The organism is Roseobacter litoralis Och 149, assembly GCF_000154785.2.
In the GTDB taxonomy this organism is placed as follows: Bacteria; Pseudomonadota; Alphaproteobacteria; order Rhodobacterales; family Rhodobacteraceae; genus Roseobacter; species Roseobacter litoralis.
This window is the reverse complement of sequence record NC_015730.1, coordinates 1,607,384-1,665,054: the sequence shown is the minus strand read 5'-3', so window position 1 is coordinate 1,665,054 and position 57,671 is coordinate 1,607,384. Positions and strand designations below refer to the sequence as shown.

The window sequence follows — 57,671 nt, the reverse complement described above, 5'->3', positions numbered from 1 at the left end:
TTCACCGGTCCGCAACAACGCAGGCTCGCCACCAACAGGCGCATCCCACGTCTCACCCGGTTCCATAATTGTCTCGAGAATTACAGTGCCATCAGGCGCGCTAACCCGCACCCAGGCAGGTCGCACGGCCACCATCCGCAAGGCAGGACCGGGTGCTTTTACAACGATGGGTACCTGCCCCTCGACACTTGGCACCCGATCCGCATTCGCCAAGTCGTTTTCGACAAGAAGGCTGTCTGACAACCGTTCGGGCCCCGGCTGGGACGTCTGCGCAAAGCTGCCGACGGTTCGGGGATCCAGCGTCGCGATGGGCGCGTCGCGCGCAATCATAACCGGCACATCCAGCGCATCGGGCCGAAAAAGCTGATCCAATGGGTCGATGCGCACAGTATCCATGCCCACAGGCAACGCGCCTGATGCCGCTGTATCAGGCGCCGCAGCCAAGACACCATCCAGCGGATCAAGGTCTGACAAAACGATCGGGGTCTGATCGGCGGGCGCTACTTGAACACGCTGCACTTCCTGAAGCACGGCGTATCCGCCAAATCCAATCGCCGAAATCAACGCGATCAGAACGAGCGAAGAGCCGACAGCACCCGGTTCGATGCGTGACCAGAAACTTTCGCCCGCAGGAATAAAGGGGGTGCCGGGACGTTTGAACATGTCATGTTCCAACGAGCGGCCCGCATTTGGCTTTTGCTTTGTCTTTTTGATAACAGAGGCTTCGGCCGACATCCCATGCGCGACGGTGAACCCGCTTTCCTGGCAGAATGTCTCGAAAACGTCGTCCGGGTTCATGCCAAGATAGCGCGCGTAGGACCGTACGTAACCAGCGATAAACCCGGGGGTATCAAAGGCATCGGGATCGCAATCTTCAATCGCCGCGATGTAAGAGGCCTTGATCCTCAACTCCCGCTGAACATCCAGAAGCGACTTGCCCATCGTCGCCCGCTCGCCGCGCATAACATCGCCAAGTCGCAGTTCGAAATCGTCGAACGCCTTGCGTTCAACAGGGTCTTCCTCACTCGCAGCGTGCCTGCGTCCAATCATAGCGTACCGCCCCGTCTTGCTCCAGCCTGTCAACCTGCCGTCGTCAGTGGAAAAGAATCGTCCCCACGATTCGTACCTGACTTGTTGTTTAGGTTAGGTTAACACAAGGCAACTCGAATTTCACCAGACCTCAGGTTAACCTGCCTCCTCGGCGCGATTTAGCGCACAATGTGACCAAAGTCCGTCCATCGCGCGCACCAGTGCATCCAGCTCACGCGGGCCATGTACAGGCGACGGGGTAAAGCGCAACCGCTCAGTCCCGCGCGGTACAGTCGGATAGTTAATCGGCTGTACGTAAATCCCGTGATCCGCCAATAACATATCGCTCAGGTTTTTCGTATGAACCGGGTCTCCGACCATGACGGGCACGATATGGCTGCCATGATCGATGATCGGCAGGCCAAGTCCGTTCAGACGCATTTTAAGAATGCGCGCCTGCAACTGATGCGCTTCGCGCAGTTCGGGGCTGCGTTTGAGATGCGCCACAGACGCGGCAGCACCCGCCGCAATGGCCGGCGGCAGAGAGGTGGTAAAGATGAAGCCTGGCGCATAAGACCTTATCGCGTCACACATTTTTTCCGACGCTGCGATGTAGCCGCCCAACACGCCATAGGCTTTCGCCAGTGTTCCGTTGATGATGTCGATGCGATGCATCACCCCGTCACGCTCAGCCACACCGGCGCCGCGCGGACCATACATGCCGACCGCATGTACCTCGTCGATATAGGTCAGGGCGTTAAATTCGTCGGCCAGATCACAAATGGCTGCAATCGGGCCAAAATCGCCATCCATCGAATAAATCGACTCAAACGCAATCAGTTTCGGGGCCGCAGGATCATCCGCCGCAAGCAGTTCGCGCAGATGATCAACGTCATTGTGCCGGAATATCCGCTTTGCGCCGCCATTGCGACGCACGCCCTCGATCATCGAGGCATGGTTCAACGCATCCGAATAGATGATCAGGCCGGGAAACAATTTCGGCAAGGTCGACAGCGTCGCATCATTTGCAATGTAGGCAGAGGTAAAGAGCAGCGCCGTTTCTTTGTTGTGCAAATCGGCCAGTTCCGCCTCGAGGCGCTTATGATAGACCGTTGTGCCTGAAATATTGCGGGTGCCGCCCGACCCTGCCCCGGTTGCCTCCAGCGCCTCATGCATGGCGTCCAGAACCACCGGGTTCTGACCCATCCCGAGATAGTCGTTACCGCACCAAACGGTAATATCACGCTGTTGTCCGTCCGGCTGTGTCCATACTGCGTGCGGAAACTGTCCATTGCGCCGCTCAATGTCGATGAAGGTTCTGTAGCGCCCTTCCTCATGCAGACGCGCAAGCGCTTCGTCCAGCTTCTCAGTATACTCCACGCGCGCGTCTCCTGTATCGATCGCCAACTCTGGTGAGGTGGCACGCTCACTTCTTGGGATGAGTATAGAACAGCCTTCAATTATTCAATAACCCAACGCAGGACGCCATGTCGCAGTAGCGCAGGATATGCGGTGCCATGATCTGGACAGTACCTTTGCGGCTGATAGGGTGCGCGCTACCTAACTCAGGAGAACACCTCATGTCGCTGGACGCTGTTTTATCCCGCCTTGATGCAGAAATGCCCAAAGCCACAGAACGGCTGTTTGAGCTGTTGCGTATCGCGTCGATCTCAACCGACCCCGCCTACAAGAGCGACTGCGAACGTGCCGCCGACTGGCTGGTTGCCGACCTGCAAAGCATGGGTATCACGGCTGAAAAACGCAAGACGCCGGGGCATCCTATGGTGGTCGGACACGCGGACGGACCCGGCCCACATCTGCTGTTTTACGGTCACTATGACGTCCAACCCGTTGATCCGATTGAGCTTTGGAACAACGATCCGTTTGATCCGAAACTCGAACAAACAGAAAAAGGTCCGGTACTGCGCGGGCGTGGTACGGCAGATGACAAGGGCCAGTTGATGACCTTTCTTGAGGCCTGCCGCGCATGGAAGGCAGAACACGGAGCCCTGCCCTGCAAGATCACCTTCTTTTTCGAAGGAGAAGAAGAAAGCGGTTCGCCCTCACTGGTGCCCTTCATGGAAGAAAACAGTGACGAGTTGCGCGCCGATCTGGCCCTGATCTGTGACACGGCGATGTTTGAAAGCAAAACGCCTGCGATTGTCACGATGCTGCGCGGGATGATGTCGGATGAGATCACCATCACCGGCCCTGACAAGGACCTGCATTCGGGCTATTACGGCGGCATCGCGATGAACCCCATTCGCGTGCTGTCGCGTGTCATCGCCGCCCTGCATGACGAAACGGGTCGCGTAACTATCCCAGATTTCTATGACGGTGTCCCTGATCTGAGCGCTGACATGCAGGCGCAGTGGGCCAGTCTCGGGTTTGATCACAAACAGTTTCTGGGTGACGTTGATCTTTCTGTCCCTGCCGGTGAGGCAGGTGTGACACCTCTTGAGATGACATGGTCCCGCCCCACCTGCGAGGTCAACGGCATCTGGGGTGGGTACATTGGTGAAGGTTTCAAAACTGTCCTGCCTTCGCAAGCGCATGCGAAAATCAGCTTTCGGCTGGTCGGGGATCAGGACCCGCACGCGATCCGCGAGAACTTCCGCGCCATGGTCCAAAGCCTCCTGCCGCCCGATTGCACAGCCAGTTTCGTAGAGCACGGGGCAAGCGAGGCCTGCGTCATCGACGCCGGGGACCCGCGGTTTGACAAGGCACTCGCGGCATTGAGCGCAGAATGGGGCGTGCCTGCCGCCTATATCGGCGGCGGCGGGTCGATTCCGATTGCGGGGCATTTTCAGGACATCCTGAACACCAAACCGCTGCTGATCGGTTTTGGCAAAGACGACGATGGCCTGCATTCACCGAATGAAAAATACGATCTGGAGAGTTTTCACAAAGGCGCGCGTAGTTGGGTGCGCATTCTCGCGGCACTGACCTGATGTTTGCGGGGTTTGATGCAGGCGACGCCTCGGTCAACGGACAGACCATTCATTATCGATCAGGCGGGCAAGGCCCCCCTGTCCTTCTGTTGCACGGGTTTCCTCAAACCCATGTGATGTGGCATGCCGTCGCCGCGCAACTGGCCGAAAACTTCACCATCGTTGCAGCAGACCTGAGAGGTTATGGCCACAGCAGCAAACCGGATGGCACTGCCGCTTTTAGCTTTCGACATATGGCCTGCGATCAGGTGGCACTCATGCGCGCTCTGGGTCACGACAGGTTTCATGTGGTCGGGCATGATCGGGGGGGACGGGTCGCGCACCGGATGGCACTGGATCATCAAGAGGCCGTTCACAGCCTGACAGTCATGGACATCGTGCCAACGCACCTGTTGCTGGATAATCTATCAAAAGAGGTGGCCGAGGCCTATTATCACTGGTTTTTTCTGGCTCAGCCCTACCCATTTCCCGAAACTCTGATCGGGCACGATCCTGACACCTATTACGAAAGCTGCCTGCTTGGGTTTGGGGCTGCAAAGCTATCTGATTTCGAAACCGATGCTTTGGATGCATATCGCGCGGCCTGGCGTGATGCCGATACGATACGCGGGATGTGTGCGGATTACCGCGCGGCATTGCACATCGATTTCGCGCATGATTCGCAGGATCACTGTCGGCGCATCGATACACCCTCGCTTGTCCTGTTTGGTTCGGACGGCGCCATGGCCAAGTCCTATAACGTTGCTGACACATGGCGCGAAAAACTTTCGCATATGACCTCAACTGCGATTCCGGGGGGGCACTTTTTCATCGACCAGTCACCGGATGAAACGAGCCTTGCGCTGGAGACATTCCTGTCCGGGATCACCTGATCCCTTTAGCGCGCATAGTCCCAATCAGGTTTTGACAGGTATACGTTTTCAACGTCATGCCGCCGGATTGAAACGGCAACACACGGGCTTTTCCCTGAAATCCACTCTCCACCATGAAAAAAGGCCCCTCAAGGGGGCCTTTCGAGCAGTGATGGCGCGGTTGACGGGGCTCGAACCCGCGACCCCCGGCGTGACAGGCCGGTACTCTAACCAACTGAGCTACAACCGCCCACTGCTACAAGATGCGTCGCTGCATCCTGCGTTTGCACGTAGTATTGCGACCCCGTAACCGCGTCAAGCGCCCGTTTGCATAATTTTTGCCTTTTGAGCATTTTCCTTGAGTGTCTGCGGTGCCGAGCTCTCATTTGTCGGGCAGTGGGATGAATTCGTCATCATCCCCCGGCGGCAGTTGAAAGCGCCCATGCGCCCAGTCACCCGCCCGCCACGCCTCCTTTGCGGCATCGATGCGATCCTTGGAAGAGGCGACAAAATTCCACCAGATGTGGCGCGGCCCTTCCAGCGTCGCCCCGCCAAGCAGCATCAAACGCGCGCCCTCTGTGCCCGCCGTCAACGATATCTTGTCACCGGGACGAAACACCAGCATCTGCCCGGCCTCAAACCGATCACCCGCCACTGTCACCTCACCCGAAATCACGTAAACGCCACGATCTTCATGATCGTCAGGGAGCGGAATTCTTGCGCCCGCTTCAAGAAGGGCATCGGCGTAAAATGTCTCGGAAAACACCTGCACGGGCGCGGTCTCTCCATAGGCTGTGCCAAGGATCAGTCGCACCTGCTTGCCTTCGCCGTCCAACAGAGGCAGCGACGCTTTGGGCGCATGTTCAAAAGACGCAGCGGCATCTTCGGCCGCTTCGGGCAGCGCCACCCACGTCTGTATACCGAACAGTGAATGAGGATGCGTGCGGATCGCGCCATCTGTGCGTTCAGAATGCGTAATGCCATGACCGGCAACCATCCAATTGACAGCACCGGGTTCGATCCACTGGTCTGTCCCCAGACTGTCACGGTGGTGGATTTTGCCCTTGTAAAGATATGTCACCGTGGCGAGGCCAATATGCGGATGCGGCCGCACATCAATCCCTTTCCCGGTTAGAAATTCGGCAGGGCCCATCTGGTCGAAAAAGATGAAAGGTCCCACCATCTGCCGCCGTGGTGCAGGCAATGCCCGTCGCACCTCAAATCCCCCAAGATCGCGCGCTCTGGGCACAATAACCGTTTCAATGGCATCAACGGCGTCCCCAATTGGGCAATCCGGATCAAGGGCGGGATTCCAGCTCATAGACGTCTCCTGTTCCTGCCGGAACAGAATAGCCCGGGCAGCCGTATGAGCAACAGGGAGATTATTTCGTGCGTGAGAGGGCTAAGACGTCGCTACGTTTGTGCCTTTTCGCGACGGTGCGCCTGCACCGCGACAAAGCGCGTTCGTCTTTATTGGTACACTCTGCCTTTCGGCGCCATTGAAGCCAGTTCACTTTCGGCGCAATCAGCAGATTGTTGCGAAAGCTCCGCAGAACATTCAATCAGCGCGCCGATACGCGTACTATCAAGGGAGCCGGCAAGCTCAAAGGCCGCCAATTCCAGCAACCGCGCGGATAACTGCAGCGCTCTGGCGCCGCGCAAGTCATCCGGCAATGCTTCGATCTGCGAAACGAGCTTTTCAAACTGGTCACCACAGTTTGCATCTTCACGTAACATAACATGGGCTGCGATGGCTTTGCCATACTGCATATCGCCGGTCCTTTTAAAATTACTACAATACCAACAGTTTATCGGTGCCATATGCAATCACAGGAAAACAGTCAAAAATAATAAATTACCGAAAATCAGCGGGAATACGCCGCGCAGCCTGCTTTTCAACCCATACATCCGAACAAAACCCTCTGTCGCGGTTGCGCATCTCTTGACCCCTTGTCTACTGCCACGGCCCTCGATTCTCTGTGGAACGGGAAGTTCTTTTGGTTCTGAGTAGTTGCCAGCGGAATGTTTCCAAACAAGCGAACCGCGAGAGTATCCGAAATATCGTTATGAATGAATGGTGGGTCGTGAGAGGCTCGAACTCCCGACATCTTCGGTGTAAACGAAGCGCTCTACCAACTGAGCTAACGACCCGATGGGGTGCATTTAGCCAAACTCACAGCAGGCTTCAAGCCCCATTCTAAAGTTTGGTTTGCAAACCTCCAGAAAGATGGAAAACAATGCCCTGCCCGCCGGGTAAGTCCGCGATTTCATGCGTCCCCATATTCAGAATTATCAACCGCAACATGCGCGATGTAACGCCATGCGTGACCAAAACAGCAGGACCAGACAAGTCCGACAGAAACGCGGCACATCGATTTCTCAACGCCAGAAACCCTTCACCGCCGGGTGCGCGGTCGTAAAGATGCAGAGCGCTTTCTTCGCTCATTTCACCTGCCAGACCTGTACCCAGTTCATTCCGACACAGGCCCTCCCACTCTCCGACACCAATCTCGACGAGTCTCGGGTCCGTATCCACACGGGCGCACTGTCCCTCAAGGGCGATTGAGGCGGTATGAAATGCCCTGCCCTGTGGGCTGCAAAAGGCACGGTAACCTGTAAGATCACACGATCTGAGCGTTTCATGCTGCATTCTGGCTTGCGCGCGACCAAGCTCGGTCAGGGGCGAATCCAGACTGCCCTGAATACGGTGTTGCGCGTTCCATTCGGTTTGGCCGTGCCGTAAAATGTAAAGAGCAGGATATTGCATGTTGCCGTTGATACACGAGCGGTTGGGAAATTAAAGGGCGCGCGGATCAGATACACCATGACACTTTTTTCGAAACGCCGCTGCATAAGCAAACATAACAGTGCTGCATTTCTGGTTCGGTCCATAACGCTTGATCGAATGGTCGCCTGATGCGAAAACTGCCGCACCTATTTTCGAGAAATACTTGAGTAAGGGTCTGGTCCGGCGGGCTTTTGGACCCGAACCGACCAATCCTTCCCTCGCACTGCCCCAGCCCAATGTGGTCGCGTCGAGCGCGTTAATCGGGGTCAGTTTTGATAAATCACTGCACGCACGACAGTGCAATACATCTCAAAGCCACGAAAATATCCGGGCGATAATCCCATGCCAGCGTCGGAACGCGCGCTGATTTATCGCTACATTCCCAGGGCTTCCTTGTACATTTCCAACACTGCTTCTTCCTCGGCAATATCGTCTTTGTCGCGCTTACGCATGTTCACGATTTGGCGCAGGCATTTAGTGTCGTATCCTCTGGATTTTGTCTCTGCATAGACTTCCCGAATCTGTTCAGCGATGTCCTTTTTTTCGCTCTCCAAACGCTCTATGCGCTCAATAAACTGCCTGAGTTCACCGGCCGTTACTTTATAGGTTGCGTCAGCTTCTGCTTGGTCCGTCATATTTGCCTCATTTGTTTTTTTACGCCATTTCGTTTCTGCAAAATGCCTCGCAACAAGCGCTCTGTCCCGGACCCGGCTTGGTCACTCTGCTAAGAGGTCCAGAAGGTTTTTGCACAAAAAAGTCCTGCGGTTCCTACCGACCTGCCTTAGCCTGCGCAAGCGACTTTGCACAAAGAACGCGCCGCAAATACGTCGATCAGAATGGCAGTCCTTTCAAACCGCACGCCACGGGGTTGCGTCTCGACAAGATGACGACAGGCCTTGCCCTTCCTGCGTCGCGATGCCCACGGCCAGCATGTGTATTCGAGTGACATTCAAATTCTCTGCGCGGATCTTTAATTCCTTAGGTGCTGGCATCTCGGCAGACGTCAGGTCAGCTTTGCAGCATCACAGAAATGCCGAACGAGAATGCGTATGAATTGCGTCTGGCGACGTCCTGAGCAACGAGTGCTTGCCTGCTACTCCGGTTGCCATTAGGTAGCGCACTGACAAATGGAGGGACTTTGCACGTGGCCATTTTTGACCTCTTGATATGGGGCGGCGCGTTGTTGTCGCTGCTTGGTTTAATCGGCTTGGTGTGGTGTATCTTTTACGTCGCGAAAGCGCGCCGCGCGAAACTGAGTGAGGACGAACTGCGGCAACGTCTTCAGTCGGCTTTACCGCTCAACCTCGGTTCTCTTTTCTTGTCCATCATCGGGTTGATGCTCATCATCATCGGGATTTTCCTGTCCTGAACTGCCACCTTGTTAGGTACAAATTAGCCAACGCCGGAACACGCCCTGTCCCCACTACTGCGGCGTTCGGAAAACGTGGCAGTGTCAGAATGTCCAAGACCGATGCCCTCTGACTGTCACTATTTTTGGATATGACCTTTCGTTTTCCGACTTTGCGCATCTGGACAACTGCGGCCGCTCGGCCTACTCAATCTCCATGGATATACGTGAAGTCACCCCCAAATTCTCCGTCGCACCGCAGATTTCGCCGGACCAAATGCACGATCTCGTCGCAGCTGGCTTCAAGCGGGTTTTATGCAACCGGCCCGACGCCGAAGTCCCCGTGAGCCATCAGGCTGCCGCAATGGAAGCCGCCGCAAAACAGGCCGGTTTGGAGTTCTTTGCCTGCCCACTGACACATGTGAGCATGACCCCGGATATCATCGCCAAAAACCATGACTTGATTGATGGCTGCGATGGGCCTGTGATTGCCTACTGTGCCTCTGGCACGCGGTCTACGATTGCATGGGCGCTGGCGGCAACAAAGAACATGTCGGTCGACGACGTGCTTTCAGCGGCACGCGCTGCGGGGTACGAGCTTGGTAATCTGCGGCCCACGCTTGAAGCCACCGCCAAATCCTGAGACGCCCTAAGCGTTGAGCTACGCGATGTTCAGCTTTGGCAATTCACCGAGGTCAGGCAATTCCCCGTCAAGATCGGGGAGATCAGGCAAATCCGGCAGGTCAGGAAGACCAATCTCATCAAGTCCCTCGATTTCCGGCAAGTCTGGTAGATCCGGCAAGTCCGGCACCGCAGCTGTATCGCCAGGCTCAAACAGCGCCTCCTTTTGGTGGAGCTCAAGCTCCGGAAGGTTCAGGTTCCCGTAGTCTGATGCCTCCGCGTCAAGTTCGTCGTAACTTTCCTCGGCGGGGTCCGCACCCTGATCAGATGATGATGTCTGGCTCAACATCAAGGCACGCTTTCCATCCACTTGCCCCATGGCGCCACGCGCAATGCGCGCGCCCTCAATGGACAGGACTTCGACAGAGTCAAACGCGTTTGACGGGATCGACAGTGTGTCGCCCGGCCTCAGGCGGCTCATCTCAGACAATGACACACGCACACGGCACAAGACGGCCGACAACTCAGCCGTGACCGCCATCACCGAATGCTCAAGTGTCGCAGGGCTGCCGGGTGCTGCTGACTCACCTTCACTATTATGCCGTTCCGGAACAGCCTTGGGGATGGGCAGAACCAGCGTGAGCGTCGATTGCGCAATTCCCCCCGAGACATCAATGGTAAGTTTCAATACAGTATATTCCGGCTCTTCCAAAGCCAGCGAAAACAAACGCTGGCTGTCAGCGCGCGCGCCGAATTTAAAGGCCGGCAATATCTGTTTATCTTCCGGTGTTTCCAAAAGCCCGTTTGCCCGAATAAACAATGCATCAAGCACAGGCGCGCAAAGTGCGGCATCGGTTGCGGTCAATGGACGCGCATTGGGCGCGGGCGGCAACACACGCCCCATGGTCTGTTGTTGCACCAAAGCATTGACCAATGCAGCCCCGACAACGGCCCCGCCAGTGACGCCCGCAGGGCCATCGAGCAGGATAAGCAAACTGTCTTCTTCAATTTTTTCGGGGAGGTCTTCCGCCGCGCAGCGCTCTTGCGTCACACCAATGACGGCAAGCGCCATATCGAAGGCGGTATCTGCAACTTTTGCCAATCCCACGCGCAAAGACTTCGGCACGGTCATCGCCCGTGCCTGATGTTCGTGTTTCCCAACCTGAGCTTTGCGCTGCAAAACTGACATCTATCGTTCCCATCCGGATAGCGCGCACCTGCCAAAGTGATCGCCCTTCACCTTTGAAGAGATACGCAAGAATGGTTACCAATGCCTTTATGGCGCGGAAAACGAGTTATTTTTTGAAAAAACGCCTACTGCGCGGCAAGGGCTTTGGATTGCGGCAGAACAACCCTGAAAGCGGTGCCTTTTGCCTGTGCCAGATAGGTGATATCACCGCCAAGGCGCGACATGATCTCACGGCAAATCGCAAGTCCGAGCCCGGCACCATTGCTGTCTTGTGCACCAATGCGGCTGAATTTCTCAAACAAAAGTTCCCGCGCGTCCTTGGGAATTCCCAACCCGTTGTCCAAAAAGTCGATACTGATCACACCTCCCAGATCATTCACCTCGATCGTCAGTTCAGGGTGCGGCGCGGCACAGTATTTCTGTGCATTCGTGATGAGATTTATGAACACCTGACTGAGCCGGTCCAGATCCGTGTCGAGCATAATCGTCTCGTTGACATGTCGCCGATTAATCTTGAGGTCCCGCGATGAACTCGCCTGTGCCGTTGCAAGCGCGCGATCCAGAAGTTCAGACAAGGTTCCGGTTTGCTTGTTCAATGTGACCTGCCCGTTTTCCAACACGCTCAGATCCAGCAAATCGTTAAGCAGTCGGGTCAGGCGAATGGCTTCGACATGGATAATATTTGCATATTTTGCCTTTTCAATCGGCCCCATGCCTTTGGTGTCGCGCAGAATTTCCGAAAAAGACCGAATGGAAGTCATCGGCGTGCGCAATTCATGGCTGATCTGGCTGAGGAACTCATCCTTTTGGGCACTCAATTGCACCAGCTTGGTGTTTGCTTCGCGCAGTTGCGCCGCCGTCTGGCTCAGTTCGCGCGATTGCGCTTCGAGTTTACTGGAATACTCGAGCATCTGCGCAGATTCGTCCGCGACCGCCATCAAATCATGGACCGAAACCGACGTACCACCCACGATCTGGCTGATCATCGCATGCGCTGTCGCCGCACCAACCGAGCCTGCCAACTCACGCTCCAATCGCTGCAGAAAGTCCGGCGTGGGCTCAGGCAAGGACCCCGTAAGCCCCTGCGCCCGCGCCTGACTGGCAAAGAGGTGGCGCGCTTCCTGAGCGCCAAGAATACGCTGCGCCATGATCATCAGGTCTTCGCTTTCCGCAACGGATGCGTTCCACCCGCGCGCCTGACCTGAATGCTCAAAAACATTCACGAATTGCGCCCCTTGCAAACGTTCCATTGGGTTTGGAAAGGTGAACAGCGACACGGCCACAAAAGCCGACACGTTTAACAGCAGGCTCCAGAACACCGCATGCACCATCGGATCAAGTCCCTCGATCCCGAAAAGCGCTTGCGGGCGGAGCAATCCAAGCCCCAGAAGCCCAGTTTCGAACGTCTCTGCGCTCAGCACCGCACCGGGCCCGAAGCTGGGCAGCAGCATTGTGAAAACCCACAAGACAAAGCCGATAATCAAGCCTGACAACGCCCCGTACCGTGTGGCCCCCCGCCAGAGGATCCCTCCGATCATCGCCGGTAGAAATTGTGCAACCCCGGCAAATGAAATCAAGCCGATCGCCGTCAGCGCGCCCGAGCCGCCGGACATCTTGTAATAGACATAGCCCAAACTGATAATGCCCATGATGGACAAGCGCCGCGCCAGAATGACCGTTTCGCGCACGTCGCCAGACTGGCTTGCGCCGTCGCGATGTCGATACAAAAAGACCGGCATGACCAGATGATTCGACACCATCGTCGAAAGCGCCAGCGTCGCCACGATGACCATCGATGTGGCAGATGAAAAGCCCCCCAGAAAGCTGAGCATGGCGAGCCCTTCGCGACCCTCGCTCAAGGGAAGGCTCAATACAAAGAGGTCCGGGTTGGACCCTTCGGGCAGCACATCAAGACCGATTACTGCAATCGGCACGACAAACAGGCTCATCAACATCAGGTACAGCGGGAAAGCCCAACTGGCGATCTGCAGATGACGTTCATCATCGTTTTCCACGATCATCACCTGAAACATGCGTGGCAGGCACAAGAAGGCAGCCGCAGAAAGGAATGTCAGCGTAGCCCACCGGCTACTGTCCGTTTGCCAGCGGCCCAGATCAGACGCGTCAATCCGTGCAAGCGTTTCCGAGATACCACCAGCCAGACCCCAAACAACAAAGAAACCCACTGCAAGCAAGGCAAGCAGCTTGACCACAGCCTCCACCGCTACGGCGATCACAACACCATGATGGCGTTCGTTCACATTCAGGTTTCGCGTTCCAAATAGTACCGTAAATACGGCCAAGCCGACCGCGATCCAGAACGCGGCAGCTTCGGCATCTATGGTGCTGACATCCACACCCTGTTCGGCGGCAGCGAAAAACGAAAGCGACAGGGTCACCGATTGAAGCTGCAGGGCAATATAGGGCGTGACGGTGATAACGGCCATGATCGTGACCACAATGGCGAGAGTATTGGATTTGCCAAACCGCGAAGAGATCAGATCGGCGATCGAAGTCACCTTGTGGCTGCGTCCAATCCGCACCAGCCTGCGCAAAATCCACCACCAGCCCAAGATCACCAAGCTCGGTCCCAAGTATATCGTGACATATTCGAGGCCCGAACGCGCCGCATTTCCAACGGCACCGTAAAAAGTCCAGGCGGTGCAATAAATCGAGAGCGACAATGTATAGACCAGCGGCGAACGCAACAGCCAGTCGCCGCGCCCTTGTGTCCCGGCCCGCTCAGCTATGAAGGCCACAAGGAACAGGATCGAGACATAGGCCAGACAGACCGCGATCAGGATGTTCACAGAGGTCACTCTATGTCCTCCGATACTTCATCACTGCCTTCCGGTCTGCGCAAGCGGATCGCCAGAACGGCAGAAATCGCAATCAGCGCCGCCCAGACGCCAAAAATATAAAACAGCGCGCGAGACATGGGCATCGTTTGTGCCCCGGACGATGGATCATTGGGCCAGAGCGCCGGGATCAGCCAGAGCACAACCCCCAGCACCGTCAAGAGCCGCAGCGCATCCATCATGCGGCGCCGCCTGTACACGCCACGCTCCAGAAACAAAGGCAGCGGGTCGCGCGCCATGGCGTCAGCCTTTCTTTTGGTGAACGTAAAGTAAGTCTCGCACGGCAGTCAGGACTTCCGCATTTGAAAACGGTTTGGTCATAAAGCGGCTCACACCCGCTTTTTCCGCCATTTCCCGATCCCGGCTTTGGCCTCGGGCGGTGAGCATCAGGACCGGCAGGTCAGCCGTTTGCTCATGCCCCCGCAACTCCTCGAGAATATCAAAACCACTTTTGCCCGGCAGCATCACATCCAGCACAACCAGATCCGGTTTCAACGCACGCACGGTCTCGGATGCATCCGTGCCGTTGCTGTGGGTATCTACCTGAAATCCTTCGCGCGTGAGCAAAAAGCGAATAGCCTCGATGATGTTCAATTCATCCTCGACCAATAGTACGTGTTTGCCCATCTTTCCCTCCTCCAAGGGTCCCCGCGCCAGATCCTGCATAGCAAGACCTGCCAAAGCGGGTGTATTACTTATTCTAGGTTTTTGGGGTCATGTCAAAACAGCGTTGTCAAACTGTGTGTTTCCCTTTTTTGCCGGGTTAACTGGGTGGGTGTCACGGACTTTTCGAACAGCGGCCCGCTTGCAGGTTTACCCCTAAATACCCGCCATCAATATGGACGGCTCGCGCCTGCCGGGGCACTCGGATTTCGGGCAAACACCGCAGGTTGATCCGACCTCCAACGCGGTGTCCTGCGCCGGTGCCGAATTTGCGATAAGCAGCATATTGGCCTCGATAAGAGGTGGCGCATTATACTGTGTCTCGCCGACAACTTCCGCAACAGCAAAACAGTCAAAATGCGCGCGACCACGTCCGAGTTGCACCAAAGGCGTGCGGATGACCTGACCGGGTTGGCACAGCGCTGAAAACAACGGCCAGAGCGCACAGGCAGACCCAAAGCGCGGCATCACCATCTGTCCCACGGACTTTCGCAGCAGAATACTACCAGCACGATCACAAACGACCAGACCGGTTTCAAACGCAGCACTGGCAGCGATGCGCCGCAGGACAAGCCCGACCGGCGCATCAAGACGTGCAGCCAAAGCAATTGGTTCAAGGCCCACTTTTTGCAAAGCTGCATCAAGTGCAGCCATGGGTACTTTCGCAGCATCCGCCTGCATTCTGTTGAGCATCCCGCGCGCAAGTGCCCGCGCCGTGGGGCTGCGCAGGTTGTTCGCCTGTGCAATCACGTCATCAACGGAGTGTTCCCCCGCTTCCAACCCTTTGAAGTAATAGTCGTGAGCGGCCAGAAAGGCATCGACTTCCTCTTGCGGGCTATTGGCGACACTTGCGTCGTCCTGCCCTGCCTCGAAATAATTGACCAAAGCCTTGGAGCTGTCAGCCAGTCGTTTGCTGTCCTCGTTCAGGTTCGAATGAAACCGGTCCCGCCATTCGGCCTCGATGTCTTTTTCCTCAGCCAGGATCGACGCGGTAGATCGGATGGCAGCGGCGGTGGACAACAGCTCATGCACCGATGCTGCCAGCTTGGGATCATGGGTCAACCGATCACTGAGCACTTCAACAGTGCGTTCAAGGGTCGTGATCCTCCGATGCCCGGAAGCGAGCACTTCTGCCCACCCGGGAAAGCGGCCCGTGAGTTCATCCGCACGTTCCACCTCGGCGGACGACAGGTTGGCGCTTTTCGCCGCTTCGCGCAATGTGGCGATCAAAGCGGCCTCGGCACCTTCGGTCAACAATGACGGCTCGACGCTCAGAACGCGCGCGATATCCAAAAGCAGCTTGCCGCCGATTCTACGCCGGTTATGCTCGATTAAGTTGAGATATGAGGGCGATATTCCAAGCGAGCGCGCAAGGTCAGCCTGTTTGAGCCCTGCAACAGAGCGTCGTTCGCGGATACGGCTTCCGATCAGTCCCTCGCGTGGCATGCGGCCCCTTTGATTAAAGCTGGGTCAATTCAATGGCTTTCTGCGCTGCAACATCATAAACTTTACAAAACTGACGCTGAGCTTGTGCAGTTATTTACAAAACAATTGTTAATTTCAAGGCACTTGTTGCGCAATTTTCTCTTGCTTGGCACCCTATGGTTTGCACTTAAGTGCTCCACGCGCAGGCAGCCTGCAATAATTCCCGCCCAGCGTGTGACCAATCAAAAGGGAGGATTTTCATGTCCAAATCGAACTTTACACGTCGTGGTCTGCTCAAGACCAGCGCCGTGGCCGGTGCTGCTGGCCTGACACTGCCGACATACCTGCGCGCAGACGGCCATACCGGATTTACGAATGCACCAGAAGGCGACACCGTCACACTGGGCTTTAACGTCCCGCAATCCGGCCCCTATGCGGACGAAGGCGCAGACGAACTGCGCGCTTATGAACTGGCCGTAGAACACCTGAACGGCACCGGCGCCGACAACGGCATGCTGGAAACGTTCAGCTCCAAAGCGCTGACCGGCAATGGTATTCTCGGCAAGAAAGTCGTCTACGTTACAGGCGATACCCAGACAAAATCCGATGCAGCGCGCGCCTCTGCCCGCTCGATGATCGAAAAAGACGGCGCTGTGATGATCACCGGCGGTTCTTCCTCCGGTGTGGCCGTGGCTGTACAAGCGCTCTGCCAGGAAGCTGGCATCATCTTCATGGCCGGTCTGACACACTCCAACGACACAACCGGCAAGGACCGCAAAGCGAATGGCTTCCGCCATTTCTTCAACTCCTACATGTCCGGTGCGGCGCTGGCACCTGTTCTGGCCGCCAACTACGGCACCGACCGCAAGGCCTATCACCTGACAGCGGATTACAACTGGGGTTACACCACAGAAGAAGCGGTGAAGTCCTCGACCGAAGCCATGGGTTGGGAAACCGTCAACACGGTTCTGACACCGCTGACGCAAACGGATTTCTCATCCTACATCGCGCCAGTTCTGCAATCCGGCGCAGACGTGCTGGTGCTGAACCACTACGGCGGCAACATGGTCAACTCCCTGACCAACGCGGTTCAGTTTGGCCTGCGCGACAAGATGGTGAACGGCAAACAGTTCGAAATCGTTGTACCGCTCTATTCACGCCTGATGGCAAAAGGTGCGGGCGCAAACGTTAAGGGCATTTTTGGTTCCACAAACTGGCACTGGTCGCTGACCGACGAAGGCTCCAAAGCATTCGTCAAATCCTTCGGCACGAAATATGGCTTCCCGCCCTCACAGGCGGCACATACCTGCTATGTACAGACGCTGCTTTATGCGGACGCGGTGGAGCGCGCCGGCTCGTTCAACCCATGCGCGGTTGTCGAATCCCTGCGCGACTTCCAGTTCGACGGCATGGGCAACGGCCCGACGCTCTATCGTGGCGAGGATCACCAGTGCTTCAAAGACGTGCTGGTCGTGAAAGGGAAAGAAAACCCCTCCTCCGAATTCGACCTTCTGGAAATCGTCGAAGTCACACCGGTCGAGCAGGTTACATATGCCCCCGATCACCCGCAGTTCGCGGGCGGCAACATGGGCACATGCAACCCCGGCGCATAAGCGCAACTTCAACACATACCGGACGGCGCATCTCGCCGTCCGGCCTTCCCGTGATACGGGACCAATTCGCTTCATGAAGGTGGGACCATGGACGCATTAATCCTGCAAATCCTCAACGGCCTGGACAAAGGGTCTGCCTATGCGCTGATCGCGCTGGGTCTGACGCTAATCTTTGGCACGCTTGGTGTCGTGAACTTCGCGCATGGTGCGCTGTTCATGATCGGCGCATTCTGTGCGGTGACACTCAGCCGCCTTTTGAACCTCAGCCATGAGGTCGCAGTACCGGGAGAGGTCGATTTTCTCGGCAACCCGATGATGCGCGACGTGCCCTATATCTACGATATCTTTGGCGAAACCATGGGGGCAAGCATCATCGACTGGGCGGTGCCCCTGTCGATCCTGTTCGCGATCCCCATCATGGTCGGGATCGGTTTCGCGATGGAGCGTGGCCTGATCAAGCATTTCTACAAGCGCCCCCATGCGGATCAGATCCTCGTCACCTTCGGTCTTGCCATCGTCTTGCAGGAAATCATCAAATACTTCTACGGCGCCAACCCGATCCCCACCCCTGCCCCTGCGGCTTTCACAGGATCGTTTGATTTTGGCGCGGTGCTCGGCTTTGACCCGAACACGATCATTTATCCCTATTGGCGTCTGGTTTACTTTGCCTTCTCCGCCGTCATCATCGGTGCCGTTTTCGCCTTTTTGCAATTCACCACCTTCGGCATGGTCGTGCGCGCCGGTATGGCAGACCGCGAAACCGTCGGTCTTTTGGGCATCAACATCGACAAGCGGTTCACCATCATGTTCGGGATTGCAGCGGCCGTCGCGGGGCTTGCCGGTGTGATGTATGCGCCGATCAACTCGCCCAATTACCACATGGGCATGGACTTTCTGGTGCTCAGTTTCGTGGTCGTCGTTGTGGGCGGTATGGGCTCTCTGTCCGGAGCGGTTCTGGCGGGCTTTCTGCTCGGTATCTTGGAAAGCTTCGCCTCCATGGCCATCGTGCTGGAGACGCTCCCCGGCATCAACCAAATCATCATCTATCTGGTCGCAATCATCATCTTGCTTACCCGTCCACGCGGACTCATGGGGCGCAAGGGCGTGATGGAGGAATAATCACATGTTCGGACTGACGAAAAAAGATGCGACGCTGCTGCTGATCGTAGCCTGTCTCACCATGTTCGCCCCCTTCATTCTCAACCCCTTCCCCGAAGGCTCCGCGATGGCGCAGTTCAACGCGGGCTATCCGGACCTGATGCAACGGCTGGTGATCTTTGGCATCTTTGCCATCGGGTTCAATATCCTTTTTGGTCTCACCGGCTATCTCAGCTTTGGACATGCCGCCTTTCTGGGCGTGGGTTCATACGCCGCCATCTGGATGATGAAGCTGCTGACCATGAATGTAATTCCTGCCATCATGATCTCGGTACTGGTCGCTGGCCTTTTCTCGCTGCTGGTGGGGTGGATATCCCTGCGGCGCTCTGGGATTTACTTCTCGATCCTGACGCTGGCTTTTGCGCAAATGTCCTATTCACTGGCCTATTCGGTTCTGACGCCCATCACGGGTGGCGAAACAGGATTGCAGCCCAAGATCAACGATCCGCGTATCATTGACCGTGTTTTCGGCGCCGATGGAACGGAGCGTGCAAACTTCTTCGGCCTCGAAATGGGGGCGAGCTATGAGATGACCGTGGGCTCTTGGGTCTTTACCTTCAACGCCGGGTATTACATCGCAGCCTTCGTGATGCTGCTGGCGTTTTACCTGTCGATCCGCATCTTCCGCTCGCCTTTCGGGATGATGCTGCGGGCCGTGAAATCAAACCAGCAACGGCTGAACTACACCGGCCTCAATGCCAAACCCTACACGCTGGCGGCCTTTGTCATCTCCGGCATGTATGCCGGCCTTGCGGGCGGATTGCTGGTGGCGATGGACACGCAAGTGGGCGCGGAACGCATGTTCTGGACTGCCTCTGGCGAGGTCGTTCTGATGACCATTCTCGGCGGCGCCGGCACGTTGATCGGACCGGTCCTTGGTGCAGGTTTCATCAAATACATGGAAAACATCGTCTCCAAGATCAACAAAACCGTGCTGGAGCAGTGGTTTGCATTTATGCCCGACGGGATCGAGGATTTCATCATCACAATCGTCTACCCCTTCGTGGGCAAAGGCTGGCACCTCACGCTGGGGCTGCTGTTCATGATGGTCGTCATCTTCCTGCCCGGTGGCCTTGTTCAGGGTGGTCAGAAAGTGGCGGGCCTGTTCCGACGCAAGAAACCGGCCGATGACAAGCCTGATGGCAAAACAACACCTGCGGAATAAGGAGACGACGTTATGGGAATTCTCGAAGTCAAAAACGTCAACAAGCGGTTCGGGGGCCTGCAAGCCCTCGGCGACGTGAACCTCTCCATCGCAGAGCAGTCGGTGCATGCGATCATCGGGCCGAATGGCGCGGGCAAGTCCACCTTGCTGAATTGCCTCGTGGGCAAACTGATCCCGGATACAGGGTCGGTCATGTTTGACGGGCAGTCCGTGCTGGGACGCAAGCCACACCAGATTTGTCAGATGGGCATCAGCCGGGTGTTTCAGACCCCTGAAATTTTCGGCGATCTGTCCGTTCTGGAAAATATGATGATCCCCTGTTTCGCCAAACGGGACGGCGCATTCGAGTTGAACGCCATCACCAGCGTGATGTCGCAAAAAGACGTGCTCGCCAGCGCCGAACATATGCTGGAAGACATGAATATGGCTGACAAGCGCGAGATGCAGGCCAGTTCTCTGTCGCGTGGTGACAAACGACGGTTGGAAATTGGCATGTGCCTCAGCCAACAACCCCGCCTGTTGCTGCTGGATGAGCCAACAGCTGGCATGGCACGCGCTGACACCAACAACACCATCGACCTGCTGAAACAGATCAGCGACGAGCGCGACATTACCATCGCGATCATCGAACATGATATGCATGTGGTCTTCAGCCTTGCGCAGCGTATCACGGTTCTGGCACAGGGCACGCCGCTCGTTGAAGATACGCCCGATAACATCAAGGGTCACCCGAAGGTGCGCGAAGCATACCTCGGCGAAACCCAGACTGCGGCCTAAGGAGATACTGAAATGAACGTCAAACCCGATTTCTCCAAGAACGCCAATATGGCCGCAACCGCCCCGGCCTTTCTGTCGGTCTGGGACATGCATGCCTATTACGGTGAAAGCTATATCGTGCAGGGCATCAGCTTTAACGTCCATGAGGGTGAAATCCTTGCCCTCTTGGGGCGCAACGGTGCTGGCAAGACATCCACCTTGCGCGCCATTGCGCGGCTCGGCGACCCGGAGCTTCGCCACGGCGAAATATGGCTCGATCACCAGCCGCTGCACACGATGAAAAGCTATGAGGCGAGCCAGGTGGGGCTCGGTCTCGTCCCCGAAGATCGGCGCATCATCGCAGGCCTCACAGTTGAGGAAAACCTCAAACTGGCACAGATCGCGCCGCCAATTGGTTGGTCACTTGACCGCGTCTACGATCTGTTCCCGCGCTTGCGCGAGCGCCGCACACAGGAAGGCGTCACGCTCTCCGGTGGGGAACAGCAGATGCTGGCGATTGCCCGCGCCCTGTGTCGCGACATCAAGGTGCTGCTGCTGGATGAACCCTATGAGGGTCTCGCCCCGGTGATCGTTGACGAGATCGAAAAGACCCTGCGCATCATCAAAGAGCAGGGCATGACGACCATTCTTGTAGAGCAGAACGCGGTCCGGGCGCTGGAGCTTGCCGACCGCGCGGTGATTTTGGACACGGGCGGGATAGTCTTTGATGGCTCCGCTGCTGAAGTGCTCGAAAACAAAGAGCTGCGTGAGGAATACCTCGCTATTTGAGCGCTGAGGCCATCGCAACAGGCGTGCCCTGACCTGTCTTGGCCGGGCTCTCAGCAGCGCGACCCGGACTGTTGAGCGAACGCATGCGTTTGGCAGAAAACCGGACGCATCATGCACCCGCAGATGCGACGATCTCCGTTATTTCGGGCAGCGCACGTTACGCGCAGTATGGAGCGATGTCTTCGTGCGCGTGCCTGCGATACTGGGCAGGGTGAGCAAGTATGCCTCTCACTCAACCCTTTGCCAACAGTTTGCGCAACTCGGTTTTAAGCACTTTACCATAATTGTTTTTCGGCAAGGCAGTGAGCGTCACGTATTCTTTCGGCCTTTTGAAACGCGCGATATGATCAAGGCACAGCTGGTCCAGCCGCGCCGGATCCATCTCGCCGACAACAAATGCGACTACCTCCTCGCCCCACTCCGGATGTGGGCGGCCCACGACCGACACTTCGGTGACGCCGCCGTCCTGCAATAGAACTTCTTCGACCTCGCGCGGGTAGACGTTTGATCCCCCCGTGATGATCATGTCCTTTGATCGGTCTTGCAGCGACACATAGCCATCTTCCGACATGAACCCCATATCGCCGGTCATCAGCCAGCCATTCAGCAGGGTTTTGGCCGTCGCCTCCGGGTTGGCCCAGTATCCGGGCATGACCGTGTCGCCGCGCACCATGATCTCTCCGTGCGCGCCGACGGGCAGCGGCTTGCCGTTTTCATCACCAATCGCGGCCTCGACTGCGGATTGCGCACGCCCGACAGATTGCAACCGGCGCGCCCAATCGACATGCGTCCTGTCTGTCACATCCGCGCGGGACAAGGCGGTGATGCCCATCGGACATTCACCCTGACCATAAACCTGAATAAAGATGGGCCCAAAGTGATCCACAGCCGCGATGATATCCGCGTTATACATCGGCCCGCCCGCGTAAATAATCGTGCGCAGCCCCTCGCCGCGATGTCCCGTCGCAGAGGCATGTTGGGTCAGCCGGTTGACCATCGTGGGGGCTGCAAAAAGATGCGCATTCCCGAAATGCTGCGCCAGCGTCAGGATTTCGTCCGGATCAAAGCCCCCCGAGGGCGGACAAACGTGGCGCGCCCCGGCCCGGATGTGGATCATGTTGTAAATGCCTGCGCCGTGGCTCATCGGGGCTGCATAGATCGTGGCATCGTTCGGAGAAACGGCATCAACATCCGTGACGTAACACAGGCTCATCACGCTGAGCATGCGGTGGGTGATCATCACCCCCTTGGGCTTGCCCGTCGTCCCGGATGTATAGAACAACCAAGCCAGATCATCCCCCTCGCGCGGTGTCACAGCCTCAATTGGGGCATGTGATTTGATGTCGTCAAAAGCGGCGCCCGGCACTTCGGTCTGATCGGTGGTGGCCCCTGCCTGGCTGAGCGATGCCATCAACTCGGGCGAAGTAAACACATGTTTGGCACCGCTGTCCTCAAGGATAAACGCAGCCTCGCGGCCGTGTAATTTGGCATTGATCGGCACCACGGCCGCCCCAACGGCCCAAATCCCATAAAAGACCGTCAGATAATCTGGCACATTTTTCATGAACAGCGCGACCCGGTCCCCCGGCCCCACACCCTGCCCCGACAGCCAGCCCGCCACCGCGCGCGCCTCACGCCAAAACTGACCGTAATCCGCGACACATGTCTTGCCAAAGAAAAGCGCGGGGCGCTCAGGGGTGATTTGCGCCTGTCGCTCAAGCCAATGTGCGAGGTTCACCACTTGCTCCTTCTGCTGGTTTGGAGTTTACCCGCTCTGCGCAGCGCTGCAATAGGCGGGTTTCCATGGCGTCACCCTTCGCATATAACAAGCGCGCAGGAACAAGGGCCGATGCCAATACGGCCTGCCCAGAATATGGTCGAGGATATTAATGACAAAAAAGAACCATGACGCAGATGTGGCATTTATTCAGGCCCTTGCAGAATTGCTGCGTGAAAATGACCTGACTGAGCTTCAGGTCAAAAGAGACTACGGCGCGGATGACAGCCTGAACGTGCGGGTCAGTCGACACCAGCAACAGGTCTTCACGCAGGTCGCGGCAGCCGCGCCAGCCTCCCCCGTGGCGGCACCTGCTGCAACACCCAGCGCGTCGCCTGCAGAAACCGCAGATGACCCTGCCGATCTGCCGGGTGCTGTGACCTCTCCCATGGTCGGCACTGTCTATATGCAGGCTGAGCCCGGCGCGCCTGCCTTTATCTCCGTCGGCACCAAGGTGGCCGAAGGCGACACGCTGTTGATCGTCGAAGCAATGAAGACCATGAACCACATCCCGTCCCCCAGATCCGGCACCGTCAAGCGCATTGTCGTCGAAGATGGCGCCGCAGTCGAATTCGGCACTCCGCTCGTTATCCTCGAATAGGAGCGACCAGCATGTTCAACAAGATTTTGATTGCCAACCGCGGCGAAATCGCCCTGCGTGTTGTGCGGGCCGCGCGCGAAATGGGCATTGCCTCTGTCGCGGTACATTCAACTGCCGACAGTGACGCGATGCATGTGCGCATGGCCGATGAAAGCATCTGCATCGGCCCACCCGCGAGCCAGCAAAGCTATCTGTCCTTTCCCGCTATCATCTCGGCCTGTGAAATCACGGGCGCAGAGGCGATACACCCCGGTTACGGGTTCTTGTCAGAAAATGCCGGTTTTGTTCAGATCGTTGAAGATCACGGGATCAGCTTTATCGGACCAACCGCTGAGCATATCCGTGTCATGGGCGACAAGATCACCGCCAAAGACACGATGAAAAACCTCGGCGTGCCTTGTGTGCCCGGATCTGAGGGTGGCGTTCCAACACTTGAGGATGCACAACGGATTGGTGCAGAGATTGGCTACCCCGTCATCATCAAAGCGACCGCAGGCGGTGGTGGCCGCGGCATGAAAGTCGCCCAGAACGCCGAGGATATGGAAAAAGCCTTTATGACCGCCCGCGCGGAAGGCAAATCCAATTTCGGCAATGATGAAGTCTACATCGAAAAATACCTCACGACGCCCCGACATATCGAGATACAGGTGTTTGGCGATGGCAAGGGACGCGCCGTGCATTTGGGGGAACGGGATTGCTCTTTGCAACGCCGCCACCAGAAAGTCTTTGAAGAGGCGCCCGGACCGTCCATCTCTGCCGAAGAACGCATGGCCATTGGCAAGGTTTGCGCAGATGCCGTTGCGCGGATCAACTACATCGGCGCTGGCACCATCGAGTTTCTTTATGAAAACGGCGAGTTCTATTTCATCGAGATGAACACACGCTTGCAGGTTGAGCACCCAGTGACCGAAGCGATTTTCGGCGTTGACCTTGTGCGCGAACAAATCCGTGTGGCCAGCGGCATGGAGATGTCCTTTCAGCAAGAAGACCTTGCAATCAACGGACACGCTATCGAGGTGCGTATCAATGCGGAGAAATTACCGAATTTCACGCCCTGCCCCGGTCGCATTACCCAATATCACGCGCCCGGCGGTCTTGGGGTGCGCATGGATTCGGCGCTCTATGACGGCTATTCGATCCCGCCCTATTACGACAGCCTGATCGGCAAGCTGATCGTGCATGGTCGTGATCGACCCGAAGCCCTCGCACGCCTGCGTCGCGCGCTTGGTGAGTTGATCGTTGATGGCGTTGATACGACCGTGCCGCTTTTCCATGCGTTGCTGGAAGAAGACGCGGTTTTGTCGGGTGGATACAATATCCACTGGCTGGAGCAGTGGCTGGACGCAAACCTCAGCGCAAGTTAAGGGTCTGTCGTCATGCGATTGACCCCGGACGTGCTGATGCAGGCCTATGCGACGGGTATTTTCCCAATGGCGGAGCATCGCGATGATCCGGACATTTTCTGGGTTGATCCCCTGCGTCGCGGGGTCATGCCTTTGCGCGAGTTCCATGTGTCACGGTCGTTGCGCCGCCAGATGCTGCGCACAGGCTTTGAAATCAGGGTCGATCAGGATTTTGCAGGCGTTGTGGATGGCTGCGCGGATCGTGCTGACACATGGATCAACGATGAAATCCGAAGCTTGTACAACGCGTTACACGAACGAGACCAAGCGCATTCGCTTGAAGTCTGGGAAGAGGATACGCTGGTTGGCGGGGTTTACGGTGTCACGCTGGGGGCCGCATTTTTTGGCGAAAGCATGTTTTCACGCCGCACCAACGCATCGAAAATAGCGCTTGCCTGTCTGGTGGACCGGCTGCTCGATGGTGGTTTTGCGCTGTTTGATACGCAGTTTTTAACCGACCACCTTGCCTCCCTCGGTGCCATCGAAATCAGTCGCGCAGAATATCAAAAAGCGCTTCAAAGCGCCTGCGCCCGTCCAGCAAGTTTTGTAAACCCGCCCCTGCGCACCCCTCAGGAGGTCGTGCAGCGCATCACCCAGATGTCATAGCGCGGATGGTCCATCGCGGAGAGCGCCGGGGATGACGCGATCATCCAACCTGAGAAGATGTTGGCCCCGGAATTAATGTCACGCACATTCAGAGAGGCAAAAGCGTCGCCCGATGGGTTGCCCACCGGGTAGCGGCAGGAATTCAAGGTGATGCTGATGCGTTCCAGCTCCGCAGTCTGACCCCTTGGTACGATGATTTCGAAGGTATCACCATTTATTCGGTCAACACCACGCAATTGCGCGCCGGTGGCTTCGGTTGCCGCCTGCTGTGCAAGTGCGGCCGAGGCAGTGAACACAAAAGCCAGACAGGATCGCAGGATCATTCAGAAGAGCCGCCCACGAATTTCAACAGCAGCGACACAAGACTGACAGCGCCCTGAGTATCCTCAATCTGGTCACCTGCCGCGTAGAAATAAGGCGAACCGCCCGGTACGATTTCAACAAAGTTGCCGCCCAGCAGGCCCTCAGACGATATTATGATTGCGCTGTCGTCCGGAATTTCGATCTCTGAGCTCAGCGATACCGTCGTGTCGGCGCGATATGTTTCCGCGTTCAGCGTGACCTCGGACACGGTGCCTATTTTGACACCCGCCAGGCGCACATCGCTGCCCACATTCACACCTTCAAGGCTGCGAAAGCTTGCCTCAAGTGGGTATGTCGCCGATCCCCCCGCATAGCCTGAAATTTGCCCGGCGTAGACGACGAATCCGATTGCGGCGGCGAGGACACCCGCCCCAACGAGAACTTCAGTTGTATGTTCAGCCATCTTGTTTACTCCGGCGTCCACGCCTCATAGTCACGGCGCGGTTCTGGTTCTGCCCGGCGAATGGAACCTTTTGGCGCATAAGCCAGAGCCGTCCCTGTGAGGTTTTCCTGATGCGGCTTTTGCCACGGTTTATGATTCAACGGCGATTCACTCGGTGTGGTATCCCAAGTATGATGCAGCCACCCATGCCAGTCGGGGTCGACGCGGCTTGCCTCGGCTTCACCATTGTAAATCACCCACCGGCGCAATTTGTCCTTGTTTTCATAAAACACATTGCCCTGACTGTCTTCACCCACTTTGATACCATTGCGCCATGTCCAGAGCTGCGTATTCAGCGTTTGCCCGTTCCACCAAGTGACGGAGCGCAAAATAGAAGTCAAAAAGCCCATGGTTTTTCTCCGATCAAACCGTTTCGATAGCTATGGCGGATTATACGCAAAACGTCCAGATGGATGCGCGGTTTGCCGCGTCTAGTCAGGCAGCAAAGCTGTCACTTCGATCTCAATCCTGAATTTTGGATCAATCAAGTTGCATTCGATCATCGTGGCAGCCGGTGGGTGAGCACCGAAAGCGGCGCGCAAGAGCGGCCAGCAGGCTTCAAAATCAGCGGCTTGGGGCAACATATACGTCACGCGCACCACATCCGCAAAGCGGCACCCGGCTTTGTCCAGTGCAGCCTCAATGACGGCAAGTGCGGATGCGCATTGTTCTGTGACTGTCTCGCCCTCACCGACCGTACCAGAGACATGCACCCAGCCGCCTGCGACCACGGCCCGACAATATCCAACTTGGGCCTCGAAAGCGCCGCCAGACGGAATGCGTTTTATTGACATGACACTGTCCCTAATGCGCGCTGGTTTCTTGTTGCGACACACATCCCTTGCCGCTGGAATTGGTCTGACAAAACAACCGTGTTTTCAAAAGCAGGCCGCGATGTCCTACCTTCCGATACGGTCAGGGTTGCCAAAGATCATCCGGCGCTTGCAGGTTCTTTGCTCGCGTCTGCATGGATCATCAAAGGTGCAGCGTCAGAATTCACGGCCTCTTCGTTCACCACAACCTCGGTTACACTATCCAAACCGGGAAGTTCGAACATGGTATTGAGCAGGATGTCTTCCAGAATGGACCGCAGCCCACGGGCTCCTGTTTTCCGTTCGATCGCACGTTTCGCAATGGCTGAAAGCGCATCATCGGTGAAGGACAGTTCGGTATCTTCAAGCTCGAACAAACGCTGATACTGTTTGACCAATGCGTTCTTGGGCTGGGTCAGGATCGTAACCAACGCATCCTCATCCAGATCTTCCAAGGTAGCAAGCACCGGCAAACGACCCACGAATTCCGGGATCAATCCAAATTTCAACAGGTCTTCGGGCTCCAGGTCAGTAAAGATTTCGCCAACCCCGCGGTCATCATTCCCCCGCACATCGGCACCGAAACCCATTGCCGAGCCTTTACCGCGTGCCGCGATAATCTTGTCGAGACCCGCGAAGGCCCCACCGCAGATAAACAGGATGTTCGTCGTATCGACCTGAAGGAATTCCTGTTGCGGGTGTTTACGCCCCCCTTGAGGAGGAACGGATGCAACGGTCCCCTCCATCAGCTTGAGCAAGGCCTGTTGCACGCCCTCGCCCGATACATCGCGCGTGATCGAAGGATTCTCGGATTTGCGTGTAATCTTATCGACTTCATCGATGTAGACGATGCCGCGTTGTGCCCGCTCGACATTATATTCAGACGACTGCAACAGCTTGAGAATGATATTCTCGACATCCTCACCAACATAGCCCGCTTCGGTCAGCGTTGTAGCATCTGCCATGGTAAACGGCACATCCAGAATACGCGCCAGCGTTTGAGCCAACAGCGTCTTGCCGCACCCCGTTGGTCCGATCAAAAGGATGTTGGATTTTGCCAATTCAATGTCGCCGCCTTTTTGGGCGTGATTGAGGCGTTTGTAATGGTTGTGCACGGCCACGGACAAAACGCGTTTCGCCATCGCCTGACCAATAACGTAGTCGTCAAGCACAGCGCAGATGTCTTTCGGCGTCGGAACACCGTCGGTTGCCTTCAGCCCCGACGCTTTTGTTTCTTCGCGGATGATATCCATGCAAAGCTCAACACATTCATCGCAGATGAAAACGGTCGGTCCGGCGATCAGCTTTCGCACTTCATGCTGACTTTTGCCACAAAAGCTGCAATATAGCGTGTTTTTGCCGTCTCCGCTTGAATTCGTCGCCATTTGAAGCCTTTCCGGTATCGCGTCCTTTGGAGAGCAACCAGCGGTCTGGAATGCTCTCCATGTTCTGTATCAGTTTAGGCCAGCCCCAGTCCGTCCACAATCGCTAAATGGTAAACGAACGGTTAGACAAAAGCCTCATTACGTTTCGGCATCATCTTTGCTGCGATTTTCAACAATCTCATCGATAAGGCCAAAGTCTTTCGCCTCTTCAGGAGACATGAAGTTATCCCGCTCCAATGCGTTTTCGACTTTTTTCAACGTCTGGCCCGTGTGCTTGACGTAAATCTCGTTCAGTCGATCCTTGAGCTTCTGCGTTTCCGCAGCGTGGATCATGATATCCGTCGCTTGGCCCTGATATCCGCCCGATGGCTGGTGCACCATGATCCGGCTGTTGGGCAGCGAAAAGCGCATGCCGGCCTCACCTGCTGTCAGCAACAGCGACCCCATCGAGGCCGCCTGACCGATCACGAGCGTCGACACCTTGGGTTTGATGTATTGCATCGTGTCATAAATCGACAGACCGGAGGTGACGACGCCGCCGGGGCTGTTGATATACATCGAAATTTCTTTCGCCGGATTGTCCGCCTCAAGGTGCAAAAGCTGTGCCACAATAAGGGACGACATTCCGTCATGCACAGGGCCGTTCAGAAAGATGATCCGCTCTTTCAGCAGGCGTGAAAATATGTCGTAGGCGCGTTCGCCTCTGCTGGTTTGTTCCACGACCATGGGAACAAGGTTCATGTATGTTTCAATCGGGTCTTTCATGTGGAATGCCTGTCTGCTGCCTCGTTGTCAGGACCATACCTGCGAACGGTTGACAGAACATTAGTGTTGGTAAGAAGGAGCCGCAAGGGGGGCAACACAACTTTGGGTTTTGCTGTTGACCTGCCTTCCTGCGCCTCTATGTCGCCGCAGATGTCACAGATGTTCCTCCCGACGCACACCGCCGCTCTTGAACGGCTTTCAGCATTCGTTCCGCAGGCGGGCCGCGATTATGCCACGCGGCGAAATTATGATTTTGGACCGGGCAATCACACCCATGTCTCAGGCCTTTCGCCCTACCTGCGCTGTCGGCTGATCACTGAAAGTGAGGTCGTGAATGCTGTACTGCAGCGTCATAGCATCGCGGCTGCAGAAAAATTCATGCAGGAAGTTTTCTGGCGCACCTATTGGAAAGGCTGGCTGGAATTACGTCCGGCGGTCTGGACGCAGTATCAGGTGGCGCTGGATCAGGCGTGGAATGACGTTCAGACACAAGCCGGTTTGCGCGCCCGTTGGGAAAACGCCTGTCGTGGCGAGACAGGGATCGACTGTTTCGACGCATGGGCGCATGAGCTGGTCGAGACCGGATATTTGCACAATCACGCGCGCATGTGGTTTGCATCCATCTGGATTTTCACGCTTGAGCTGCCATGGGAACTGGGTGCGGATTTCTTTCTGCGTCATTTGCTCGATGGCGATCCGGCATCAAACACATTGGGCTGGCGGTGGGTTGCGGGCATACAGACCCAAGGCAAGACCTATCTGGCGCGCTCAAGTAACATCTCGAAATTTACTGAAAATCGCTTTCACCCCAAATGGCAACTGGCCGGCGAAGCCATTCCACGCAGTGCCCCCCTGCCCCCGGAACCGCGCAGCCTGCCGCCTGGTACGGCATACGATCCGGCACGACGGACCGGTTTTCTGCTGCACGAAGAAGACCTCAGCCCCGGCTTCTTTCTCAATATGGTTGACCCGGTTGCCTGCGGGGTATTGAAGCCTCAAACCAAATTCGGCCCCTTGGAAAGCGCACCCCACATTGCCGGTTTTCGCAGCGCCGCACTGGAAGATGTGACAACCCGTTGGGGGGACCGCTTGGGCCCGCAGACACCTTTGACCTCGGATGAGGACATTCAGAACTGGGCCAAGGCGCAGAACCTTGAGCAGATCGTGACGCCCTACGCCCCTGTCGGGCCCGTTGCCACACTGCTAGCGCAGGCTTCAAGAAAGGACGACGCAACGCCGATTATTCAACTGATGCGCCCCTATGACCGAATGACCTGGCCCCATGCAACTCGTGGTTTTTTTCCGTTCAAGAAGAAGCTACCGACCTTCATTGCCGATATACAGGCCGCTTGAATTCAAATTAGCAGGAAGGGACATGCAGCACCGGCACTGCTGTTTTCCGGCGTTGTATGCGGCCGCAAACTGCGCTGCGATCGTTCGATCTTGTTGATTTTTACTTGATATATCTTGCTAATTTACATGCAATATCTGTGCATAAATGGCGTAAAAATTGCCGAAAACCGACAAAATCACGAAGAAAGCGCATATAGCCACTTATGCACGCAAGAGAAGCAAAGACTACGACCAAATGATAACGCGCAGGAAAGACCCGCGACGGCTAACGCAGCCGCAAACCGCTCTCGCGCTCGAAAACCATCACGCGGCGCTCTTCGAAGGTGACATCTACAACATCGCCTGCCGCAGCGCGTTCATCGCCGCGCTCTTCCACGATCATCCGCTCACCGGTTGGTGTGTCGAGATGCAGATAGGAAACACCGCCCAAGGCTTCAGAGAGTTCAGCTTTCAACGCGCCCTGCCCCTTCTGGACCACCAGATGTTCGGGCCGGACACCAAGGATGACCGCGCTTCCGACACTTGGCAACGCGACCTGAGTGGAGACGGTGCGACCCAAACCGGGCACCTCGATGCCCCCGTCAACCACCGTGCCATTTAGAAAGTTCATGGCTGGTGACCCAATGAAACCTGCCACAAACCGATTGTCAGGGTCGCGGTAGAGTTCAAGCGGGGCACCCACCTGTTCGATATGACCGGCGCGCAGCACGACGATCTTTTCCGCCAGCGTCATCGCTTCGACCTGATCATGGGTGACATAGATCATGGTCGCGCCGATTTCCTTGTGCAGGCGCGCGATCTCCACCCGCATTTCGACGCGCAACTCTGCATCGAGGTTCGACAGCGGTTCATCAAACAGGAAAACCTCCGGCCCGCGCACGATGGCGCGTCCAATGGCGACCCGTTGCCTTTGACCACCAGACAGGGCTTTTGGTTTGCGCTTGAGGTACTCATCCAGCTTGAGGATATCAGACGCGCCATTCACCTTTTTGGCGATCTCATCCTTGGGCACGCCGTTCATCTTAAGGCCGAACCCCATGTTTTCCTCAACCGTCATATGCGGATAAAGCGCGTAGGTCTGAAACACCATGGCAACACCGCGTTCTGAAGGATCCATGCGCGTCACATCACGCTCACCGATATGAATGTGTCCCTCACTGGTCTCTTCCAAACCGGCGATCATGCGCAGCAGCGTGGACTTTCCACATCCTGATGGGCCAACAAACACACAAAACTCACCATCTTCGATCTCAAGGTCGATTCCATGGATCACCTGCGTTTCGCCATAGCGTTTGATCGTCTTCTGAAGCGTGACACCTGTCATTTGATTACGTCCCTGTCATTTGAGGCATTGCATCGGGAAAGCGCCAGTCCTGCACATCGGCAGCAATGGCAGTGGCGGTCCGGGCGAGGCATGGCGCAAGCGCTTCCAGCTGATCCAACGAGATGATCCGCGTTGACCCCGTGATCGAAAGCGCGCCCAGCACACGCCCCCCCGGTGCAAGGATCGGTTGCGCGATGCAGATGATCCCGGGTTCGTGTTCTTCGCGGTCAAAAGCGTAGCCGCGCGCACGGATATTGGTCAGCTCGGCGCGGAGTGCGTCGGCGGTAGAATATGTATTGGGCGTAAAGCGATGGAAAGACTGCTGCGCAAGGACCCCCTCCAAGTCACCGCCCGGCAGGAACGCCAACATCGCCTTGCCCACACCCGTGCAATAGGCAGGACCGACCTTGCCCGCATCGCTGAACATCTCAATGGGTTGGGCCGCGTTGCGCTTATCCACATAGAGCACCTGTGCATTGTCCAACTGCGCCAGATGCACCGTCTGGTCAATCTCTGCGCTCAACCGGTCAAGATGCGGTCGCGCAATCGGTGCCAGCGAGCTCTGCGCCCAGGCCGCATGGGCAAGCCGCACCAGACGCACGCCCAGACTGTAGGTCTGACGTTCCGGATCATAACTCAGCATGCCTTGCGATGTGAGCGTCTGCAAAAACCGATAAAGCGTCGCCTTGGGAAAGTGGCTTTGCGCCAACAGCGTGGCAAACCGCACAGGCTGGCCAAATTCCGCAACCTGATCCAGCACATCAAGTGCCTTGCCTACCGTTCCATCACCGGACATGCCCTGCGGGTCCCTTCATCTCACCGGGGTAGACGGCACAAAACGCTGCATCGTTTGATCCGACCACGCGCATTTGCACCCGTACCCCACCGCATGTTCTCGCCCACCGGGAAAAGAACACTGTTGACACTTTAGGCAGATTGCGTTGTAGTTTTCAATATATAAAACCAAGTTTCACATAATGGAACTGATAGTCTTGCAAGTAGCAACCGTACCTTAGGGAGGACACCATGCGCTTCACCACCACATCCATGGCTTTGGCATTGGCCGGATCAACCATAATTGCCGGGGCCGCACAGGCTGAGCTGACGGGTGATCTGAAAATATTCCTTGATACCTCCAACCCCGCGCCCCGCGCGACGATGGAAAAGATGATTGGCGATTTCGGTACGCTGCACCCCGATCTCAACATTGAGACCACGGTGATTGACCGCGAAGCCTATAAAACGCAGATCCGGAATTTTCTGACCGCGGACGCGCCGGACGTTGCCACATGGTACGCCGCAAATCGCATGACACCCTACGTGTCCGCAGGGTTGTTTGAGGATGTCTCTGACCTCTGGGCAGAGCCTGAGATTGCCGAAAACCTTGCCTCCACCAAAGGTGCGATGACCATCGATGGCAAGCAGTGGGGCGTGCCCTACACCTATTACCAATGGGGCGTCTATTATCGCAAAGACATCTATGAGGAACTGGGCCTGTCCGAACCGGCGAATTTCGATGAGATGAAATCCAACTGTCAGGCGATCGTCGATTCAGGCCGTGCCTGCTATACCATCGGCTCCAAATTTCTGTGGACGGCGGGCGGCTGGTTTGACTATCTCAACATGCGCACCAACGGCTTTGATTTCCACATGGCGCTGGCCGCCGGTGAGGTGAAATGGACCGATGACCGTGTGCGCGCCACCTTTGCTAACTGGCGCGAGTTAATCGACATGGGGGCCTTTGTGGCCAACCACCAGAACTATTCCTGGCAGGAGGCCCTGCCCTTCATGGTCAATGGCGAAGCTGCCGCCTACCTCATGGGCAACTTCGCTGTTGCACCGCTGCGCGAGGCGGGCCTGACGGATGATCAGCTGGACTTCTACCAGTTCCCCGCAATCAACCCCGATGTCGCATTGGCCGAAGATGCGCCGACGGATACCTTCCACATCCCATCGGGGGCTCAGAACAAGGAAGCCGCGCGCGAATTCCTGCGCTACGTGGTCTCTGCGGATGTTCAGACCGAGATCAACAACGGGGCCAATCTGGGTCAGTTGCCGATTAACGCAAGCGCGTCGGTGGATGATGACAAATTCCTGAACGAGGGTTTCGAGATGCTGTCGGCCAATTCACCGGGCGGCGTCGCGCAGTTCTTTGACCGCGACTACCCAGCAGAAATGGCGGCGGAAGCCATGCAGGGATTGCAGGAATTCATGGTAATCCCGGACAACCTCGACGATATCCTGAACCGTCTCGATAAAGTCGCCGCGCGCGTCTACAGCAAGTAAAACCGACATCGGGCCGGGCGCACATGTGCCCGGTCTGCGCCACCCCGCAGGTTAGCATGCTGGCCATGGCGGATCCGCACGCCGCAGGAGATGCTTCATGTCAACAGTTGATCCCACCATCACATCCGGCACCGCAGATCGCAGCTGGTACAAGCGCAACGAAATCGCCGTAACGCCTTGGCTGTTTTTGGCTCCTGCCATCCTGTTCTTTGCCTTCTATGTGATCTGGCCGATCTACCAATCCATCGTGATCTCGTTTTACGACTGGGACGGGCTGGGCGAGGCGCGCTTTATAGGCATGGGCAACTACGTCGAACTGATGGACGACGGCGCGTTCGAGGTGTCGCTCTGGAACAACCTCAAGTGGCTGCTGTTTTATCTGCTGGCCATTCCCGGCGGTTTATTTATCGCGCTGTTTCTCAATCAGACAGTCACCGGCATACGCCTTTATAAATCATTGTTTTTCTTTCCCTTCGTGATCAGCCAGGTGGTGGTCGGCCTCGTTTTTTCATGGTTCTACCTGCCCAATGAGGGGCTGCTCAATGGGATGCTGGGCCTTGTGGGGCTTGGTCCCGTCAATGTGCTGGGCGATCCGTCATGGGCGACCTATGGCATTATCGCGGCTGGCCTCTGGCCGCAGACGGCCTATTGCATGATCCTCTACCTCACCGGGCTGAACGCCGTGGACCCCGAGCAGATCGAGGCGGGTCGACTGGATGGAGCCAAGGGCTGGAAAATGCTGTGGTACATCATCATCCCGCAGCTCAAACCCGCCACCTTCATCGCCTTTGTGGTCACGATCATCGGCGCACTGCGCTCGTTCGATCTGATCTCAATCATGACCAACGGTGGACCGTTCGGGCAGACCCGGGTGCTGTCATTTTACATGTTTGAAAAAGCGTTGTCCGAATACGGGTTCCGCATGGGCTATGGTGCTGCCATCGCGGTGGTGCTGTTTCTGATCATGCTGGTCTTTATCGCGTATTTCCTGTGGTCCATGTGGAAAGAGGAGCGTGGCCGATGACCCATTTGCGCACCCCCTTTCCTGAGGCAAAACACGCGGTCCTGCCAGCCCGCACGGAGGGTTAAGAGATGTTCCCCACCCCCATTGAAAAGCGATCCCGCCCTGCACAGCTGACCTATCAGTCCCTGCTGCCGCTGGCGCTGATCATGTGGTTGCTGCCGCTTATCGCGGTTGCCGTGTTCTCCGTCAAACCGGCCGAAGACTTCACCCAGGGGAATTACTGGGGCATGCCGTCGTCTTTCGAATTGTTCAACAACTACGGGCAGGTGTTCTTCAACTCTGACATGCCGCGCTACATGCTGAATTCGGTCCTGATTACTGTCCCAACTGTCGTCGGTGCCGTCGCGCTGTCCTGCCTCGCGGGCTTTGCGCTGGGGATTTACAAATTCAAATCAAACATCTGGATATTCTTCATGTTCGTGGCGGGCAACTTCGTGCCCTTCCAGATCCTCATGGTGCCGGTGCGTGATCTGACACTCGATATGGGGCTCTATAATACCAAAACCGGGTTGGTACTGTTTCACATCGCGTTTCAAACCGGGTTCTGTACGCTCTTCATGCGCAATTTCATCCGCGCCCTGCCGTTCGAGCTGATCGAAGCCGCGCGTGTTGAAGGCATCGCGGAGTGGAAGATTTTCTGGTACGTCGTGATCCCCCTGATGAAACCCGCGATTGCGGCGTTGTCGGTGCTGATCTTTACCTTTATCTGGAACGATTATTTCTGGGCGGTGGTCCTGACACAAGGACCGGAAAGCCAGCCTGTCACGGCGGGCATCACCTCGTTCAACGCGCAGTTCCGTGCGGCCTATCACCTGATGAGCGCGGGCAGCATTGTCGCCGCCCTGCCCCCGGTTCTGATGTTCTTTCTGATGCAAAAGCACTTTATCGCAGGTTTGACGCTGGGCGCCGTCAAGTGACAGAGTGCTGGCGGCTGGATGACGCGCGCCAGACGCTGGCGCTTGCCTCGACAAATGGGCGGTGCCCGCAGGTCATTTACTGGGGCGCGCCCCTGCCACCGGGCGAAGACCTGTGCGCGCTCAGCGATGTCAGCACGCTCGATGTGACGGGTGGCATGCTGGATCAGAACCCGGATCTGTCGCTCTGCCCTGAGGCTGCACGCAGCTTCCCGGGCCAGCCCGGTCTCATTGTGCGTGACCGGGACGGCACGCCTTTCCTGCCGAAATTCCGGCTGGATCACGTGACGCAGTCCGAGCTGACCTTGACCGTGACCTGCGTCGACGCGGCCAACCAACTGACCTATGTGGCGGAATTTACGCTCGATGCCGACACCCATGTGATCGCCATGACAGCACGGCTATCTGCTGACCGACCGCTGCATCTGCACTGGCTGGCCGCCCCTGTCCTGCCCGCCCCGCAACATAGCGAGGAGATGATTGATTTCGCAGGCCGCTGGTGTGGTGAATTCCAGATGAACCGCACCGCATGGTCGCCGGGCATCCGCTACCGCGAAAACCGCACGGGGCGCACCGGCCACGAGCATTTTCCCGGTCTGGTCGTTCCCTGCAAGGGGGCGACCAATACCGCAGGTGAGGCTTATGCCTTTCACTACGGCTGGTCCGGCGGGCACCGGATGATCGCCGAAGAATTGCCCGATGGCCGGCGCCAGATCCAGTTCGGCCACGCCGCCCGCATGGAAACGGCTGCCGCCACTGAATTCCGTACCGCCCCGCTTTATGCGGTCTATTCCTGCGACGGTCTCAACGGCTGCGCGGTCTCCTTTCAACGCCATGTGCGCGACCGGATCGTCAGCTGGACCGAGACGGGCCGCCCGCGCCCGGTGCATTATAACTGCTGGGAAGCGGTCTATTTCAAACACGACCTGCCGGTGCTCAAGGACATCGCCACACGGGCCGCCGCCCTTGGTGCGGAGCGTTTCGTGCTGGATGATGGCTGGTTCGGGCAGCGCGACGATGACACCTCGTCGCTGTCGGACTGGGAAGTGGACCCGCGCAAATACCCGGACGGGTTGGGGCCGCTGATCGATTTTATACATGCACAAGACATGAGTTTTGGCATCTGGTTCGAGCCGGAAATGATCAATCCGAATTCCAACATCCACCGCGCCCATCCCCATTGGGCGTTGGGGGCAGAGGATCAAATCCTTGGCCGTCAGCAAAAGGCGCTCAACATGGCCTTGCCGGAGGTGCGCGATTTCCTCTATCAGCGCATATCTGCGCTGCTCTCTGCTCACCCCATCGACTACATCAAATGGGACCACAACCGGGTCTTGCCCATGCCCGATGCGGCCCAGACCCGCGGCTCCTATGCGCTGATGGATCGGCTGCGCGCCGATTTTCCGCATGTGGAAATTGAAAGCTGCGCTTCGGGTGGCGGGCGGATTGATTTCGGCATCCTGCACCGCACGCAAAGGGTCTGGTTGTCCGATAGCAATGATGCGCTGGAACGGCTGAAGATGCAGCACAACGCCGCGCTTTTTTTACCTTCCTGCGTCACCGGCAGCCATGTGGGGCCGCGCAAATGCCATACCTCGGGCCGTATATTAGACATTGAATTCCGCGCTTGGGTGGCGGCACAACGCCATATGGGGTTTGAGATGGACCCGCGCGAGTTGACCGACGAGGAAGCAGACGTTCTGCGTGATGTTTCCCAGTGGTGGAAGAACAACCGCGACTGGATGGACACAGGCGATATCCTGCGGCTGGATGCGGCGGACCCGTCGGTCATTGCCGAACAGCAACTTGCCCGGAACGGCGGCCAATTCGTGGTCTTTGTCGGTAAATCCGGCACGTCGGATCAGATCGCCCCGCGCCCTTTGCGCCTGACCCGGCTGGAGCCAGAGGCGCGTTACGAGGTCAGCCTGCGCAATCGCAAGGCCGCATCGCATCTGTCGCGGGGCTCTTTGGCCCTCAAGGACGGCCCTGTCACGCTGAGCGGGGCAGCCCTGATGCAAAACGGCCTCACGCTGCCATGGAGTTTTCCCGAATCCATGTGGGTGCTGGAGGGCCGCCGCCTGTGACACGAAACACGGAATTTACAATGGCCCTGCGTCACCAAGCAGTGTATCGCAGACGCCTACGCCGCCCACCAGACTGGAGATTTTCATGACCAAAACCGCAACTTTTCATGACCTCAAGGGCGCTTCGATCTACATAACCGGCGGTGGCTCTGGGATAGGTGCGGACCTCACGGACGGATTTCTGGCGCAGGGGGCGAAGGTCGCCTTTATCGGTCGTTCTGACGCCACTGCGTTTGTCGCGCAAATGGAAAAAAAGCACGGGGTTGCACCACTGTTTTTACAAGGCGACATCACCGACACGGACCGACTGCGCGAAACGATCGCCGCCGCCGAAAAGGCGCATGGCCCGATTGACGCACTTGTATCAAACGCAGCCAACGACCAGCGCCACAACTGGCTCGAAACCACACCCGAGGAATGGGATGCCTATCTGGACATCAACCTCAAAGCCTATTTTTTCGCAGCGCAAGCGGTTGCGGGGTCGATGATCAAACGCGGTGCGGGGTCGATCATCAATTTCAGCTCCATCAGCTACATGATGGGCAACGCGGGCTATCCGGCCTACACGGCGGCCAACGGCGGCATCACAGCCCTGACCCGAAGTCTTGCGCGCGAACTGGGTCCAAACGGCATCCGCGTGAATGCCCTGGCACCGGGCTGGGTGCTGACCCCGAAACAATTGGACAAATGGGCCACACCAGAAGGACTTGCCGCACACCTTGAGCGCCAATCCCTCAAGACCCATCTGGAGCCACAGGATGTTGTTGACGCCGTTTTGTTTCTGGCCTCGAAAACGAGCCGCATGATGACCGGGCAATGCATGGTCGTGGACGGCGGCGTGGTGACGACAGGGTGAGTGCACAATGAGCGGGACATGCACACCAGAGTGGATCGCGCTGGATTGGGGCACGTCGAACCTGCGCGCCTTTGCGATGCAGGGGGCTACGGTTCTGGCGCGCGCAGCTTCGGATGCCGGGATGAGCAAGCTCGAACCGACAGGCTTTGAACCGGCGCTGCGCACACTGATCGACCCTTGGATACATGATGGCTTGGGTGCCATCATCGCCTGTGGCATGGTCGGGTCGCGGCAAGGCTGGGCAGAAGCCCCCTATCGCGCAGTGCCTTGCGCGCCCATTGCCGACGGGCTGACGCAAATCACGATGCACACCGGTCAGCGCGTTCATATCGTATCAGGCCTGTCCCAAAACGCGCCCCCTGACGTGATGCGCGGTGAAGAAACGCAAATCGCGGGGTTTCTCAGCCTCAACCCGCAATGGGACGGCGTGTTGTGCATGCCGGGCACGCATACCAAATGGGTGCATCTGAGTGCCAGTGAAGTCGTGAGTTTTCAGACCTTTATGACGGGCGAGATCTTTGCCCTGCTCAGCGAGGTTTCGGTTTTGCGTCACTCGGTCGCGCCAGACACATGGGATGAGGCCGTGTTTCAGGACGCCGTCGCCGACAGCCTGAGCCGTCCCGAACGCGTGGCTGCCAAGCTCTTTGCGCTGCGGGCGGGTGACTTGCTGAGCCTGACCGCGCCGGACAACGCCCGTGCGACATTGTCGGGATATCTGATCGGCATGGAAATCGCCGCCACACGCCCTTATTGGCTGGGACAAAATCTGGCAATTCTGGGCATGAACCCGCAGGCGCACGCCTATCAGACAGCGCTGAGCGCACAGGGCGTGCCCGCAACCATGGTCGATGCGGAACGTGCCACTCTGGCCGGGTTAACGGCCGCACACCGACAACTGAAAGCCTGCACATGACCTTGCCTCTTATTGCCATTCTGCGCGGTGTGACCCCCGATGAGGTTTGCAGCGTCGCCCATGCCTTAGTCGATGTCGGGATCACACAGATCGAAGTGCCCCTGAACTCGCCCGACCCGTTGGAAAGCATCACCCGTCTGGCGCGGGAATTGAGCGATGCCGCGTTGATAGGTGCCGGCACTGTTTTGGACACCGAACACGTCGCGGCGGTGGCAGATGCAGGGGGCAAACTGATTGTATCGCCCAATTGTGACCCCGATGTGATCAGAGCCACCAAAGCACGGGACATGCAAAGCTGGCCCGGCATATTCACCCCCACCGAAGCCTTTTCAGCGCTCAAGGCTGGGGCAGATGGGCTGAAACTCTTTCCCGGTGCGATGGCCGGCCCGTCAGGGTTGGCCGCCATGCGTGCAATTCTGCCTGCGGGAACTCTCGTTTATGCTGTCGGTGGTGCGGGTCCTGAAAACTTTCAAACCTGGATCGACGCGAGCGCGGATGGGTTCGGACTGGGATCTGCCCTGTTCAAGCCCGGGATGAGCGCGCAACAGGTTGCAGAAAATGCCCGCGGTATCGTCTCCGCCTATCGGGAAGCCGTTGCATGACGGCGCAGGTCCATGATGCCCGCGTCTGCACGCTCGGCGAAGGGGCACTCTGGCATCCACAGCGCCGTCAGTTGTTTTGGTTTGATATTCTGGAAAACGCGCTTCTGAGCAGGGACGAAACTGGCCTGCGGCACTGGCTCTTTGACGAAACCGTGTCAGCGGCTGGTTGGGTAGATGACAAGACACTTCTTGTCGCCTCTGCAACGGGTTTGTGGCAGTTTGATCTGCGCACGCAACAGCGCCGCCTGATCGCCCCCCTTGAACAGGACCGCACGGAGACGCGACCCAACGACGGGCGCGCTGACCCATGGGGAGGGTTCTGGATCAGCACCATGGGGCGTGATGCACAATATGAAGCCGGCGCAATCTATCGGTATTTCAAAGGATCGCTGCGCAGGCTGTTCGGCCAGATCACAATCCCGAATGCGATCTGTTTCGCGCCGGACAAAAGCTGCGCCTATTTCACCGATACCGCGACGCAGAAGGTGATGAGAACGCAGCTGGATAGCGATGGCTGGCCACAAGGTGAGGTATCTGTGTTTCTTGACCTGACGCAGGACGGGCTGAACCCGGACGGCGCGCAGATGGATGCAGCGGGCCGTATTTGGATTGCCATGTGGGGGGCCGGCAAAGTGATGTGTTTCAACGCGCAGGGACAGCTTGAACGCAGCATTTCACTGCCAGCGCAAAACGTGACCTGCCCGGCCTTCGGCGGAGATAACATGGATACTCTCTTTGTCACTTCATCGGCCAATGGCCTGCCTGAGACATCAGATGGAAAGTCGACCCAGCATGGTATGACTTTTGCCATAAACGGGGTCGGCGCAGGCCTGCCGGAACCGCAGGTCATATTATGAGCGCGCCGCTGAAACGCGCCCTTGGCGTCTGCTATTACCCTGAACACTGGCCCGAAGACATGTGGGCCAAAGACGCCGCACGCATGGTATCGGCAGGCATCACATGGGTCCGCATAGGCGAATTCGCATGGAGCCGGATGGAACCGGAGCCGGGGCGTTTCACCTTTGACTGGCTGGACCGGGCGATCGATGTTTTGGCCAGTGCTGGCCTGAAAATCGTGTTGGGCACACCGACCTGTACCCCGCCACGCTGGATGCTGGATCGGTTTCCGGACATGCTGGCCGTCGATGCACTGGGGCGAACGCGCAATTTCGGCTCACGGCGGCACTATTGCTTTAGCCATGCAGGCTATCGCAAAGCCTCCGCCGCGATTGCTGATGTTTTGGGACGAAGATACGGACAAGATCCGCACATTCACGCATGGCAGTTGGATAACGAATACGGCTGCCACGACACCGTTCTGTCCTATTCGGAGGCCGCGCGCCTCGCCTTTCAGGACTGGCTCGCCACGCGCTATGGTACGATCGACGCGCTGAACACCGCTTGGGGCAATGTGTTCTGGTCGATGGAATACGAAAGTTTTGCGCAGGTGGATTTGCCCAACCTGACGGTCACAGAACCCAACCCAAGCCACGCGCTGGCCTTTCGCCGTTTCAGTTCCGATCAGGTGGTTGCCTATCACATGGCACAGGTCGACGCCCTGCGCGCCCATACCGATGCGCCGCTGATCCACAACTACATGGGCCGGGTGCTGGATTTTGACCATTTCGAGGTCGGACGCTCGATTGAAATCGCAAGTTGGGACAGCTATCCGATCGGGTTTCTCTCTGACCGGCTGGAGGCGACGCCGGCGCATAAATCCCGCTATTTGCAGCAGGGTGATCCGGATATGCAGGCCTTTCACCACGACCTGTACCGGGCGGTCGGCAAGAACGGCCGCTGGTGGGTGATGGAGCAGCAGCCGGGGCCCGTCAACTGGGCACCGCACAACCCTGCCCCGCTGCCCGGCATGGTCCGGCTCTGGACGTGGGAGGCCTTTGCCCATGGGGCAGAAGTGGTCAGTTATTTTCGATGGCGACAAGCCCCGTTTGCGCAGGAACAGATGCACTCTGGACTGCTGCGGCCTGACGATGCGGCCGCCCCCGGGCTGGCCGAGGCAGAAGCCGTCGCAACAGAAATCAGCGCAATGCCTGAGGTATCTGTGCAGCAAGCGCAGGTCGCTCTGATCTTTGATTATCCATCAGAATGGGCGTGGGCCACGCTGCCACAAGGCGCCGGGTTCACATATTTTGGACTGATGCTCGATGCCTATCGTGCGCTGCGCAAGCGCGGGTTGTCGGTCGATATCCTGCCGTCCACCACATCTGATCTGTCCGGGTACAGGCTGGTGCTGGTGCCTGGCCTCGCCACACTGCCCGACAGTCTGCGCCATGCGCTTGGCCAGACGACCGCCCTTGTTGGGCCGCGCAGCAATTGCGTTACAGAAGAGCTGACGATACCGACCCCAATGGGCCCCGGTCTGCCGGGCCTGGATGTGACCGTGACACGGGTGGAAAGCCTGTCACCTGGCGCGCACCGCACCGTTCCGGGGATCGGTGTTATGCAGCATTGGGTTGAGACCTTGGAGGGGTCTGCGCAGGTAACCCTGCAGGATGCGGATGGGGCCGCATTGGTGGTCTCAAGCGGGGCGCTTTCGTATCTGGGCGGTTGGCCGGATGCAGCGCTCTGGGATCATCTGATCGCCGATGCCGCCGCCCGCTGCGGGATAGAAACACGGCAAATGCCCGAAGGCCTGCGCTGCCGAGAGACCAAAACGCACCGTTTCTATTTCAACTACGGCGATGCACCCTGTGAGTTTGATGGCCTGACCCTGCCCGCCGCTGGTGTGGCTTGGGTTGCGATTTAGCACGCGGCAGTGACTTCATGTGCGCACGTTCGGTTCCGTGCGGCCAATGTGGGAGTGCATGGCGGTCATTTCGATAACTGCCGCGCGTACAGATGCCAATGCGGCCTCGGCCGTCAACGAATGATCAGCCTCTGGCCCCGCATATTGCTCCAGATAGACACGCAGCGTTGCGCCTTCCGTGCCCGTCCCGGACAGCCGCAAAACAGCGCGTGCGCCACCGCCAAAGCTGATCCGCAATCCCTGATTGTGACTGACCGAACCATCCACCGGGTCATGATAGGAAAAACTATCTGCAGTGGTAACCGTCAATCCTGACCAGACCGTGCCGGGCAAAGCGTCAAACTTCGCCTCCAGCTGGGCCATCAGGGCATTGGCCGCCTCTGTCGGCACAGCCTCATAGTCATGGCGTGAATAATAGTTCCGACCGTATTCTGCCCAATGGTCCTTAAGAATATCCGCCACGGATTGCTGACGCACCGCGAGAATGTTCAGCCAAAGCAAGACCGCCCACAGTCCGTCCTTTTCGCGCACATGATCTGAGCCCGTACCGGCGCTCTCTTCACCGCAGAGCGTGACCTTGCCTGCGTCCAGCAGATTGCCAAAGAACTTCCAACCCGTTGGCGTCTCAAAGCTGTTGATACCCAGCTTTTCAGCGACGCGGTCACTTGCAGCACTTGTGGGCATGGAGCGCGCCACGCCCGCAAGCCCCGCTGCATAAGCAGGTGCCAGATGCGCATTGGCCGCCAGAACGGCGAGACTATCGGAGGGCGTCACATAGGTGCCACGCCCGACAATCATGTTGCGGTCCCCGTCCCCGTCAGAGGCCGCACCGAAATCGGGGGCGGCAGGCGACATCATCTCATCCATCAGCACTTTGGCCCAGACAGGGTTCGGGTCGGGGTGACCACCGCCAAAATCCTCGCTCGGGACCGCATTGATCACCGATCCGGCTGCTGCGCCAAGCTGGTCTTCCAGAATAGCCTTTGCATAGGGTCCGGTGACGGCGTGCATCGCATCAAACCGCATTGTAAACCCACCCGAAAACAGCCCTTTGATCTTGTCAAAATCGAACAGGTCTTCCATCAGGGCAGCATAATCAGAGACCGGATCAATGATCTCAATCCGCATCTCGCCGATTTGGTACTGGCCAATCTGGTCCAACGCGATATCCGGCGCATCCGATATTCTGTATTCGGTGATCTTGAGCGTTTCATCGAACATGCTGGCGGTCACGGATTCAGGTGCCGGGCCGCCATTGGCGACATTGTATTTGATGCCGAAATCCTCATCGATACCGCCGGGATTATGGCTGGCCGACAGGATCAGCCCGCCGTCGGTTTTGCGTTTGCGGATCAGATGAGAGACAGCCGGCGTCGACAGTAAGCCGCCCTGCCCGACAATCGCCAGCGCCGCGCCATTGGCCGCGGCCATCTTCAGGATGATCTGGATAGCCTTGTCATTATAGAACCGACCATCGCCGCCGATGACCAGTGATTTGCCCGCGACCCCACCGATTGCATTGAAGGTGGATTGCACGAAACACTCCAGATAGCCCGGTTCCATGAATACCCGGGTTTTCTTGCGCAGCCCCGACGTGCCGGGTTTCTGGCCCTCAAAAGGGCCTTTTTGTATGCTCGACAGGGTCATCCATCTTCCTTTCGGTCTGCTATGTTTCGTCCTGCACGGGCCATGATCGTGCCCGTGGCCTTCAACGCTTTATTCTTGGCGAGTGCTGCACCGCTCACCGGGTACCTCCGCCGCCAGTTCGGGTGCGCTTCAATCGTGCCCGGCAGATTCTGAGCCTCTGTCAAAGATAAAACATCGTCAAGCTGCACTGCCACCAAAGCTGCAGGCGATGCAGCCAAGTCCGCATGCACCTTGTCTCGCACAGCCGCCGTCACATCTTTCGGCAGGCGTTCAGGTGCGGGTATCGCCGACAATTGGCGCTTTTCCTTTGACCGGGAACGCCGCGCACGCGCTGCCGCGCCTTCATCAATCCAGCCAAGACGGTGCCACCAGTCAATATCACGCCCCTTCCAGAAACCCGACAGCGTCGGTGTGTCATGCGTGCCAAAGCAAGCCAGAGACTGCGCGCGCAAATGATCCGGTGTCAAAAGCACGCCTTTTGCGTCTTTTTCATATTGCAGCACGGAATAGCCATAAAAGCCATGTCCCGCCATCTCAGCACGAAATCCATCGGGCACAAGGCCGAGGTCTTCGCCGACAATCACCGTGCCGGCACGCTGCGCCTCGATCGCGATCAGTGCGACCAGAGACTTCAGCGGCTGACGCATATAGGCACCGGGGCTGCCATCCTGCGGTATCCAGAAACTGCGGCTCAGCCCCAAGGCGTGGTCTATCCGCATAAGGCCTGCGTGTTTCATGTTTTTCGCAAGGATAGCGCGCAGGGCGGCATAGCGCGTCGCCTTGAGCTTGACCGGAGAAAGCGCCGCAAGCTGCCAGTTCTGTCCCGCCGGGCTGAGGTGATCAGGCGGCGCACCAAGGGATACGCCCTCGGCGGTGGCCGTCTCTGTGCCCCAGGTTTCCGCGCCACCGACGCGCGCGCCCACAGCCAGATCAAGGTATAGCCCCAACGCCATCCCTGCAGCACGCGCCGTCTGTTGTGCCACATCAAGCTGTGTATCAGCGCGCCATTGCAGCCATTTGTGAAACATCAAATCCACGTTTGATGTCTCGTGCAGTGCATTTTTCGGGTCATGCAAAGCCTGCGGCCAGTCGCGCCAATCGGGCCCATGTTTCTGGCTGACCTGTTCGAAAACTGCAAACTCGACCAGTCGCGCCCCTTCGACATCGCAAAACGCATCGAACGCTTTGCTTTCCGGCACCGTGGCGTAGCCCAGAAACGCTTCGAACTCACGTTGCAAAGCAGGCCGCTGAAGCCGGCGATGCTGCGCATAATCCAGCAGATCACCAACTGGGGTTTCAGCCGGGTTTGGCGTCAAAGGCGCGATATGGTCGGTGTTGAGAAAGCCGCGATGTGTGGGGGAATAAGGGCTGATCGTGTCCCCCGCCGCCATCCCGAGCGCATGTACCGGGTTGATACCAAGAAACCCCGCGCCACATCGGCCAAAGATCGCGGCAGCCTCAGCCAGATCCGCAAAACTACCGATGTGTTGTCCGCTGCGTGACCCAAGCCCGTATAATGCTGCCATCACCCCCCAGCAGCGTTTCGTTTGGGCGATCTGCTGCAGTGACGGGGCTTGTGCAGGTGCGGCGATCAGGCAGGCTTCCTGCGGACCATTTGCGCCGTTAAGCACAAGAGCATGCACCCCCATCGGCAAAGCGGGCAGTGAAATATGCGTCTCGCTCCGCCCTTCTGCCAGAACCTGATGCGACCCTTCGGCCAAAACCGACCACGCAACCGGACGGGTACACACGATGTGTTGCGGGTGATCACAGGCTACGACGATCTCATCCTGTACGTAGGCTGCGTCCTTGTCAGCGCGCAGGGCCTCAAGTGTTTCGCGAACTTCTGCCGGTGTTTGCGCGCTATATCCATTGGCGCGTATCAGAGCAGCTTGCGTTTCCGGCGAGGTCACATGAGTGACGCCCTGCATGTCGTTAAACTCGGCGAAAACACCCACTTCCGCAGCGAGCTGGGACAAATACAGATCAGCGTTCATGCGCGTTATCCACAGGCGCGAGCGTCAGGGCGACAACTTCTTCGGCCTCGACCAGGAATTCCGCTTCGACTTTGGCGACGCTGGATGCGGCCCCGGTTCGAAGCCCGACCTTCCAGCCCTGCGCGTCTGGCGTGTCTGGCAGCCTGAGTTTCACAGCCTCGGGCGCGCGGTTTATGATCACCAGCACCGCATCATCATGGACCGTATTAACCACCGCATCCGCGGACCCGCGCAACATCAGACAAAACGTCGATAACCCCGGGTCATGCCAGTCAGGGGCAGCGCCCGAGACATCAAACCACGCCACATCGGGCAGCCCATCGCTGACACGCATTGCCCCGTGCAGAAACCGCGTCTGGCGCAGCACCGGATGGGCGGCCCTGAACGCGGAAAGCTCTTTTACAAAGTGGGCAAGGCCGGATTGATCTGCCTGCCAGTCGACCCATCCGATGGCATTGTCCTGACAATAGGCATTGTTGTTGCCCGCCTGCCCGTTGCCCATCTCATCGCCCGCAAGCAGCATCGGGGTGCCTTGTGACAAAAACATCGTGGCAAGCATGTTGCGTTGCCGTCTTGCACGTCTGGCCAGAATATCCGGGTCAGATGTGGGCCCTTCCACGCCACAAGGGTCCGAATGATTGGTATGATGTCCGTCTCGGTTTCCCTCGCGGTTTGCCTGATTGTGCCGCTTGGCATAACTCGTTGTATCCGCCAGCGTGAACCCGTCATGCGCTGCGATGAAGTTCACCGACGACCACGCACGCCGCCCACGGTGATCAAACACTTCAGCAGAGCCCAGCAACCGCGCGGCAAGGTCCTGCGCGCTGTGGCTGTCGCCTTTCCAGAAGCGGCGAACCGTATCGCGATACGCGTCGTTCCATTCGGCAAATTCGGGCGGGTATGCCCCCAACTGGTATCCGCCGGGTCCGATGTCCCAAGGTTCCGCGATCAGTTTGACCCCGGCCAGCACAGGGTCCTGACGCAGCGCATCCATGAACCCACCCTGCGGGTCAAACCCATCCGCTTCGCGCGCCAGCGTTGTTGCCAGATCGAAACGAAATCCGTCGACGCCCATGTGCTCGACCCAGAAGCGCAGGCTGTCGAGCACCATGCGCAGCACCTGAGGGTGCGCGACATTCAGCGTGTTGCCCGTACCCGTGTCATTCACGTAATATCGCGCGTCCTCATCGGTCAACCGATAGTAGGAGGCATTATCGAGACCTCGAAAACTCAGCGTCGGGCCGCGCTGATCGCCCTCGGCCGTGTGATTATAGACCACATCCAGAATGACCTCGATCCTGGCAGAATGCAGTCGGCGCACCATCCGCTGAAAACCTGCGATCCCTTCGGGTCCGAAATACCGCGGCTCAGGTGCAAAAAATCCAATTGTATTGTAACCCCAGTAGTTTGTGAGACCTTTCTTAAGTAGAAAACTATCGTTCAGAAAGGCATGTACCGGCAGAAGTTCAAGCGCTGTGACGCTTAGCTGCTTGAAGTGGTCCAGCATTTCATCACTGGCCAGCGCTTCGTATGTGCCACGGGTAGCAGCGGGAATGCGGTCGTTTTGTGCCGTCAGACCTTTGACATGCGCTTCGTAGATCAACGTGTCTTCCCAAGGCGTCTGTGGCTGATCGGTAATTTTCGTAAAAAGCGCGGGGTCGCTGACAACCGACTTGGCAACATAGGGCGCGGAATCGCGCGGATCAAAAGACAGATCTTCCGCGGCGTCCCCTTCGACATAGCCAAGCTTCGCAGGATTATCGGCAAACGCGCCGCACAGCTGCCGGGTATAGGGATCCAGTAAGAGTTTATTGGGGTTAAACCGGTGCCCCTGCTCGGGCTCATAGACCCCATGGGCGCGGTATCCGTAGACAGTACCAAGCGGCAGTCCCTGCAGATAACCGTGCCAGATATCGCCACTGCGTTCCGGCAAAGGCAGGCGCGCGACCTGCGTGCATCCGTCTGGCGAAAACAAACACAGATCAATCTGACTGGCATGCGCCGAGAACACGGCAAAATTCACGCCACGCCCATCATGATGCGCGCCCATGCGCAGCGGGCTCCCGGATGTGATCTGATATTCCATGAGGTTGGGTTATCCGCCCAGAAGGCTGTCGTAAACCTCAAGATAGGCTTTGGAGGAAGTCTCCCAGCCGACGGGGTGGCGCATTGCGCGGCGCATCATCCCGGACCAGATTTTCGGCTGCTCGAAAAGATCGCAACAGTGGTCGATGGCATGGGACAGCGCGGACGGTGTCACCGGCGCAAATTGCACACCCGTCGCACAATTCGCAGCAAGAGCGGCTTCGTTTGCGTCGACGATGGTGTCGGCCAGCCCGCCGGTGCGCGCCACGACCGGCACTGTGCCATAGCGCAACCCGTAAAGCTGCGTGAGGCCACATGGCTCAAACCGCGACGGGATCAGGATCGCGTCACTGCCCCCCTGCATCAAATGGGACAAATCCTCGTCATATCCGATGATCACCCCAACAGCCCCCGGAAAGCGATGCGCGGCGGCGACAAAGCCCGCCTCAAGGTCGCGATCCCCACTGCCCAGCACCGCAAGCCGCGCGCCACGCGCCACAAGGCCGGGCAACACATCGAGAAGCACGTCGACGCCTTTCTGCGTGGTCAACCGGCTGATCACACAAAACAGCGGCGCATTCTCAGGCGGTGTCAGCCCGAACCGCTCAATCACCGCTTTGTGGCTTTGCTGCTTTGGTTTCAGACGCTTGACCGAATACGGGGTGGGCAACACCGGGTCAGTTTCCGGGTTCCAGACATCAAGGTCGATACCGTTCAGAATGCCGCTGACATCACGCGCCCGCGCGCTCAGCAACCCCTCAAGGCCCATGCCAAATTCCGGATGCATGATCTCGCGCGCGTAGGTGGGGCTGACGGTCGTGATCTTGTCGGCTAATGCAACGCCAGCTTTCAAGAACCCCAAGTTGCCGTAAAACTCGACCCCGTCCTGGGTATAAAGCGCATCATCCAGCCCGAGGGGTTCCATCAGATCGGCTGCAAAAAGCCCCTGAAACGCGATGTTGTGGATCGTCAACACGCAGGGCGGCGTTGGCGCGTTCATCTGATGCAGATAGGCCGGGACCAGTCCCGCCTGCCAGTCATGCGCATGCACGATATCCGGCTGCCAGCCTGCGACGCCGTTTGCCGCAACTTCTGCGGCGACATAAGATAACGCCCCGAAACGAAGAGCATTATCGGGCCAATCCTCACCATCCGCATTCTGATAGATACTACCGCCCCGATCAAAAAGATGCGGCGCATCAAGGAGCAGCAAATCAAGTCCCTCCGCCACAAGGTGGATGAGACGCGCCTTGCCCCCGTGCAGGTCAGGCGTTTTCCACACCGTCTGGCCTTTAACTGACATTTTCTTCAAAGCCGGATAAAGCGGCAGCATCACGCGCGCCTCAACCCCCAGATGCGCAAGCGCTTTGGGAACCGCGCCGATCACATCCGCCAGACCGCCCGTTTTGACAAACGGCGCACATTCCGACGCCACAAAAAGTACTTTCACGTTACATATCCAGCTTGTCGATCATCGGTTGCGTAATCAGGCAGACGCCACTTTCAGTGCGCCGAAACCGCTCTGCATCAAGGGCTGCGTCTTCACCCACGACCAGCCCTTGTGGAATGATCACACCCCGATCCACAACCACATTGGTCAGACGTGCATTGCGATTGATCACCGCATAGGGCATGCTCACCACCCCTTGCAGTTGCGAAAACGAATGCGTGCGCACGCCGGTGAAGAGCAAGCAGCGCTCAAGACTGGACCCAGAGATGATACACCCGCCAGAGACCATGGAAGACACCGCAGATCCCCTGCGCCCCTCTTCGTTATGGATGAATTTTGCCGGCGCGGTGAGTTCCGAATAGGTCCAGATCGGCCATTCGGTATCGTATAGGTCCAACGCCGGTTTGAAATCCGTCAGATCAAGGTTGGCCTGCCAGAAGGCATCAACCGTGCCAACATCGCGCCAATAGGGCGCTTCCTCGTTTACCGTGAGAACGCATGAGCGACTGAAGGGATGCGCGACGGCCTTTCCTGTTCGCACAATCAGCGGAATGATATCACTGCCGAAATCATGGGAATACCCCGGCGTTGCTGCACAATCTTCCATGATTTTGAAAAGGTACTCAGTTTCAAAGACATAGATCCCCATGCTGGCCAAAGCCTGGTCGGGATGTCCTGGCATCGCGGGCGGATCACTGGGTTTTTCGACGAAATCGAGAATGCGGTCTTCGGTGTCCACTTTCATCACGCCGAAACCGGTGGCTTCCATGCGCGGCACTTCGATACAGCCGACGGTGACATCGGCACCGCTGTCCACGTGATGGCGGATCATCTCCGCATAGTCTTGCTTGTAGATGTGATCGCCCGCCAGAATGATGATGTATTTCGGGCCGTACCCTTCGATGATGTCTTTGTTCTGGGCGACCGCATCGGCCGTGCCCTTGTACCAGTTTTCATCATTCATCTGTTGCGAGGCAGGCAGAATGTCGAGCGACTCGTTGCGTTCCGCGCGAAAGAAACTCCAGCCCCGTTGCAGGTGTCGGATCAGCGAATGCGCCTTGTATTGGGTTGCGACCCCGATCCGCCTGATTCCGGAATTCACGGCATTGGACAGGGGGAAATCGATGATCCTGCTCTTGCCACCAAAGTACATCGCAGGCTTGGCGCGCCGGTCCGTCAGCTCATAAAGGCGGCTGCCCCGCCCCCCGGCCAGAACAAAGGCCATGGTCTGTTGCGCCAATCGTTGCTCTTCTCTGTTCATCGTGTCGTCCTCCCCTAAAGTGTAATTGCCTCTTTGCGGGCGTCGTCAAATACCTTCCAACTGAAAAAACAGTGTCGTGAGCGGAGGCAGAACCACTTCGATCGAAAATGCCTTGCCGTCCGCCGCAATCTCTGCGCTATGCACCCCACCCAAATTGCCCAGACCGGTCCCGCCATAGCAATCCGCATTGGTATTCAGCCGCTCCACCCACCGTCCGGCATTTGGGACGCCGAGACGATAATTCGATCGCGCAACCGGTGTGAAATTGCTCACCACCAGCATCGGTGCGACGCCATCCCCACCATGTCGAAGCCAGGCAAAGACTGACGCCTCAGCGTTATTTTCGTCAACCCATTCAAAGCCTTGTGGCGCACAATCCAGCGCGTAGAGCGCCGCGCTATCCCGGTAGAGCGCGTTCAGATCACGCACAAGATTTCGCATACCGCGGTGTTGCGGGTGGTCCAACAGATGCCAGTCAAGACTGCTGTCGTGGTTCCACTCGATGCCCTGTGCAAACTCGCAGCCCATAAACAGCAGCTTTTTGCCCGGATGCCCCCACATAAAGCCATAATAGGCGCGCAGGTTAGCGAATTTATCATCGCCCTGCCCCGGCATTTTGTCCAGCAAAGCACCTTTGCCATGCACAACTTCATCATGACTGAGCGGCAGGATGAAGTTTTCGGAAAAAGCATAGTGCAAGCCAAAGGTCATCTTGTCGTGGTGGTATTTTCGGTGGATCGGATCCTGCTGCATGTAACTCAGCGTATCGTTCATCCAGCCCATGTTCCACTTGAACCCAAAGCCGAGGCCCCCCGCGTCCACCGGCGCGCTCACGCCCGGGAATGCTGTGGATTCTTCGGCAATGGTCATGATCCCGGAAACCTCGCCGTAGGTTTCAGTGTTCACCTTTTGCAAAAATGAAATGGCTTCGTAGTTTTCGCGCCCGCCGTCCTTATTCGGAATCCATTCGCCGTCCTTGCGGGAATAGTCGCGATATAGCATCGAGGCGACGGCATCGACACGCAGGCCATCGACGTGATGCTCCTGCAGCCAATAAAGCGCGTTCGCCGCCAGATAGTTTGCGACTTCGGCACGCCCGTAATTGAAGACAAGCGTGTTCCAGTCGGGATGGAACCCTTCCTTGCGGTCCGCATGCTCATAAAGGGCTGTGCCGTCAAACTTGCCCAACCCATGCGCATCCTCGGGAAAATGCCCCGGCACCCAATCGAGGATCACGCCGATGTTTTCGCGATGACAGGCCGAGATCAGCGCGCGGAACTCATCAACTGTGCCGTGCCGGATCGTCGGTGCAAAAAGACCAACCGGCTGATATCCCCACGAGCCATCAAAGGGAAATTCCGAGATCGGCATCAATTCGATATGAGTAAATCCCATGTCCTTGACATAGGCGACCAGTTGCTCAGCCAGTTCGATATAGCTGAGCGGGCGATTTGCGTCTTCCGGCACACGCCGCCACGATCCAAGGTGCACTTCATAGATCGAAATAGGCTGGTTGATGCGCTGCAACTGCGCGCGCCGGGACATCCACGGGCTGTCGTCCCATTCATAACCGTCAATCTTGCGCACGACCGATCCGGTGCGCGGGGGGTGCTCTGACCCAAATCCGACGGGATCCGCCTTTTGCGGCAAAATTGATCCGTCTGCGGTCATGATTTCGTATTTGTAAATCTCACCATCGCTGATGCCCGGGATGAAGATCTCCCAGACACCGCTGGCACCGCGCTGGCGCATCACGGTGCGACGGCCATCCCAGACGTTGAACACCCCAACCACCGACACACGGGCGGCATTTGGCGCCCAGACGGCGAAATGCGTGCCAGATACCCCTTCATGAGTGATCACATGAGCACCCAGTGCAGTCCACAATTGCCGATGTGATCCTTCGCCGAGGAGGTACTCATCCATATCGCCCATGACAGGACCAAAACGATACGGATCATCCATCTGCCACTGATGCGCGCCTTGTGTGACACGCAGGTGGTAGGCAAATCGTTTTTTCCGCCGCGCGGCAGTGCCGGCAAAAAGGCCCGGCGATTCCGTGAGGTCGAGTTTCACGATTATACGCCCGGTCTTTGGGTCGATTGCCTCGACGGCATCCGCACCGGGCAGGAAAGCCCGCACGCAGAGCTTTCCCGATACCTCATGCAGGCCAAGTATCGAAAACGGATTACTGTGACGCCCTTCAGCAAGCTTTTCAGCGTCTGTTACTGAGATGTTCACAGCATTCTTTCCTTCAGGCGACGTTTTGATCAGCGTCGCGTTGTTCCAGCAGGCTATGGGCCTGCCAGATGTCCTTGGCGTAACCGCTGATGGTTCTGTCGGAGGAGAACCACCCCACGCGCGCCGTGTTCAACGCGGCCATCCGCGTCCAGTGGCGGCTGTCAGCAAAGGCCGTATCAACCTGCCGTTGCGCCGCGAAATAGGCGTCAAAATCACAGGTCACGAGGAAATAATCGTGATCATAAAGGCCATTCACAAGGTTCACGTAGCGATCTGTATCTCCACCGGAAAACAACCCTGATTTGACCTGATCCAGCACTTCGCTCAATCGGGGGCTCGCAGCAATTGCGGTGCGGGCATAGTCAGGCTCTGCCCGGCGCGCCGTAACCTCTGCCGCCGTCAGACCGAACAAAAAGAAATTCTCAGCCCCGACGCAGTCGCGGATTTCCACATTCGCGCCATCGAGCGTGCCGATTGTGGGCGCGCCGTTCAGGGCAAATTTCATATTGCCTGTGCCAGACGCTTCCTTTCCGGCGGTCGAGATCTGTTCTGACAGGTCAGCCGCCGGGATCAGCATCTCGGCCATGGAGACATTGTAGTTTTCCGGATAGACAATTTGCAGAAATTCACGCGTGACCGGGTCTGCATTGATGACGCGTGCGGCATCGTTGATCAGGTGAATGATCTCTTTTGCAACCACATACCCCGGTGCCGCCTTGCCGCCGAACAGCTTGACGCGCGGTGTCCAACCGCCATTTGGTTTGGCTCGGATATCATTCCACAGGGCAACCGTTTCCAGCAGGTTCATCAACTGGCGCTTGTATTCATGGATGCGCTTGATCTGTACGTCAAACATGGCCGCTGGGTCGATGCTGACCCCATTGCGCGCCTTAAGCCAATTGGCCAATTGCACTTTGTTCGTGTCTTTGGCGGCCTGAAACCGTTCGAGGAAAGCACTGTCATCCACGTGCGGTGTCAAACCCGAAAGCTGATCCAGATTGTCCGGCCATGCGGTCCCGATCGTGTCGTTGATCAGCGTGCGCAGCGGTCGGTTGCAGGAATAAAGCCAGCGGCGCGGCGTTATTCCATTGGTCTGATTGATGATCCGCCCCGGATAGGCCGCGTTCAGGTCAGAAAACACCGTTTCCTTTACCAGTTCGGAATGCAGCGCGGACACACCATTGACGTGATGGGCCATGACGAACGCCAGCTCCCCCATTTTCACCTCGCCATGCTCAAAGATGCGCACAGTGTCCCCCGCCGTGGCGAAATGTGCCGCCTCGATTAGTTGGATAATGCGGTGATGGCGCGGCAGAACGCGTGCGAACAGGTCTTCGGGCCAGCGTTCCAGCGCTTCGGGCAGCAGCGTGTGGTTTGTGTAGGCAAGACAGGCGCGCGCGGTCGTGATGGCCTGCGACACTTCAAACTGATGCTCATCGATCAACAGGCGCACAAGCTCAGGGCCCGCAATCGCCGGGTGCGTATCATTCAGCTGGATCGCGACGTGATCTGACAGATCCTTGAGCGCTCCACCCTCACTGAGGAAGCGGCGCAGCAAATCCTGCAGGGAGGCGGAGGTAAAGAAGTATTCCTGTTTCAGGCGCAGCTCTTTGCCAACGTCGGTGGTGTCATCCGGATAGAGCACCCGGCTGATCGTGCGTGCTAGTGCCTCGGGTGCGCTGGCGGCAATATAATCGCCGCGGTTAAAGCTCTCGAGATCGAAATTCGTGGTCGGTTTCGCCGCCCAAAGACGCAGCGTGTTTGCCCACCGCCCCTGCCAGCCGACCACGGGCGTGTCATAGGCCGAGGCCATGACCGTTTCGCCCGCGTGCCAGACGGTCTTGCCGTTCTCATCCGCCACATGGCCACCAAAATGAATGGGATAGGCGACTTCGGGACGCTCAAATTCCCAGACATGCGCCTGCGAAAGCCATGTTTCTGCAGTTTCGATCTGCGCCCCGTCTTCAAAATGCTGTTCAAACAGACCATGTTCGTAGCGGATACCATAGCCGTAGGCTGGTATCCCAAGGGTCGACAGCGAATCCATGAAACAGGCCGCCAAACGCCCCAGCCCGCCGTTGCCCAAGGCAGCGTCCGGCTCGTTTGCAACCACATCCCCATAGTGTTGACCAAGGGCTGTGATGGCGTCTTCGGCGATCTCTTCCAGCCCCAGATTGACAGCCACATCTTCAATCAGACGGCCAATCAAAAATTCCATCGACAGGTAATAGACGCGCTTGCCACGTGCCTCATAGGTCTTTCTGGTGCTGTCAAACCAAGGGTCCACCACATAATCACGCAAGCTCAGCGCCAGAGACATGCGCCAGTCATAGAGCGACGCATGATCAGGATCCTTGCCCAACGACAGTTTCAGGTGGCGCAGGATCGCCGCGCTAAAATCATCAACGGACGGGGCAGATATACTCGGTGTGGGCATCGCAATCATATACTCTCGTTTGTAGCGCGGACATGCGCACCTTAGCTCATTTCAACGGGCGTAACAGTTTTCAGGGCTCTGTTACCAGCTTTCATATATTCAGTTCCTGCGCCCAGGGCGGGTTTGCACCAGCCCGGGCGACGGTGACTGCTGCCACGCGCGCACCGAGTGCCAGCGCGTTTTCCATGTCAGCAGGGCCAATGTCCTGCACGCGCGGTTTGCTCAGCAGACCGGCCATGGACAGATGCGCCAGAACACCGGAATTGAACGTATCGCCCGCACCGACCGTATCAACCACAACAGCCGTTTGTGCAGTGACGGTGACCACGCGACCATCCGCGAAATAGGCCGAAGCCCCCGCGCTGCCACGTGTGACGATGACGATGCGCGGGCCCTTTGCGGTCATGTCGATGGCCTTATCCTCTGGCGTGCCAGACCCCGGTACAATCCAGTCCAGATCCTCGTCCGACACCTTGAGAATATCGGCCACAGCGATCATGCGATCCAGCCGGGCGCGGTAGCGTGTTTCATCCCGGATAAAACCGGGCCGGATGTTCGGATCCAGCATGATGACCCGCTGCGCGCTATCACGCAGGGCCAATGCCGCGTAGAACTCCGCGCAAGGCTCGCTGATCAGGCTGATCCCGCCAAAGTAAAGCGCGGTGACATCCGGTGATATCTGCGGCAATTGATCTGGCTGCAGGCTGCGGCCAGCGGAATTTTCATCATAAAAAGTGTAGGTGGCCTGCCCCCCTGTCAGCCGCACGAAGGCCAGCGTGGTTGGCAAATCTGATCGCACCGCGTAATCGGCGTTCACATGGCTGGCGATGAGGTCCGATACCAGCTGTTCCCCGAATAGGTCCGTCGACAACCCGGTCAGAAAGCCGGTCGGAACACCAAGACGCCCCAGACCGATGGCGGTATTGAAAATCGCGCCACCTGAATGTGGGACAAACCCGTCCGCGCCCGCGCTGGTGGGCGTCGGGATCATGTCAATCAGCGCTTCGCCGCAGCACAGTATCATTCGTCTATTCCTATATTTTCAACTGTCCAGAACGCCTTATTGGCCCAATGT

General features: G+C 57.5%; 51 protein-coding genes and 2 tRNA genes (2 of these 53 running past the window's edge). 22 read left to right on the top strand and 31 right to left on the bottom strand.

Annotated elements, in window-relative coordinates:
* Both RLO149_RS07825 and hemA read right to left on the bottom strand, forming a co-directional pair.
* A protein-coding gene (locus tag RLO149_RS07825) for a helix-turn-helix domain-containing protein (RefSeq protein WP_013961540.1) crosses the window boundary here: on the bottom strand, positions 1 to 1,050 show its 5' portion. Its footprint begins 195 nt before the window's first position; the window shows 1,050 of its 1,245 coding nt (coding positions 1–1,050); the start codon lies at positions 1,048 to 1,050; the stop codon falls past the left edge of the window.
* A 135-nt stretch (positions 1,051 to 1,185) separates the two neighbouring features.
* Positions 1,186 to 2,409 carry a 5-aminolevulinate synthase gene (hemA, locus tag RLO149_RS07820; RefSeq protein WP_013961539.1) on the bottom strand — a complete coding sequence of 408 codons (1,224 nt, stop codon included), beginning with the start codon at positions 2,407 to 2,409 and terminating at the stop codon, positions 1,186 to 1,188.
* Positions 2,410 to 2,609: 200 nt separating this feature from the next.
* Between hemA and RLO149_RS07815 the strand changes: the two genes are divergently transcribed.
* Positions 2,610 to 3,980 carry a M20/M25/M40 family metallo-hydrolase gene (locus RLO149_RS07815; protein WP_013961538.1) on the top strand — a complete coding sequence of 457 codons (1,371 nt, stop codon included), beginning with the start codon at positions 2,610 to 2,612 and terminating at the stop codon, positions 3,978 to 3,980.
* A complete protein-coding gene (locus RLO149_RS07810) occupies positions 3,980 to 4,852 on the top strand; it encodes an alpha/beta fold hydrolase (RefSeq protein ID WP_013961537.1) in 873 nt (290 codons plus the stop codon). Before RLO149_RS07815 ends, RLO149_RS07810 begins: the two co-directional genes overlap by 1 nt.
* 152 nt (positions 4,853 to 5,004) lie before the next feature.
* Here RLO149_RS07810 and RLO149_RS07805 read toward each other — a convergent pair.
* The 6 genes from RLO149_RS07805 to RLO149_RS07780 form a co-directional block, all read right to left on the bottom strand.
* Positions 5,005 to 5,081 (bottom strand) — tRNA-Asp (locus RLO149_RS07805).
* A gap of 132 nt (positions 5,082 to 5,213) precedes the next feature.
* The gene (locus tag RLO149_RS07800) at positions 5,214 to 6,152 is read right to left on the bottom strand and encodes a pirin family protein (protein ID WP_013961536.1); all 939 of its coding nucleotides are present in this window, start codon (positions 6,150 to 6,152) and stop codon (positions 5,214 to 5,216) included.
* A 149-nt stretch (positions 6,153 to 6,301) separates the two neighbouring features.
* Positions 6,302 to 6,601 (bottom strand): hypothetical protein, encoded by a 300-nt coding sequence (locus tag RLO149_RS07795; protein ID WP_013961535.1) that lies wholly within the window; start codon positions 6,599 to 6,601, stop codon positions 6,302 to 6,304.
* Between the two features lie 305 nt (positions 6,602 to 6,906).
* Positions 6,907 to 6,982: transfer RNA gene (locus RLO149_RS07790), tRNA-Val, on the bottom strand.
* Positions 6,983 to 7,028: 46 nt separating this feature from the next.
* A complete protein-coding gene (locus tag RLO149_RS07785; RefSeq protein WP_013961534.1) occupies positions 7,029 to 7,598 on the bottom strand; it encodes a histidine phosphatase family protein in 570 nt (189 codons plus the stop codon).
* Between the two features lie 395 nt (positions 7,599 to 7,993).
* Positions 7,994 to 8,254, bottom strand: a complete 261-nt coding sequence (locus RLO149_RS07780) for a DUF2312 domain-containing protein (RefSeq protein WP_013961533.1) — start codon at positions 8,252 to 8,254, stop codon at positions 7,994 to 7,996.
* 509 nt (positions 8,255 to 8,763) lie between these two features.
* Here RLO149_RS07780 and RLO149_RS07775 point away from each other — a divergent pair.
* Positions 8,764 to 8,988, top strand: coding sequence for a hypothetical protein (locus tag RLO149_RS07775; protein WP_013961532.1), 225 nt, complete (start codon positions 8,764 to 8,766; stop codon positions 8,986 to 8,988).
* A 196-nt stretch (positions 8,989 to 9,184) separates the two neighbouring features.
* Positions 9,185 to 9,610: a protein tyrosine phosphatase family protein gene (locus tag RLO149_RS07770; RefSeq protein WP_013961531.1), complete on the top strand. Its 426-nt coding sequence runs from the start codon at positions 9,185 to 9,187 to the stop codon at positions 9,608 to 9,610.
* Between the two features lie 18 nt (positions 9,611 to 9,628).
* On the opposite strand, the gene RLO149_RS07765 is transcribed toward RLO149_RS07770, so the two are convergent.
* From RLO149_RS07765 to RLO149_RS07745, 5 genes are all read right to left on the bottom strand, one after another.
* Complete coding sequence (locus tag RLO149_RS07765) at positions 9,629 to 10,777, bottom strand: FliM/FliN family flagellar motor C-terminal domain-containing protein (RefSeq protein ID WP_013961530.1); 1,149 nt, start codon at positions 10,775 to 10,777, stop codon at positions 9,629 to 9,631.
* Positions 10,778 to 10,902: 125 nt separating this feature from the next.
* Positions 10,903 to 13,596, bottom strand: a complete 2,694-nt coding sequence (locus tag RLO149_RS07760) for a sensor histidine kinase (protein WP_013961529.1) — start codon at positions 13,594 to 13,596, stop codon at positions 10,903 to 10,905.
* On the bottom strand, positions 13,593 to 13,874 hold the full coding sequence (locus tag RLO149_RS07755) for a hypothetical protein (protein WP_013961528.1): 282 nt from the start codon (positions 13,872 to 13,874) through the stop codon (positions 13,593 to 13,595). The genes RLO149_RS07760 and RLO149_RS07755 overlap by 4 nt, the downstream gene beginning before the upstream one ends.
* A gap of 4 nt (positions 13,875 to 13,878) precedes the next feature.
* Positions 13,879 to 14,262 carry a response regulator transcription factor gene (locus RLO149_RS07750; protein WP_013961527.1) on the bottom strand — a complete coding sequence of 128 codons (384 nt, stop codon included), beginning with the start codon at positions 14,260 to 14,262 and terminating at the stop codon, positions 13,879 to 13,881.
* A 192-nt stretch (positions 14,263 to 14,454) separates the two neighbouring features.
* Entirely contained in the window at positions 14,455 to 15,744 is a 1,290-nt protein-coding gene (locus RLO149_RS07745) for a helix-turn-helix transcriptional regulator (protein ID WP_013961526.1), read from the bottom strand.
* A 239-nt stretch (positions 15,745 to 15,983) separates the two neighbouring features.
* Between RLO149_RS07745 and RLO149_RS07740 the strand changes: the two genes are divergently transcribed.
* From RLO149_RS07740 to RLO149_RS07720, 5 genes are all read left to right on the top strand, one after another.
* The gene (locus tag RLO149_RS07740) at positions 15,984 to 17,336 is read left to right on the top strand and encodes a substrate-binding protein (protein ID WP_013961525.1); all 1,353 of its coding nucleotides are present in this window, start codon (positions 15,984 to 15,986) and stop codon (positions 17,334 to 17,336) included.
* An 87-nt stretch (positions 17,337 to 17,423) separates the two neighbouring features.
* Positions 17,424 to 18,455, top strand: coding sequence for a branched-chain amino acid ABC transporter permease (locus RLO149_RS07735; protein WP_013961524.1), 1,032 nt, complete (start codon positions 17,424 to 17,426; stop codon positions 18,453 to 18,455).
* A gap of 4 nt (positions 18,456 to 18,459) precedes the next feature.
* Positions 18,460 to 19,659 carry a branched-chain amino acid ABC transporter permease gene (locus RLO149_RS07730; RefSeq protein WP_013961523.1) on the top strand — a complete coding sequence of 400 codons (1,200 nt, stop codon included), beginning with the start codon at positions 18,460 to 18,462 and terminating at the stop codon, positions 19,657 to 19,659.
* A gap of 12 nt (positions 19,660 to 19,671) precedes the next feature.
* Positions 19,672 to 20,436 (top strand): ABC transporter ATP-binding protein, encoded by a 765-nt coding sequence (locus tag RLO149_RS07725; protein WP_013961522.1) that lies wholly within the window; start codon positions 19,672 to 19,674, stop codon positions 20,434 to 20,436.
* 12 nt (positions 20,437 to 20,448) lie between these two features.
* The gene (locus RLO149_RS07720; RefSeq protein ID WP_013961521.1) at positions 20,449 to 21,204 is read left to right on the top strand and encodes an ABC transporter ATP-binding protein; all 756 of its coding nucleotides are present in this window, start codon (positions 20,449 to 20,451) and stop codon (positions 21,202 to 21,204) included.
* Positions 21,205 to 21,436: 232 nt separating this feature from the next.
* Here the strand turns inward: RLO149_RS07720 and RLO149_RS07715 are convergent, their stop codons facing one another.
* A complete protein-coding gene (locus RLO149_RS07715) occupies positions 21,437 to 22,942 on the bottom strand; it encodes a class I adenylate-forming enzyme family protein (protein ID WP_013961520.1) in 1,506 nt (501 codons plus the stop codon).
* Between the two features lie 151 nt (positions 22,943 to 23,093).
* Here RLO149_RS07715 and accB point away from each other — a divergent pair, with 151 nt between their 5' ends.
* The 3 genes from accB to aat are packed head-to-tail and all read left to right on the top strand — an operon-like array spanning position 23,094 to position 25,591.
* Entirely contained in the window at positions 23,094 to 23,582 is a 489-nt protein-coding gene (accB, locus tag RLO149_RS07710; RefSeq protein ID WP_013961519.1) for an acetyl-CoA carboxylase biotin carboxyl carrier protein, read from the top strand.
* A gap of 11 nt (positions 23,583 to 23,593) precedes the next feature.
* Positions 23,594 to 24,946, top strand: coding sequence for an acetyl-CoA carboxylase biotin carboxylase subunit (gene accC / locus RLO149_RS07705; protein ID WP_013961518.1), 1,353 nt, complete (start codon positions 23,594 to 23,596; stop codon positions 24,944 to 24,946).
* Between the two features lie 12 nt (positions 24,947 to 24,958).
* Positions 24,959 to 25,591 (top strand): leucyl/phenylalanyl-tRNA--protein transferase, encoded by a 633-nt coding sequence (gene aat / locus RLO149_RS07700; RefSeq protein WP_013961517.1) that lies wholly within the window; start codon positions 24,959 to 24,961, stop codon positions 25,589 to 25,591.
* Here the strand turns inward: aat and RLO149_RS07695 are convergent.
* The 6 genes from RLO149_RS07695 to RLO149_RS07670 all read right to left on the bottom strand — a co-directional run bounded on the left by RLO149_RS07695 (position 25,555) and on the right by RLO149_RS07670 (position 29,358).
* A complete protein-coding gene (locus RLO149_RS07695) occupies positions 25,555 to 25,914 on the bottom strand; it encodes a DUF2155 domain-containing protein (RefSeq protein WP_013961516.1) in 360 nt (119 codons plus the stop codon). The two genes, aat and RLO149_RS07695, sit on opposite strands and share 37 nt — an antisense overlap.
* Complete coding sequence (gene mlaD, locus RLO149_RS07690; RefSeq protein WP_013961515.1) at positions 25,911 to 26,357, bottom strand: outer membrane lipid asymmetry maintenance protein MlaD; 447 nt, start codon at positions 26,355 to 26,357, stop codon at positions 25,911 to 25,913. The genes RLO149_RS07695 and mlaD overlap by 4 nt, the downstream gene beginning before the upstream one ends.
* Before the next feature lie 5 nt (positions 26,358 to 26,362).
* The gene (locus RLO149_RS07685) at positions 26,363 to 26,746 is read right to left on the bottom strand and encodes an NADH:ubiquinone oxidoreductase subunit NDUFA12 (RefSeq protein ID WP_013961514.1); all 384 of its coding nucleotides are present in this window, start codon (positions 26,744 to 26,746) and stop codon (positions 26,363 to 26,365) included.
* A gap of 81 nt (positions 26,747 to 26,827) precedes the next feature.
* On the bottom strand, positions 26,828 to 27,190 hold the full coding sequence (locus RLO149_RS07680; RefSeq protein ID WP_013961513.1) for a RidA family protein: 363 nt from the start codon (positions 27,188 to 27,190) through the stop codon (positions 26,828 to 26,830).
* A gap of 137 nt (positions 27,191 to 27,327) precedes the next feature.
* Positions 27,328 to 28,593: an ATP-dependent Clp protease ATP-binding subunit ClpX gene (clpX, locus tag RLO149_RS07675; RefSeq protein ID WP_013961512.1), complete on the bottom strand. Its 1,266-nt coding sequence runs from the start codon at positions 28,591 to 28,593 to the stop codon at positions 27,328 to 27,330.
* Positions 28,594 to 28,731: 138 nt separating this feature from the next.
* Positions 28,732 to 29,358 (bottom strand): ATP-dependent Clp protease proteolytic subunit, encoded by a 627-nt coding sequence (locus tag RLO149_RS07670; RefSeq protein ID WP_013961511.1) that lies wholly within the window; start codon positions 29,356 to 29,358, stop codon positions 28,732 to 28,734.
* A 159-nt stretch (positions 29,359 to 29,517) separates the two neighbouring features.
* Here RLO149_RS07670 and RLO149_RS07665 point away from each other — a divergent pair, with 159 nt between their 5' ends.
* Complete coding sequence (locus RLO149_RS07665) at positions 29,518 to 30,711, top strand: FAD-binding domain-containing protein (RefSeq protein WP_245538138.1); 1,194 nt, start codon at positions 29,518 to 29,520, stop codon at positions 30,709 to 30,711.
* A 265-nt stretch (positions 30,712 to 30,976) separates the two neighbouring features.
* Here the strand turns inward: RLO149_RS07665 and RLO149_RS07660 are convergent, their stop codons facing one another.
* Both RLO149_RS07660 and RLO149_RS07655 read right to left on the bottom strand, forming a co-directional pair.
* A complete protein-coding gene (locus RLO149_RS07660) occupies positions 30,977 to 32,035 on the bottom strand; it encodes an ABC transporter ATP-binding protein (RefSeq protein WP_013961509.1) in 1,059 nt (352 codons plus the stop codon).
* A 4-nt stretch (positions 32,036 to 32,039) separates the two neighbouring features.
* Positions 32,040 to 32,831: an IclR family transcriptional regulator gene (locus tag RLO149_RS07655; protein WP_013961508.1), complete on the bottom strand. Its 792-nt coding sequence runs from the start codon at positions 32,829 to 32,831 to the stop codon at positions 32,040 to 32,042.
* 230 nt (positions 32,832 to 33,061) lie between these two features.
* Between RLO149_RS07655 and RLO149_RS07650 the strand changes: the two genes are divergently transcribed.
* From RLO149_RS07650 to RLO149_RS07610, 9 genes are all read left to right on the top strand, one after another.
* Positions 33,062 to 34,321: an ABC transporter substrate-binding protein gene (locus RLO149_RS07650; RefSeq protein ID WP_013961507.1), complete on the top strand. Its 1,260-nt coding sequence runs from the start codon at positions 33,062 to 33,064 to the stop codon at positions 34,319 to 34,321.
* Positions 34,322 to 34,418: 97 nt separating this feature from the next.
* Complete coding sequence (locus RLO149_RS07645) at positions 34,419 to 35,345, top strand: carbohydrate ABC transporter permease (RefSeq protein ID WP_013961506.1); 927 nt, start codon at positions 34,419 to 34,421, stop codon at positions 35,343 to 35,345.
* 68 nt (positions 35,346 to 35,413) lie between these two features.
* Positions 35,414 to 36,262 carry a carbohydrate ABC transporter permease gene (locus tag RLO149_RS07640; RefSeq protein WP_011569006.1) on the top strand — a complete coding sequence of 283 codons (849 nt, stop codon included), beginning with the start codon at positions 35,414 to 35,416 and terminating at the stop codon, positions 36,260 to 36,262.
* Positions 36,259 to 38,343, top strand: a complete 2,085-nt coding sequence (locus tag RLO149_RS07635; RefSeq protein ID WP_013961505.1) for an alpha-galactosidase — start codon at positions 36,259 to 36,261, stop codon at positions 38,341 to 38,343. The genes RLO149_RS07640 and RLO149_RS07635 overlap by 4 nt, the downstream gene beginning before the upstream one ends.
* Positions 38,344 to 38,428: 85 nt before the next feature.
* Positions 38,429 to 39,199: an SDR family NAD(P)-dependent oxidoreductase gene (locus RLO149_RS07630; RefSeq protein WP_013961504.1), complete on the top strand. Its 771-nt coding sequence runs from the start codon at positions 38,429 to 38,431 to the stop codon at positions 39,197 to 39,199.
* 7 nt (positions 39,200 to 39,206) lie between these two features.
* Entirely contained in the window at positions 39,207 to 40,112 is a 906-nt protein-coding gene (locus RLO149_RS07625; protein ID WP_013961503.1) for a 2-dehydro-3-deoxygalactonokinase, read from the top strand.
* Complete coding sequence (locus tag RLO149_RS07620) at positions 40,109 to 40,714, top strand: 2-dehydro-3-deoxy-6-phosphogalactonate aldolase (protein ID WP_013961502.1); 606 nt, start codon at positions 40,109 to 40,111, stop codon at positions 40,712 to 40,714. Before RLO149_RS07625 ends, RLO149_RS07620 begins: the two co-directional genes overlap by 4 nt.
* A complete protein-coding gene (locus tag RLO149_RS07615) occupies positions 40,711 to 41,571 on the top strand; it encodes an SMP-30/gluconolactonase/LRE family protein (RefSeq protein ID WP_013961501.1) in 861 nt (286 codons plus the stop codon). The genes RLO149_RS07620 and RLO149_RS07615 overlap by 4 nt, the downstream gene beginning before the upstream one ends.
* Positions 41,568 to 43,478 (top strand): beta-galactosidase, encoded by a 1,911-nt coding sequence (locus tag RLO149_RS07610; protein ID WP_013961500.1) that lies wholly within the window; start codon positions 41,568 to 41,570, stop codon positions 43,476 to 43,478. The genes RLO149_RS07615 and RLO149_RS07610 overlap by 4 nt, the downstream gene beginning before the upstream one ends.
* Before the next feature lie 15 nt (positions 43,479 to 43,493).
* Here RLO149_RS07610 and RLO149_RS07605 read toward each other — a convergent pair whose 3' ends face one another.
* The 9 genes from RLO149_RS07605 to eda form a co-directional block, all read right to left on the bottom strand.
* Entirely contained in the window at positions 43,494 to 45,125 is a 1,632-nt protein-coding gene (locus RLO149_RS07605) for an alpha-D-glucose phosphate-specific phosphoglucomutase (protein ID WP_013961499.1), read from the bottom strand.
* Complete coding sequence (gene malQ / locus RLO149_RS07600; RefSeq protein WP_013961498.1) at positions 45,122 to 47,122, bottom strand: 4-alpha-glucanotransferase; 2,001 nt, start codon at positions 47,120 to 47,122, stop codon at positions 45,122 to 45,124. The genes RLO149_RS07605 and malQ overlap by 4 nt, the downstream gene beginning before the upstream one ends.
* Positions 47,112 to 49,208: a glycogen debranching protein GlgX gene (gene glgX, locus RLO149_RS07595; protein ID WP_013961497.1), complete on the bottom strand. Its 2,097-nt coding sequence runs from the start codon at positions 49,206 to 49,208 to the stop codon at positions 47,112 to 47,114. Before glgX ends, malQ begins: the two co-directional genes overlap by 11 nt.
* Positions 49,209 to 49,217: 9 nt before the next feature.
* Complete coding sequence (glgA, locus tag RLO149_RS07590) at positions 49,218 to 50,657, bottom strand: glycogen synthase GlgA (protein WP_013961496.1); 1,440 nt, start codon at positions 50,655 to 50,657, stop codon at positions 49,218 to 49,220.
* A gap of 1 nt (position 50,658) precedes the next feature.
* A complete protein-coding gene (glgC, locus tag RLO149_RS07585) occupies positions 50,659 to 51,918 on the bottom strand; it encodes a glucose-1-phosphate adenylyltransferase (protein ID WP_013961495.1) in 1,260 nt (419 codons plus the stop codon).
* A 45-nt stretch (positions 51,919 to 51,963) separates the two neighbouring features.
* Positions 51,964 to 54,159, bottom strand: a complete 2,196-nt coding sequence (glgB, locus tag RLO149_RS07580) for a 1,4-alpha-glucan branching protein GlgB (protein ID WP_013961494.1) — start codon at positions 54,157 to 54,159, stop codon at positions 51,964 to 51,966.
* 13 nt (positions 54,160 to 54,172) lie between these two features.
* Complete coding sequence (locus RLO149_RS07575; protein ID WP_013961493.1) at positions 54,173 to 56,605, bottom strand: glycogen/starch/alpha-glucan phosphorylase; 2,433 nt, start codon at positions 56,603 to 56,605, stop codon at positions 54,173 to 54,175.
* An 82-nt stretch (positions 56,606 to 56,687) separates the two neighbouring features.
* Positions 56,688 to 57,620: a carbohydrate kinase family protein gene (locus RLO149_RS07570; protein ID WP_013961492.1), complete on the bottom strand. Its 933-nt coding sequence runs from the start codon at positions 57,618 to 57,620 to the stop codon at positions 56,688 to 56,690.
* 36 nt (positions 57,621 to 57,656) lie between these two features.
* Positions 57,657 to 57,671, bottom strand: partial view of a bifunctional 4-hydroxy-2-oxoglutarate aldolase/2-dehydro-3-deoxy-phosphogluconate aldolase gene (gene eda, locus RLO149_RS07565; protein ID WP_013961491.1) — the final stretch only. Its footprint extends 627 nt past the window's final position; only the last 15 of its 642 coding nucleotides appear in the window; its start codon lies beyond the right edge, outside the window — the gene reads right to left on this strand; it ends in the stop codon at positions 57,657 to 57,659.

Bases quoted from the DNA above. Each gene is read 5' to 3' on its own strand.
- RLO149_RS07795 (WP_013961535.1), bottom strand. From the start codon at position 6,601: ATGCAGTATGGCAAAGCCATCGCAGCCCATGTTATGTTACGTGAAGAT.
- RLO149_RS07725 (WP_013961522.1), top strand. From the start codon at position 19,672: ATGGGAATTCTCGAAGTCAAAAACGTCAACAAGCGGTTCGGGGGCCTG.
- RLO149_RS07755 (WP_013961528.1), bottom strand. From the start codon at position 13,874: ATGGCGCGCGACCCGCTGCCTTTGTTTCTGGAGCGTGGCGTGTACAGG.
- accC (WP_013961518.1), top strand. From the start codon at position 23,594: ATGTTCAACAAGATTTTGATTGCCAACCGCGGCGAAATCGCCCTGCGT.
- mlaD (WP_013961515.1), bottom strand. From the start codon at position 26,357: ATGGCTGAACATACAACTGAAGTTCTCGTTGGGGCGGGTGTCCTCGCC.
- RLO149_RS07810 (WP_013961537.1), top strand. From the start codon at position 3,980: ATGTTTGCGGGGTTTGATGCAGGCGACGCCTCGGTCAACGGACAGACC.
- clpX (WP_013961512.1), bottom strand. From the start codon at position 28,593: ATGGCGACGAATTCAAGCGGAGACGGCAAAAACACGCTATATTGCAGC.
- RLO149_RS07680 (WP_013961513.1), bottom strand. From the start codon at position 27,190: ATGTCAATAAAACGCATTCCGTCTGGCGGCGCTTTCGAGGCCCAAGTT.
- RLO149_RS07660 (WP_013961509.1), bottom strand. From the start codon at position 32,035: ATGACAGGTGTCACGCTTCAGAAGACGATCAAACGCTATGGCGAAACG.
- RLO149_RS07685 (WP_013961514.1), bottom strand. From the start codon at position 26,746: ATGGGCTTTTTGACTTCTATTTTGCGCTCCGTCACTTGGTGGAACGGG.
- aat (WP_013961517.1), top strand. From the start codon at position 24,959: ATGCGATTGACCCCGGACGTGCTGATGCAGGCCTATGCGACGGGTATT.
- RLO149_RS07630 (WP_013961504.1), top strand. From the start codon at position 38,429: ATGACCAAAACCGCAACTTTTCATGACCTCAAGGGCGCTTCGATCTAC.
- RLO149_RS07745 (WP_013961526.1), bottom strand. From the start codon at position 15,744: ATGCCACGCGAGGGACTGATCGGAAGCCGTATCCGCGAACGACGCTCT.
- RLO149_RS07645 (WP_013961506.1), top strand. From the start codon at position 34,419: ATGTCAACAGTTGATCCCACCATCACATCCGGCACCGCAGATCGCAGC.
- RLO149_RS07780 (WP_013961533.1), bottom strand. From the start codon at position 8,254: ATGACGGACCAAGCAGAAGCTGACGCAACCTATAAAGTAACGGCCGGT.
- RLO149_RS07665 (WP_245538138.1), top strand. From the start codon at position 29,518: ATGTTCCTCCCGACGCACACCGCCGCTCTTGAACGGCTTTCAGCATTC.
- RLO149_RS07605 (WP_013961499.1), bottom strand. From the start codon at position 45,125: ATGACCCTGTCGAGCATACAAAAAGGCCCTTTTGAGGGCCAGAAACCC.
- RLO149_RS07785 (WP_013961534.1), bottom strand. From the start codon at position 7,598: ATGCAATATCCTGCTCTTTACATTTTACGGCACGGCCAAACCGAATGG.
- RLO149_RS07620 (WP_013961502.1), top strand. From the start codon at position 40,109: ATGACCTTGCCTCTTATTGCCATTCTGCGCGGTGTGACCCCCGATGAG.
- accB (WP_013961519.1), top strand. From the start codon at position 23,094: ATGACAAAAAAGAACCATGACGCAGATGTGGCATTTATTCAGGCCCTT.
- RLO149_RS07625 (WP_013961503.1), top strand. From the start codon at position 39,207: ATGAGCGGGACATGCACACCAGAGTGGATCGCGCTGGATTGGGGCACG.
- RLO149_RS07640 (WP_011569006.1), top strand. From the start codon at position 35,414: ATGTTCCCCACCCCCATTGAAAAGCGATCCCGCCCTGCACAGCTGACC.
- RLO149_RS07655 (WP_013961508.1), bottom strand. From the start codon at position 32,831: ATGTCCGGTGATGGAACGGTAGGCAAGGCACTTGATGTGCTGGATCAG.
- RLO149_RS07570 (WP_013961492.1), bottom strand. From the start codon at position 57,620: ATGATACTGTGCTGCGGCGAAGCGCTGATTGACATGATCCCGACGCCC.
- RLO149_RS07735 (WP_013961524.1), top strand. From the start codon at position 17,424: ATGGACGCATTAATCCTGCAAATCCTCAACGGCCTGGACAAAGGGTCT.
- RLO149_RS07750 (WP_013961527.1), bottom strand. From the start codon at position 14,262: ATGGGCAAACACGTACTATTGGTCGAGGATGAATTGAACATCATCGAG.
- RLO149_RS07670 (WP_013961511.1), bottom strand. From the start codon at position 29,358: ATGAAAGACCCGATTGAAACATACATGAACCTTGTTCCCATGGTCGTG.
- RLO149_RS07615 (WP_013961501.1), top strand. From the start codon at position 40,711: ATGACGGCGCAGGTCCATGATGCCCGCGTCTGCACGCTCGGCGAAGGG.
- RLO149_RS07815 (WP_013961538.1), top strand. From the start codon at position 2,610: ATGTCGCTGGACGCTGTTTTATCCCGCCTTGATGCAGAAATGCCCAAA.
- RLO149_RS07800 (WP_013961536.1), bottom strand. From the start codon at position 6,152: ATGAGCTGGAATCCCGCCCTTGATCCGGATTGCCCAATTGGGGACGCC.
- RLO149_RS07770 (WP_013961531.1), top strand. From the start codon at position 9,185: ATGGATATACGTGAAGTCACCCCCAAATTCTCCGTCGCACCGCAGATT.
- RLO149_RS07765 (WP_013961530.1), bottom strand. From the start codon at position 10,777: ATGTCAGTTTTGCAGCGCAAAGCTCAGGTTGGGAAACACGAACATCAG.
- RLO149_RS07650 (WP_013961507.1), top strand. From the start codon at position 33,062: ATGCGCTTCACCACCACATCCATGGCTTTGGCATTGGCCGGATCAACC.
- RLO149_RS07610 (WP_013961500.1), top strand. From the start codon at position 41,568: ATGAGCGCGCCGCTGAAACGCGCCCTTGGCGTCTGCTATTACCCTGAA.
- RLO149_RS07720 (WP_013961521.1), top strand. From the start codon at position 20,449: ATGAACGTCAAACCCGATTTCTCCAAGAACGCCAATATGGCCGCAACC.
- RLO149_RS07575 (WP_013961493.1), bottom strand. From the start codon at position 56,605: ATGATTGCGATGCCCACACCGAGTATATCTGCCCCGTCCGTTGATGAT.
- RLO149_RS07740 (WP_013961525.1), top strand. From the start codon at position 15,984: ATGTCCAAATCGAACTTTACACGTCGTGGTCTGCTCAAGACCAGCGCC.
- RLO149_RS07695 (WP_013961516.1), bottom strand. From the start codon at position 25,914: ATGATCCTGCGATCCTGTCTGGCTTTTGTGTTCACTGCCTCGGCCGCA.
- glgX (WP_013961497.1), bottom strand. From the start codon at position 49,208: ATGGAATATCAGATCACATCCGGGAGCCCGCTGCGCATGGGCGCGCAT.
- glgC (WP_013961495.1), bottom strand. From the start codon at position 51,918: ATGAACAGAGAAGAGCAACGATTGGCGCAACAGACCATGGCCTTTGTT.
- RLO149_RS07730 (WP_013961523.1), top strand. From the start codon at position 18,460: ATGTTCGGACTGACGAAAAAAGATGCGACGCTGCTGCTGATCGTAGCC.
- malQ (WP_013961498.1), bottom strand. From the start codon at position 47,122: ATGAACGCTGATCTGTATTTGTCCCAGCTCGCTGCGGAAGTGGGTGTT.